Raw genomic sequence first — 56,251 nt, forward strand, 5'->3', positions numbered from 1 at the left:
TAAGGCGAAGCCGCCATCCGGCTTTTTACTGTGCCGGCGCCATCGCCGACACCACGCCGCCCGTTATCGTCTGCTCTACCTGCTGCTTATCCATATTCACCGCGCTCAGCTTCCCATTCACCGTTGGCTTCAGCGGCGCACTGGCCTGCACGCTGCCGCTGGCGGTGAGCTGAATATTGCCGTCACCTGCAATCGGCAGCGCAGGCCAGCCCCACTGCTGCAGCACGCTGAGCGGAACGCCGCGCCCGTTGAGGCTCACCGTGGTCTGCCGCTGCGGCAGCTGGGAAACGGTCGCCGTGGCTTCCAGAATACCTTTCTCGGTAAACGCGCTCAGGTCGGTAATATTCACCGTGGCGGCGTTGGCATTCAGCGCCAGCGACGGACGGCGCACATCCACGCGGTTAAAGGTCGCCGCCGCGCCGTTCAGGGTTGCGCTGCCGCCCCAGACGCCCCACTGGCGATCTTTCACCAGCTGCAGGTTTGCGCCATAGCCGTCCAGAGAGGTGATCTGCCACGGGAAGGCGGGATCGATGTCGATCACCAGGTTGCGGCTCAGGCCAAATTTTTGCAGCGTGACGCTGTTCAGCCATTCCGGCAGAGGCGCCATCCACAGCGCTTTCCAGTTTTGCGGCAGGGTATACTCCAGCCCGGCAATGGCGACATCGTCCAGCACAAGCGCTTTACCGTCGCGCAGCCAGTTACCGGACGTGCGCACCATGCCGCCTTCCCAGCGGGAGGTGAACTGGCGCAGCGCCATGCCCTGCGGGGAAAACTCCGCATTCAGGATCGGGTCAAACAGATGCAGCGAGCCGTAGATAAACTCGCTGGCGTTCATCGACAGGCGGCCTTCCTGGCTCTGCCAGCCACCTTTGCTCAGCGTCAGGTTGCGCAGGCTTAAATCGAGGTCGGTCACCGCCCAGTCCGGGCCCTGAAGCCGGGCGTCGGTCACGTCCAGACGACCAATCTGCAGAGAGGGGATAGTGGCCAGCGGTGCGAAGAACGCCGTCAGCGTTTTATCGCTCTGCAGGCGGATCTCGTTCAGGCGCATGGTGTCGATAATCCAGCTCCCGTCGGCGTTGCGCAGGGCCGAGCCGGTGAGCGAGCCCCGGGCCATATCGGCGCCGATCGTATTCAGCACCACTTCCTTGCCGTTAAGCTGGCCCTCAATCAGCACGTTGGTGGCCGGTACGCCGTTGAGGGTCAGCGAGCCTGCGCTCATCTGGATCTGCGCGTGATTACCCAGCACGTTGCCCGCTTCCGGCTGCCACGGGCTGACGCCGCCCGTCACCTTCTGCGCGCTCAGATCCCATTCGGTATTCGGGCTGTTAAAGGCCATATTGTTCAGCTGCAGGCGATCCGCCTGGAAGGGCAGCGGCGCGGTCTGGGGGGAGAGATTCAGCGTGCCGTCGAACAGGGTGATGGTGTCCACGTGCAGCGGATCGGTTATCTGGCGGCTGCTGAGGCCGATATCCACTTTTTTGGCCACCAGCGTGGCGGGTTTACCGTCCCGGCCGAAGGTGACGTTTTCCAGAATGATGTGGGATGGTGACGAAAAGCGGTGATTCATCTTGTCGAAGCTGAGCTCGTAGTCTGTATTCACCGTTACCCAGCTGCTGACCTGAGTCGCGCCCCAGCGGGTCTGGAGCAGAATATAGAGCGCCAGTATCACAATGAGCAGGGCTACCAGAAGATAGACGAGTAGCTTTCCAATAAATTTCATGGTCTTCCATCCCGCAAAACGCACATAAGGGAGTTATGCACGATTTATGCGCAATCCTCAAGGCGGGAATGGTGTAAATAGATGTCACGGCAGACATTGACTGCCTGCCGTGAAGGGGATCAGTTCTTTTCAGGCGGGAAAACGAGGTTCAGCACGATAGCGGTGATACCGCCCGCGGCAATGCCGGAAGAGAGCAGGTTTTTCACCCAGTCCGGGGCAAACTGCAGGATCAGCGGCTGCTGAGAAACGCCCAGACCGACGGCCAGCGACAGCGCAATAATCATGATTGCGCGGCGGTTCAGCGGCTCGCGGGAGACGATACGCACGCCGGAGGCCGCGATCGTCCCGAACATCACCAGCGTTGCACCGCCCAGCACCGGCTCAGGGATGTGCTGCACAAAGCCGCTCACCGCCGGGAACAGGCCGAGGACGATCAGCATCAGCGCCACCACGAAGCCGACATAGCGGCTGGCCACGCCGGTCAGCTGGATCACGCCGTTGTTCTGACCGAAGCAGGAGTTCGGGAAGGTATTGAAGACCGCAGAGACAAACGAATTCAGACCGTTCGCCAGCACGCCGCCTTTCAGGCGCTTCATGTACAGCGGGCCGGAAACGGGCTGCTCGGAGACGTCGGAGGTGGCGGTGATGTCGCCGATGGTCTCCAGAGAGGTGATCATAAAGACCAGCATCAGCGGCAGGAGCAGACCCCAGTCAATGCCCAGGCCGTAATACAGCGGCGTAGGGACAGTGATCAGCGCGCTGTTGGCTGGCGCGGTGTTCTCCGGCAGCATGCCCAGCGCCCACGCCAGCAGGTAGCCTGCCGCCATGGCGATCACCAGCGAGGCGACGCGCAGGTATGGGTTACGCTGGCGGTTAAGCAGAATAATGATGGCCAGCACGACGCCCGCCAGCAGCAGGTTTTTTGGCGCGCCGAAGGTGTGGTCGCTCATCGCGGCATAGCCGCCGCCGATGGAGGTGAGGCCCACCTGAATCAGCGACAGGCCGATAATCATCACGACGACGCCGGAAACCAGCGGGGTGATGACGCGGCGAGCCAGATGCAGAACGCGGGAGATCACCATCTCCGTGCAACTGGCCAGCATCAGCGTGCCGAACAGCGCCGCCATCATGGTCGGGACATCCGCACCGCCGGTTTTCAGGGCCGTACCGCCCATGATCAGCGGCGCCACAAAGTTAAAGCTGGTGCCCTGAATCGACAGTAAACCCGACCCCACCGGACCCCACGCTTTAATCTGGATAATCGAGGCCACGCCGGAGGCGAAGAGAGACATGCTGATGATGTGCTGCGTGTCCTGCGCCGGTAAACCGAGCGCCTGACAGATCAGCAGCGCCGGGGTGATCACCGCAACAAACATCGCCAGAAGATGCTGGCAGGCGGCGAAAAGCGTCTGCGGCAGCGGCGGGCGGTCTTCAAGGCGGTAAATCAGTTCGCTATTTTGCTTCTGCGCAATCGGTTGCGCATCAGGCGACTCTATGGTGTTAACGGACATCGGCGGCAATCCCACGGTGGAAAAGCGGGCATTTTATCTGACCACTTGGTAAAAGCAAACGATTGCCAGCAAAAAAAGACAAGAAAATCTGCCGCTGTGAGCAGGTTTTCTACATCCGATGAGGAAAAAAAATTACACTTTTTGCGCCGGAAGCTCATGAAGAGCGCAAACCGGCCCAGGATAACGCCGCGTGTGTATGGAACACGCGCAAAAAAGGAGCCTTCTATGATTCATCTCGATACGTTGTCGACCCTTGTTGCCGCAACGCTGGTGTTACTGCTTGGCCGTAAGCTGGTACATAGCGTTTCCCTTCTGAAAAAATACACCATTCCTGAACCTGTCGCTGGCGGCCTGCTGGTGGCGCTGGCCCTGCTGGTGCTCAAAAAAAGCATGGGCTGGGAAATCGATTTTGACATGTCCCTGAAAGACCCGCTGATGCTGGCCTTCTTTGCCACCATCGGCCTGAACGCCAACCTGGCAAGCCTGCGGGCGGGCGGTAAGGTGCTCGGCGTATTTTTGATTGTGGTGGTGGGGCTGCTGCTGATGCAAAACGCCATTGGCATCGGCATGGCGACCTTGCTGGGGCTGGATCCGCTGATGGGGCTGCTGGCGGGGTCGATTACGCTGTCAGGCGGTCATGGTACCGGGGCGGCGTGGAGTAAATTGTTCGTCGAGCGCTACGGTTTTGAAAATGCAACGGAAGTGGCGATGGCCTGTGCCACCTTTGGCCTGGTGCTGGGTGGCCTGATTGGCGGCCCGGTGGCGCGCTATCTGGTGAAGCACTCCACCACGCCGGACGGCAGGCCGGACGACGAGCTGGTACCGACCGCCTTTGAAAAGCCTGACGTTGGGCGCAGTATTACCTCGCTGGTGCTGATTGAAACCATCGCGATGATCGCCATCTGCCTCACCGTGGGCAAAGTGGTTGCGCAATGGCTGGCGGGCTCCGCGTTTGAGCTGCCGACGTTTGTCTGCGTGCTGTTTATCGGGGTGATTCTGAGCAACGGCCTGGCGCTGATGGGCTTTTACCGCGTGTTTGAACGGGCGGTGTCGGTGCTCGGCAACGTCTGCCTCTCGCTGTTCCTGGCGATGGCGCTGATGAGCCTCAAGCTGTGGGAGCTGGCCTCCCTGGCGCTGCCGATGGTGGCGATTCTGGCGGTGCAGGCCCTGTTTATGGCGCTGTACGCCATGTTTGTCACCTGGCGCATGATGGGCAAAAATTACGATGCGGCGGTGCTGGCGGCGGGTCACTGCGGGTTTGGTCTGGGGGCAACCCCAACGGCTATCGCCAACATGCAGGCGATCACCGAACGCTTCGGGCCATCGCACATGGCGTTTCTGGTGGTGCCGATGGTCGGGGCGTTCTTTATTGATATCGTCAACGCGCTGGTGATTAAGCTTTACCTGATGCTGCCGATGTTCGCCTGAAATCAGGCGTTGGAATAGCGTTCGGTTTCCGGCATCCAGCGCTCAATTAACGCTGCCGCCTGTTCGGGGTGGCGTTCATGAATGTGGCGGGCGAGGCGCTGAACCTCGGGGATCATGGCCTGATCGCGCAGCAAATCCGCGACTTTGAATTCTGCATTCCCCGTCTGACGCGTGCCCAGCAGTTCACCGGGTCCGCGGATCTCCAGGTCTTTTTGCGCAATCACAAAACCGTCGTTGCTGTCGCGCAGCACCTGCAAACGCATCTGGGCGGTTTTCGAGAGCGGCGCTTTGTAGAGCAGGACGCAGTGGGACGCTACCGCGCCACGGCCGACGCGCCCGCGAAGCTGGTGGAGCTGGGCAAGGCCCAGGCGCTCCGGGTTTTCGATAATCATCAGGCTGGAGTTCGGCACATCCACGCCCACTTCGATGACCGTGGTCGCGACCAGCAAATGCAGCTCGCCCTGTTTGAACGACTGCATCACCGCCTGCTTTTCAGCGGGCTTCATGCGTCCGTGAACCAGACCCACGTTTAGCTCCGGCAGGGCGAGCTTTAACTCTTCCCACGTGGCTTCGGCAGCCTGCGCTTCCAGCAGTTCCGACTCTTCAATCAGGGTACAAACCCAGTAGGCCTGACGCCCTTCGTGGGTGCAGGCGTTGCGCACGCGGTCGATGATATCGCTGCGACGCGTGTCAGGAATGGCAACCGTCGTGACCGGCGTACGGCCCGGGGGGAGTTCGTCGATGGTGGAGGTATCCAGATCGGCGTAAGCCGTCATCGCGAGCGTGCGCGGGATCGGCGTGGCGGTCATGATCAGCTGATGCGGGTGGAAGCCCTGCTGCAGTCCCTTTTCCCACAGCGCCAGACGCTGATGCACGCCGAAGCGGTGCTGTTCATCGATAATCACCAGCGCAAGGCCGTTGAACTGCACCTGCTCCTGGAAGATAGCGTGCGTGCCGACAATCATCTGCACCTGCCCGCTGGCGATGGCTTCCTGCTGCGCAAGGCGCGCTTTGCCCTTTTGTTTTCCTGCCAGCCAGCCCACTTCAATCCCCAGCGGCGCGAACCAGGCGCGGAAATTGTTGGCGTGTTGTTCCGCCAGCAGCTCGGTCGGCGCCATTAACGCGACCTGTTTACCGTGGGCAATGGCGCGCAGGGCTGCAAGGGCGGCAACCAGCGTTTTACCGGAGCCTACATCACCCTGTACCAGGCGCATCATCGGCACGTCGAGCGCCATATCGCGTTCAATCTCGGCGGTGACGCGCGCCTGCGCACCGGTAGGTTTAAACGGCAGGGAGGCCAGCAGCTTATCCTTGAGCTCATCACGCGGGCTTAGGGGCTGAGCGTGGAAACGCTGCGCGCCCGCGCGAAGCGCCAGCATGCTCAGGTTATGCGCCAGCAATTCCTCAAGGATAAGACGCCGTTGGGCTGGGTGTTTCCCGCTTTCTAAGTCGCTGAGCTGCAGCGTGGGCGGCGGACGGTGCAGGGTACGCAGCGCTTCGGGAAGGCTCATCATGCCCTGCGCCAGCTCGGGTGGCAGCAGCTCGGTAATGGCGCAGGTGTCCAGCAGCTCCAGCGCCTGATCGGTAAGCTTACGCAGCGTGGCCTGCTTGATGCCTTCGGTCGTCGGGTAAACCGGGGTAAGTGTCTCCTGCAGTTCCGGCGTGCTGAGATCGCCCTGCACGCGGTACTCGGGGTGGATCATCTCTGCGCCGTACTTCCCGCGTTTGGCTTCGCCATAGGCCAGCACCCTGCGGCCTGTCGCCAGGCTGTTTTTCATTGCCGCGCTGAAGTTGAAGAAACGCATGGTGAGAATGCCGGTGCCGTCGCTGATCTGGCAGGTCATCATCCGGCGTCCGCCGAAGGTGATGTTGCAGTTCAGGACTTCGCCTTCAACGGTGGCGTAAATGGCGGGAAGGAGATCGCCAATCTTATAAAGCTGGGTGCGGTCTTCATAACGCAGGGGGAGGTGAAGCAGGAGATCCTGCACGGTGTGCAGGCCAATTTTGGCCAACTTACTGCTTTGCGCCGCGCCCACGCCCGTCAGGCTGTTGAGCGGGATAGCATCCAGCAGGCGGCCCTTCATCGCTTACCCGGCGTACTGCATGGTGGCCCACCACTCGGCATCGGCTTCAATTTCGCCCTGCGCGTTGACGTGGGGGTAAGGCAATTTTTTCTGCTTCGCAACGCGAGCCAGCACCGGATAACCGCCTTCAAACAGCAGGCGCTGCTGTTCATCTTCCGGCAGCATACTGTTGCTACGCTCGTACATGCCGGCGTTCTGACGCTGGCGCTGCGCTTCATACAGAATGAGCGCGGACGCCACGGAGACATTGAGAGACTGGACCATGCCGATCATCGGAATGATGATGTCCCGATCCGCCAGATCCAGCGCTTCCTGTGAGATCCCGGTTTTCTCCTGACCCATCAAAATGCAGGTCGGGCGAGTGTAGTCGATCTCGCGAAAATCCACGGCTTTAGCGGACAGGTTAGTGGCAAGGATCTGCATCCCGCGCCCTTTCAGGTGCGAAACGGCATCGCCAATTGTCTGGTGAGATTTGACGGAAACCCAGCTGTTACTGCCTGCCGCCGCCGAAACCATGGTGCGCATCCGGTGACCCGGCCAGACGGCGTGCACTTCATGCACACCGACGGCATCGGCGGTACGGACGATAGCAGAGACGTTATGCGGTTTATGGACCTGCTCCATGCAGACCGTCAGGTCAGGCTGACGCCTGGCGAGCATTTCGCATATCCGCGCGTAACGTTGTGAATTCATACCACTAGTTTCGGTTACGGGTGACTTTAATCACGTCCGGCATGACGCGGATCTTGCGCATGATATTCGCCAGATGCACGCGGTCGCGGGCGGTCAGACGAATAAAGGCGCTGTACACGCGGCCATCTTTTTCTTCCGTATTCAGGCTTTGAATATTGGAAGAGGCAGTGTTGATCGCTGCCGTCAGGTTCGCCAGGGCACCCTGGTGGTTGAACATATCCACCTTAATCTCGGTGATAAATTCCTGCGCCGTCTCTTTATCCCACTCGACCGCCATAAACTTCTCGGCTTCTTTCTGGTAGCCGCGAATGTTACGACAGGATTCGTGGTGGATAACCAGCCCTTTACCTGGGCTGACGTGCGCAATAATCGGGTCGCCTGGAATTGGACGGCAACATTTTGCGAAGGTGATCAGCACCCCGTCCGCGCCTTTGATTGGCAGATGAGCATGGCCGGATGCGCCTGGCGCAGAAGGTATTGCTTCGCCCTGCTGCAGGTTTTTCGCCACCACGACGCTCATGGCGTTGCCCAGACCAATTTCCGCCAGCAGATCGTCAAGAGACGTGAGCTTCATACGGTCGAGCTCGCGCTGGATATGCTCCGGTGGGATCTCAGCCAGCTTACGGCTGCCGCCCAACGCGTGGTTGAGCAGACGACGCCCCAGGCTGACAGAATCATCACGCTTGAGATTTTTCAGCAGCTGACGGATTTTAGCGCGCGCTTTGGAGCTCACGACAAAGTTTAGCCAGGCCGCGTTCGGACGTGCGCCCGGTGCGGTAATAATTTCCACCGTCTGGCCGCTGGCGAGCGGCTGAGACAGCGGGTAAGGCTGTCTGTCGACGCGCGCGCCCACGCAGGCATGGCCGATATCGGTATGCACGGCGTAAGCGAAGTCGACCGGCGTTGCACCCGCAGGGAGTTCGACAATGCGACCTTCGGGGGTGAAAACGTAAATCTCATCCGGGAAGAGATCGGATTTCACGCTCTCGATAAATTCAAACGAGCTGCCCGCACTCTGCTGAAGTTCCAGCAGGCTCTGCATCCAGCGCTGGGCGCGGATTTGTGCGGTCGTACTGCTTTCGCCACCGTGCTCTTTATAGGCCCAGTGCGCGGCAACACCCATCTCTGCCATCTGGTCCATGTCTTCGGTGCGAATTTGCACCTCAACAGGCACGCCGTGCGGCCCGATCATCGAGGTGTGCAAAGATTGATAGCCGTTCGCTTTTGGAATGGCGATGTAATCTTTCATCCGCCCCGGACGCGGTTTGTAGAGGCTGTGCATCTGCCCCAGCACGCGATAGCAGGTGTCCGAGTCATGGACAATGACGCGGAAGGCGTAGATATCCATGATCGAGTGAAAACGCTGCTCCTTGAGCACCATTTTGCAGTAGATGGAGTACAGGTGTTTCTCGCGACCGCTGACGCGGCACGGAATTCCCGCTTCCTGCAAGCGCCCTTCGATTTCAGAGAGGATCTTTTGAATCATCTCCTTACGGTTGCCGCGTGCGGCTTTCACCACCTCTTTAATCACGCGATAGCGGTTCGGGTACAACGCTTCAAAACCCAGCTCTTCCAGCTCGGTTTTAATGTGGTGAATACCTAAACGGTGCGCCAGCGGACTGTAGATTTCGAGGGTTTCACGGGCAATGCGGCGACGTTTATCCGGGCGAAGTGAGCCCAGCGTGCGCATGTTGTGGGTGCGGTCAGCGAGTTTGATGAGAATGACGCGGATATCCTGCACCATCGCCATAATCATCTTGCGGAAGTTTTCGGCTTGCGCCTCTTTCTTGTCGCGGAAATTCAGCTTATCAAGCTTAGAAACCCCTTCCACCAGTTCGGCAACGCTTTTGCCAAACAACTGTTCCATGTCCTGGTAAGTGGCAGGGGTATCTTCAATCACGTCGTGCAGCAGCGCGGCCATCAGCGTTTCGTAGTCGAGTTTCATCTCGGCCAGAATACAGGCCACCGCTACCGGGTGCGTGATGTAGGGTTCACCGCTTGAACGTGTCTGGCCCTCGTGAGCGTCACGTGCAACGAGATACGCCTGCTGAAGACGCTTAATCTGGTCTTCAGGCAGGTAGATTTGAATCAGTTGATTCAGGCTTTCAAACAGATACAAGGGCGACCCGCAGGTTTAATTAACGACGACCTTCAGCAATAGCGGTTACGGCCTGCAGTTCTGCGGCTTCCTGCTCTTGCTGCTCCTGGCGCTCACGCACGTCGAGGATCTGGTTGTTGATCAGACCTTCTTCGATTTCGCGAAGTGCAATAACGGTGGTTTTATCGTTTTCTTCCGGTACCAGCGGATCTTTACCGCCTACCTGCATCTGACGAGCGCGACGCGCGGCGACCAGCACCAGGTCAAAACGGTTACCAATTTTCTCTACAGCGTCCTGAACAGTTACGCGTGCCATACTTAAAATGCTCCACAGGTGAAGAAATGACTGGGCATGATACTGAAAGTGGGTTCAGTCTGCCAACAGTTTGGTGATTAATGCGTCATGTCGCTGCTTCTGGCGGCTCATACGCAGACGTTCTGCACGAAGAATGGTTTTGAGATCGCTCAGTGCGGCATCAAAATCATCATTCACAATAAGGTAATCATATTCCGCGTAATGGCTCATTTCTGCAACAGCCTGTTCCATACGCTTTGCGATGACTTCTTCGCTGTCCTGACCGCGGCCACGCAGGCGGCGATCCAGCTCATCTTTCGATGGCGGTAAAATAAAGATACTGCGCGAGTCAGGCATTTTCTTGCGAATTTGCTGTGCACCCTGCCAGTCGATATCCAGGAACACATTCACGCCCGTGGCCAGAACCTGCTCAATGGTTTCACGCGAGGTACCGTAGTAATTACCGAATACTTCCGCATGTTCAAGAAACGCGTCTCTGCCGATCATCGCTCTGAACTCGTCGTGATCCACAAAGAAATAGTGTTCGCCGTGCACTTCACCCGGACGCGGTTGACGCGTGGTGTGAGAAACAGAAACCTGTGTGTCGTACAACGGTTGGGTTTTTAACAGTGCCTGAATAAGGCTGGATTTACCCGCGCCACTAGGGGCAGAAACAATATAAAGCGTGCCTTGAGCCATGAGAGTCTTTTGTATGTGTTAACGAAGAAGTCCTACATACGGGCTTATTATACACGTCACTGCCGTGTGACGTAGCCTTTGTCACACTTTTTCCCCTGGATTATTGAATTTTGCGTGCCGTTTTCAGGTTTTATCTGTGGTTTTCAGCAACCCAAAGAAATACCGGATAGCGTCTCGCATTGTGATTAGTTGCCGTTAGCGTTGTTTCTGGCATCGGGATATACCTCCTGCAACACAAAGGAGGGGTAGCAATGTGGCGATGGATAAGCGGGTTAATGCTCTTGTGGAGTGGCTATGGCGCGGCGGTGTGCCCGGTGTGGTCGCAGGCAAAAGCTGAGAAAGAGATGGCGTCGTTAAGCGCGCAAATCAAACGCTGGGATGACGCTTACTGGAAGCAGGGCGTGAGCGAGGTCAACGACGAAGTTTACGACCAGCTTAACGGGCGCTTAATGCAGTGGCAGCACTGTTTTGGCAGTGAGCCTTCAGAGGAGAAACTCCCTGCGCTGGTGGGAAGCGTAAAACATCCTGTTGCCCATACGGGCGTACATAAAGTGGCCAGCAAAGAGGAGTTGAGACAGTGGATGCGTGCGCGGCAGCATCTGTGGATGCAGCCCAAAGTTGACGGTGTGGCGGTAACGCTGGTCTATCGTGACGGAACGTTAACCCAGGCCATCAGTCGTGGTGATGGCCTGAAAGGGGAAGACTGGACCGGGAAGGTGCGTTTGATCCCGACTATTCCGCAAAAGCTCACCGGCAAGCTCGCGAACAGCGTCTTACAGGGCGAGCTTTTCTGGCTAAGCGACAATCACATTCAGCGGCAAATGGGCGGGATGAACGCTCGCGCAAAGGTGGCGGGGGCGATGATGCGGCAAAAGGATAACTCAGTTTTGAGCAAGATCGGCGTGTTCATCTGGGCCTGGCCGGATGGGCCGAAAGATATGCAGACATCTTTAGCTGAACTGTCTCAGGCCGGTTTTACGCTGTCGGCACGGTATACACTACCCGCCGATTCTGTTGATGCCGTCGAGAAACAGCGCGCCGCCTGGCACGTAACCGGATTACCCTTTGCCACGGATGGCATTGTGGTGCGTTCGGAGGATGCGCCCGCAGGGGAAGGCTGGTTACCGGGCGAAGGCAACTGGCTGGTTGCGTGGAAATATGCGCCTGCAGCCCAGGTGGCCGAGGTGAGTGATATTCATTTTTCCGTGGGGCGAACGGGCAAAATGTCCGTTGTAGCCGCACTGGAACCTGTGCAACTGGACGATAAACAGGTACGGCGGGTGAGTCTGGGCTCGGTTGAGCGCTGGCAGAGGCTGGATATTGCCTCAGGGGATCAGATCCAGGTCAGCCTGGCCGGGCAGGGTATTCCCCGGTTTGATAAGGTGGTCTGGCGCGGGACGGACAGACATAAACCCGAGCCTCCAGCCTCGCATTATCATGCGCTGAGCTGTTTCTATGCTTCTCCGGAATGTATGGAACAGTTCTTTGCCCGACTGACCTGGCTCAGCTCAAAGCAGGTGCTTGATATTGAAGGATTAGGCGAGTCAGGCTGGCGCACCCTCTGGCAGGCACATCATTTTGAACACCTCTTTTCGTGGCTGTTATTAACGCAGGCGCAAATGCAGGCTACGCCTGGGTTTTCCTCCGCGCGCGGGCTGGCGCTCTGGCATCGATTTAATCTGGTGCGTGAGAAGCCATTTATTCGCTGGCTCATGGCATTGGGTGTTCCGCTGACACAGGCTTCGCTGAAGGCGATGGGGAACGTAACGTGGCAAACGCTGAGTGGACATAACGTAAAGAACTGGCAAAGCCTGCCGGGAACGGGAGAGAGGAAGGCGCGACAAATTGTTGCATTCATCCATGACCCTGGCGTTGCCGGGCTGGCATCCTGGTTAGGCAAGCAGGGCCTGCCTGGATTTTAGAGCGAGCTTGCTTTAGCTTTGCGCCAGGGGGTATGTCTGTCTGGTGAACTGAAGGTTTCGCGTAGCTGATCGTAGTCATAGATGTGGCGGCCGCCATCAATTACCGGGATAAGTGTGGGAGCCTGATAGCACGCCGCAAGCACCGAGCTGCATTGATCAACACCCGTTGTGATTCCAAGCCACGTCAACATCAACTCATAATTGCTTGCTGTGGGCCACGCTTCATGCACCCACCCCACCGATCTTTTTTGAGCATTCAGGGCTTGCTGGCTATACCAGATAAACTGGGGGACCTGGTAAGCCTCTTTGCTTGGGTTGCGTGAGCCATGCATATAGATGGAGTTCAGCTGCGGGTTTTTTTCCAGCCCATGGTCTGAAAAATAGAGCAGAGAGGATGCGCTGCCCTGCAGACGTTTAGCTACTTCGCCAATGAAGTAGTCGGTAAACAGAATCGCATTATTGTAGCAATCTTCATACTTGTTGCCGGTATGCAGAATATTTGCGGATGGCGGATACCGATCGCAGGCCATCTCATGACTGCCGTTGATATGCAGGAAAATTAACTTCCTGCCGGGGGCTTTAAGCGCCTCATCCAGGGCAGGTAAAAGCTCGGTGTCATAACGGGTGTCAATCCACTGGGCTTTATGGCTAATAGAGGCAATCGCCACAATATAGTTATTGCTCTTGCCTGTATTACCCTGGGCGCTAATCCATTCGGTGTGATAGCCCGTTTTTTTAGCGACGCTAACGATATTGTCAGCAAGCTTATCGGTGGTGAAGTGGTCTGGATCAGCTTTACTTAATATCATCGGCACGGAAAGCACGGTGGCTGACGCAGGGGCAATAGCATTGCTAAAAATGAGGGAGTCCTTCGCCAGCAAGGATTCCACTGGCGTGGTATCCTGGTGAAAACCGTAGAGCTTCATATTGCTGCGACGTGCGGATTCACCCACGATAACAACATAGTTTTCGATGCCCGTTTCATGATACTGCAACGCAGGATAATTGACGCTGTGCTGGCTAATTTTCTCCGCCAGCGCGTTATCGCGATGGGCAATAATGAACTCTGCGCCGGTGTAAAATGGCGTATTGGTTAAAATCCGGGAGCTTAGCGGATAATAAACTTCAAGGTCGTGGCGTTTTTTTAGCCAATTTGCCGTCGAATACCAGCCAAAATAAACGGCAAGCAGAACGAAGCCGATAGTTTTGACGCGGGAAGAAACATGCTCGCTAGCTGCTTTGATTGCGAACCAGGTGACAATAAAGTAAGCAAACGCGGCTGGTAAACAGTGCAGGTATAGACCTGACATGCTTTTCGCTTCGGCTACGTGAGTGCCGAGAATACTCATCGCGAATACCGTGTTAAATTCGCTCTGGTAGACGCTCCAGGTACTGTAAGCAATCGCAAAATTTAACGTGAGCAGGGCGGTTAAAAAAAATGCGAGGATCTTGCCGGGAAGCGAGCGAAAGATTGCTGCGGCGCAAACCAGTAAAAGCGCATTACAAATCGCAATGCGCACTGCGAATCGTGCAGGTTGCGTTAAAAATACTGGCCATAACTGAATCAGCACGGAAACGAGCAGCAAAATTAAAAAATGGCTGCTGAGTTTTTTATTAATAATCAGGGCTGACGTTTTGGCAAAGGACATTGTTTTAACGCAAGTTTATGGGGACAAAGATGCGACAGTTTATCGCGTTTGGCCCGGTTATATGAGATAACAAAAAGTGCTTTTTACTACTTTGTTGTGGTTTTGTTGAGAATTCAATGGGTGTCCTGCGTGTAATGAAAAACAGGCAATCCCAGCTTTAAGCGCAGTGCCAGCAAGCGAGCCGTAAAGCCAAATAATAACGTGGCAATGACCACAACATCATGGCTCGAAACATAATGTTGTAAAGCAATATACAGAACGGCAGACGCAAAGGATATTCCGGCGTAAAGCTCTTTCTGGAAAACCAGTGGAATGCGCTTGCAGAACATATCGCGCAGCACACCGCCGAATACGCCCGTGACCACGGCGGCAATGGTAGCGATAACAGGTCCTTCCCCCATATCGAGCGCGATTTGTGCTCCGATAATCGAGAAAACCACCAGACCTAAAGCGTCAAGGACTAAAAACAGGCGGCGAAGATGGGGCATGACGGGCGCCACTATGGTGGTTAACACGGCAGCTGTCGCCACGATAATGACGTACTCGGGGTGTTTGACCCAGCCAAGCGGATAATGTCCCAGCAGAATATCGCGTACCGAGCCGCCGCCCAGCGCGGTCGCTGTAGCAATAATGATCACGCCGAAGGTGTCCATACGGCGACGTCCGGCAGCAAGTGCGCCGGTCATGGCTTCTGCGGTGATGCCAATGAGATAAAGGATGTGAAGCAGCATATTTCCTCCGGTGTAAACGCGGGGGAGGTTAGCGATTTGTGCGCAAGATCACGATTGAGTTTTTCTAAGGCGACTCCGTTTCCCCTATAAATTTTTATCAAATGATGTTGAATAAGCTTGATGAAAGGCGGTGACGCGCAAAATCAGGTGCCGGAATGGATTAGAAATAATAATGGGTGGTGCCGTCGACACCACCCGATAAGGCATTACTCAATTGGATCTGAATGTTGAGTGGTGCTATATATGCTTTGATTTTTAAGGTTTTTTTATAATCTTGTTTTCGAGTAACTACACCCTTAAGTACACTGTAAACAGACGCTATGCTGAGTACGCTGTTTTTTTGTTCAACGCAGAGGAATCTTCATATGGGGTGTATGCTTCTTGAACAGCTCTCTTTCATGTTCAACGAGTAAACTAAATCTTGACACCATAAATAGCTATAGCCTGCTATTAATTGACATAGGGCAAGTTGCTATGAGAGCAATCCATCCTGGACCTTATGCTACACCGCTTGACTGCAAAAATGGTGATAGTAAGTATTTTCCCAAAATCAATGGTCCCTATCAAAACCAGATGTATTCCGGGGGCAAAATAGCCACCATTTGAAGCCCTATGACGCTAACAACCTGACAAACCGATACAATTAGGCTTAAAGGAAAGCTTTAAGCAGGTGATTGAGCAGTGGGGGGTAAAAGAAGACTGACGGTGTATGGTTTCTGCAATAGAATGAGCACCATTCTGCATGGAAGAAAATCTCGACTCGGTGTGGATTGAAACGCGGCTAAGATGTAGATAAGGACGCGTTGCATAGGACTTGCAACTATAGAGCAGAGTCTTGAGGAATGGAGATAGAATGATGCAAAGGTATAAGGATCATATATTTAATTCAGATTGCAGCCCTTAAAGGGGTGTAAAAATGCTTGCCTAAGAGAATTATTAGTTGATACTTATAAGGTAGGATTATTTTGATGGCGGTAGTATGAGCAAATTTAACACCTTCGAGAAAGAAATAAAAAAAACTGTCTTAAATTATTTGCTTGATAAAAGTGAATTAAGTAAAGATGTTACTGTAATAAATGAGTTAACAATTGACTCTTTTTCAAGACGATTAGATCTAGCCGTTTTGACTAATAAAAAAATAGTGGCTTATGAGATAAAAAGCGATGCTGATAGCCTGTACAGGCTATCAGGTCAACTGGAAAAATACCGTCAATATTTTGACAAAACCATCGTTGTCACAACACCTAAACATCTGAATAATATATTAAATTTAGTAAGTAGTGACATTGAGGTTTGGGAGGTTGTAGAACAAAAAATAACCGTAAAAAAAAGAGGTAAAGCTTCGAGAATTGAGAGTAAAGCTAATTATCTTGATTTGCTAAGAGTACAAGACATGAGAAAGTTGGCTAGTGCCTTTAATATAAAATTAGGTACGGGTGGTAAAAAGGAAATAAAAAACATTTTAACAGATAATATTAATAAGATTTCGTATGAAAAGTTAAAATCCTTTGTGATAGATATACTCTCTCAGAGATTCAGGTTAACATCGACCAACTTTCTAGAGAATGTAAATGTAGGAAATAAAGTAACTATTAACGATTTGGAATTTTTAAGTCCTTATTCTAAAATAAAACACACAAATGCTCTAGTTCAAGGTAGTGTGTTAGAACAGTTAAAATAGACAGATGCCGAAGAAAGTTATTAATAATAATTAAATCTTCGGCTCGTAAGATTTTTAATCTTCCCAATCCTCATCGGTATCAATTTCTTCAAGTTCAAGATCATAATGTAACTGAGTATATAAATGAATATTAATTCTGACCGCAGTAGCTTTTTGTGGGGTATTTATTCCAAACTTTTCTTGCTTTGATGTTAATTCAATCATCTGCGTGCCCCATAAATGCAAACTTTTCGACCAATACTCCTGCTGCATAATTTCTTTAGCACAAAGATAGTAGAGGTATTCTTTCTCTCCTTCTTCTGGAGATTTAGGATCTTTGAATTCGCGTCGGATAAAACGCCAATCATTCTTTAAAGGATAATCTATCCTTGGAGGCGGGAGATTTCCACCACCAGATTGTTTTTCAATCCTTGCACTCCCTCGGTCAGAATAGATGATTGGGTAGAAAGCAACAGCACTTTTTATTTTATTGAAAAGTAATCTTTCATAAATAGAATTCTCTCCTCTATGATAACCTGCAAAGTTAAATGGGAATGATGTTCCTGATATAGTAATTCGTGCAAATGGAATTATCCCTTTTGTTCTATTTATTAGATTTATAAAAGGCTGATAATAATCATTATATTCACTTCCAATTGTACCTAAATCATACACAAAAAAGATATCATTTATTTTTAATTTAGTAATGGTATTAATGATTTCAATGTAAGATGTTAGAGCTAGTTTCTTTACTTCAAATACAAGTACTAGTCCCCTACCCAAACTAGCTAAATTTGTTAACTGATTTTCAAGTTGTGCTAAGTCATCAAGGAATACGGTTGGAATAGCTTCTGGGATTTCTTTCAAAAAAAGGTACCAGTTTTTATATCCTTCACTTGATTTTTTTAACTCCACCAGTTGATTAAAAACCTCTCTGGGATAAGTTCCGGTGAGCAGATAGTGTTTATTACCAGACAAATATTCTTTATCAAAATGTGCTATCCATTTCCTGTTTCCAATAGTTTTCTTTATCTTTTTTAAAGAATTATCTAGTACTTGAGAACTCATCCATCCTTTTAATGGAAATATAGGTAAGATCAGTTCCTTATCTTTTTCAGGAAGTTGCTCTAATGCTTCCATTTCAGAAGGGCTCAAAGAAAGAATGGGTGCATATTTAAAATTAAATGAATCCTCAAATGAAAACATTCCCACCCCCTCAAACTTTACCAAGACGAATTTTTATAGCTGTAGTAGATACCTCTGCCATATCAGCTAATTTTTCATATTTTTCCTCATCTCTGAGTTCTGTAAATTCTTTAAGTTTTGGTTGAATAAGATGACCCGGCATAAGTATGTCCGCAGCTAAACGATTTGCTTGAACCTCCATGAAATCCGATAGCTTCGAACGGTATAAAATATCATCCGTAATTCCATCACCGATGCGGTCTCGGTGAAGTAAAAAATGAGCTATTTCATGGGCGAGGGTAAAACGTTGCCGTTCTTTGACATCATGTCTGTTTACCCTGATTACCACATTTCCATCTTCTTCTTTTATTTCACCTGATATTCCAGCAGCTAAAGTGGATTTTTTTACAGTAATCCCTAATGCTTTTGCTATGGCTCCAACTGCAATTGGAAATTGAAGTTGATGTTGTCTTATTAATGAGGCTTGTTCTTCGGTGAGAGAAACCCATTCATTTGAGTTTGTTAATTTCACTCTACACCCTCCTGTTTATTATCCTCAAGCATATCTCCAGATGAAAACTCAATCCCACGATAGGTTACTTTTTGTACTGCGCTGAAAATTACAGCGTCAAAGTTTCCTTGATCTATCAACTTGAGCAATACACTTTCAGTCACTACTGGCGCTAATTTCTCAGTAACTTCTGACGCTTTTTCTGTAGAAATTTTTGTGGCTGCATCTTGAGCACTATTGATCATTTTCTTATAACCTAAAAATGAGAATAATGCCATTACGATCCCTAGGACAGTTAGAATTACTGCGACAGAAGCTAATAAAATTCCTGTCCATACGGCAAAATTGAGACCACTACTGTTTTCAAGTTTATCAATTTTATCCTGCATGGATTGAATCTGTTTTTTCTGATCATTAATCACAGAATTTAATACTAATAGTTTTTGATATTGCAACTCTTCATTTTGATTTACGTTTTCCTCATGTACCTTGTTCTCAGTGTATGTGCTCACTGCTCGGGTTGAGATGCCAAGCGGTAAACCTTCGTTCGCTACTGTCTGGGCATTTACAGCGTGCGGTACGGAGCATGTTATAAGCAAAAGAAGATAAAAATAGGATACTTTATTCATTTAAATGATGAGGTTGAGCTGTCCATTTTCCTACTGTACTACCTCTTTAAGTTAATCGCCACAGCCACTTTGATGGCCTCATCCATGAGGCCATTGAACAGGGCTCGTTGAGAGGGCGGTACATGACTACTCCTTACAAGAGTAGTCAACCTCTCAGTTTCAGGTTTTTTCTAATCCTTCTTTGTGTTGTGCGAAAAGAAAACTGACGATATGTTAAATATGCTGCTTAATCGTTCAACACAGAGCGACCACTGCTCCCAAATTGTATTCTTATTGAGTAGCTCAATTTCATGCTTAACGATTATGCCAATGACCTCACGGGGCAAACGTGAGTTCTGCATGTTTCGCACTATAGAGCGTTTCAATGCCGCTATGCTGGGTTCTGCTGGAATCGCGCGAATGTATCCCTTAGTTAGTAGCTCATATGCTAAATCGTCCGAGTAGACTTGAAGTCGTTCGAAAGGGTTTCCCATACTCAGAAGGTGAGCCAGCATCAGGGCATTACCTCTCTTGCTCGTAGGCGTGGCATTGGGTTGGTATCGGGACTCGATACGCAAGAATTGCCGATGCTCATTCAGATTGATATTAATGAATCTGGATTTCTCCCGAAAAGTGAGTTGTTTGCTTCCATGAGCATCTATCTTCTCATAGCAAAGAATATATAAAATAGAACGTGAACTGCCGATCCTGACACTCGGTAAACTCTTTTTATTATTGCGATACGATGTTTTTCCTGCTCGTTCCAATCCCCATATATAGTTATCTAACTGACAACCATAAATATCGACAGCAACATCTATTCGTGTAATCCATGATCGTGCCAATAGGTGATAAAATACTTCCCCTAATCGTTGATTCATCCACGATAGTAGATGATCGATCTTACTTGCAGTCAGATGTTGGGGGTGGAAATCTAAGCGTATACCTCCTGAGTTATGATTTATTGGTGAATAGTCAATTCGTAATAAAACTGGAGAGTTTTCTTTGATTCCCATGATTAATAGCGCGTTACGATAGGGTTTACCTTTTTTGTTTTTTATGTATCTCACTCTATATTTTTTATAGTTAAATTTTCTCATTTTTCTAAGTTTAGAATATACTCTCTTCTTCTCAGCTTTGTTGAGGAAGCAACTTACAATTGCAAGTCCATCAATTCGCATTTTTAATGAATGTCCAAAATTGTCCTTACCAATTCTCATAGAAGAACAAAAGTCGATATTGTGCTTATTTAATAGCATTGTTATTCCTTACGGCTAATAGCCATATATAGAATAGAGAACAATGACAGTTGATACTTACTCTAATAGGGTGTAAATGCTCCTAATGGCTATTGAAGCATGTTTAACTGATATATTCTCTATTCAGACATACTATGTGTGTGTATATAACGTGCTATTAGAGCAACGGTATATTAGTTATGGGAGGGTTAATTCGTATGTTCCTGCGCTAAAGGTACTTTCTGGCGACTCATAATCCATTGAAGTATTTCTTCCTCTCGCCATGCAATCGCACGAGAAGAATTACTTTGGTCATTTGTCCCACCTGTTAAGCGAACTGGTTCAGGGAAGTGGCCTGCTTTGATCTGGCGATACAGCGTTGCACGGGATATAGCGCACAATTCAAGAACCATTTTCATCTTGATCAAACGTGAAAAATTCATCTCAAAACCTGTTCGATTTGCGTATCGGATTGATACGAAGATTCTTTACAGTTTTCGATTTATACGTTTTTATACTGGTTTTTGTAAATCTGACGATCAGATTTTTTGTTGTTTAATGCATTGATATTAAATGTTATTTTTTTCTGAATTGGGATTAAATTGTCTGATCGTCAGATTTATAAAAAATGATTTTAATCTGATCATCAGATCCAATCTTGACAATCGTGTATCGAACATTAATCTGATCGTCAGATCTGATATTTTTAACGCGTGGTTGGAATAAGAATGACGAAAAAAACAAAAGCAGAAAAAGCTAATGAATTGGTTGTTAGAAGAAAAAGGGATGTTGAATATCAAAATAAGCGTAAAGAGAAACTTGAAAAACTTGGCGAACATAGTATTACAATAAGATTGGATAATACCGATTATGAGTCGTTATCGGATATTTGCGAAATTTTAGGATATCAACGTCCAGAGGCAAAAAAACGTAACCTGATAGAAATTTACTCAGCTAGTTTGATTCACTTGCTTCGTATTGAAAGGGAATCATCGATTTACAAACCTAAATCACGAACAGCTAAAAAATTTTATCGGTTATATAAAATTGTGAATCATTTAAAACATGATAAAAATTACTCTGATAATGAAATCATAACAAAGATGACATCTGATAAAATGCTCACCCCCTTATCGGTGATTAAAGGCGGGAAAAATTCTTCGTGGAGTGAAAAAGCACTAAAAAGAGTGTTGGATAAAGAAAAGGTAATTGAGACGTTAAAGCAATTAGATCACGATTTTAAAAAACCTTTACCCATTAAGTCATCAGGAATAGCATAATATTCCTGTCTGAAATAACTCTTGATATTTATTACTGTTTGGTATATTCATCAAGAAGCATAATCAATATACGCCTCTGCTTATGTGTCAGCCGAGGCCAAATTTTTTCAAATCGGCTTTTCAGATCCGCATCCTTTACTGGTACATATTCGAGTTGTTTCTGTTTATGGCTATCTGGTTCCGTGAAACAATCAATGAAAAACCAGCTAATTGGTGTATCAAGTGTAATGGCGATATTTACCAGATGCGCCACGTTGATCTTGTTTGTTCCGCGCTCGTATCGCGATAGTTGTTGGTGAGATATATCAACGAGTTCTGCTAAATGCTGAGCTGTTATTCCCAGTTCTTTACGACGCATTTGAATGCGTTGGCCTACCTGTTTGTCTGCACTGTCCGAAGATAACTGAGCCATACGTACCACTCTTCACCTATAAAATGTCTATAGATGGAAGTTTGTGGTCATTTTGCTCTTGTATGAACATCATCTATGGATTATAAATGTATTTTGCGCATCTATAGCCATAGTGATGAAGGGAAGGGAGCAAGAGATTGGATACCTCGTAATCAGCCGCTTTTACGAGAGCAAAAGTTCATTTTGTTCCCGTAATAAGAGATCTTTTTGATAAGTCTATAACAAACTCTTAAACGAATAGCTTGTTTGGCATGGCTGATGAGAAAACAAGAAATATTGATTATCGAATCACGCAGTGATCAGGATATTTATGATGGCAGATGCGAAGGAGATACATTAAAACGTGTACTTCAACTACAGGGTGTTAATGCAAAAAGCATAGAGGTGATTAATGAGAAAATGTTTATTAAAGCTTTAAACATAGCCAAGCGAGAAAATATAAAATACATTCATATCAGTGCGCACGGTTTTGATGAAGGTTTTTCTCTTACTGACGGTGATATTGTTACGTGGCGTGATTTCGACCGTCTTGCATGGCCAATTTTACGAGGGAAGTGTATTTGTTTCTCAAGTTGCTCTGTTGGCAATGGAGTAGCAGAATTATTTACTCTGCATAAATCTTTCTGCAATGCAATTGTTGCTCCAACTAGAAATATTAGTTGGGGGGAAGGGTTGGTTGCATATTCTGCATTTTACCATCGAACACAATCACACGAAAAGTCATCTTCCCAGAATGTAAAAGTAATGAATCATATCGTTGGTGCAGGAACTTTTAAACTTATCGAGTCACCTTATATTTCACGAACCTATACGATTGGAGCCTTCATGAACAATATTTTATGAATAAATCGCGTGTTTTATTAAAGTTAACTTGTCGTTAAGATAAACGACAAATTAACTAGGTTTAGAGATTAACTATTTTTGAATGGGTGGATTATGAGCGAGAATCTTTCTGCTTCACAGAAAAAAATCAAGAATGAAATAGTTCTTAGAGCTATCGGGTATGACGCTGGCATCGCATTATTAATTGCGGGTGCTGTTTATTTTATTTTTGCTATTGAACCTATGTTTGCGAGAATAGGTTTGTCCTTAATAGTATTTACGGCATCTTTTTTTATTGCAACTAAGGTTACTATTTATTTTCTCTCTGGTGATTATCAATGTGAGGCTTGCAATGCAACATATAGTATTGAGCTTCTTGATACAGAAGAGATATTTTTATCCGCTATACCTCGTAGTGCAATCAAAAATGGAGGTCGGGTAACATCAGGTGATCGTGAAGGTAAGCATATTGTAATACATGAAAATTGGACGGAAGAAAAATATGATGTCACCAGAAAATATCGTTGTGTTGTTTGTGGTGACACATATCAGGAGCAAGGGGTGGAAACAAGGAAAACTAGTTTTTCAAGTACCAAAACATATCGGTAACCATCTGTTATATAAAAGATAAATATTTTATAATGGAATTATGATGAAAAAGATAACGATAGCATTTATTTTAATCACGAGTGTATCTCTGGCACATGCTGGCGAATATGTTAAACGTAATGGTATTTTATCCCTTTCTCCGAGAGGTGAGATTGCTGAATTCAACATTAATGCTTCACATGGTGATACATCAATATGTGAAGTATATGGTGAAGCTATATCAATTGGGGCAGAGAAAGGGCTACGTAATCAATGGGTGTATAGCGATAAAGAAAGTATGTGCGCAGTAGTTATCAGTGAACAACAAAATGGCACTATACAGGTTATTACTGACAAATGTGACAACTACTGCGGCGTATCAGCTATAGGTGCTATGGATGGGAAATACAAGAAGAAGTAATTAGTTTGGGAATGCCAATTTCCAACCTGAAATAGTTCAGGTTGGAAATAAGGGGTTTAAAATAGAGGAAAACTTACGCAATATCCTTTCTTAATGGCATTACGTTATAATTTTCACCTTTTTCTAAAGACAAGAGTAAATTAATCCATAGCTCTAATGCTGCTTTACGTTCATCAAAATATTGGTAACGATTATAAATACCTTCAACGCCCTTGATACGGTGATTTAAGCAACGTTCAGCAACTATGGGATCTATTCCCAGCGCGGCCAGATGTGAGCGTGCTGTACGCCGGAAATCATGAATAGTGAAGTTAGGGACGTTAGGCATGTTAGCTTTAATTTTTCCTAACGCTACAGATAATGTACTTTCCTGAATATGGGGGATCATTCGATGCTGCATTTTTCTGGCCGGAAGAACCCACTTACTATTAAATGACATACAATGAAGTTCTTGTAGCCATTCAAGCGCAGGAGCAGGAATAGGGATATCGATCGCATCGCCGTTTTTTACCCGTTCAGCAGGCAGATGCCAGATGGCATTTTTAAAGTCGAATTCTTCCCACGCAGCGCCGCAAAACTCCATTTTTCGGCAGCAGAAAACCAGAATAAGTTTCATGGTTAACTCATTTTGACGTGAGAAACCCTTTGTCTTTGGCATGGTCTGGAAGAACTGCACGAGTTCTTCACGACTGAGCCAGCGCTCCCGGCTTTGTTCCTGTCCACCAGCATCAGCGATTTCAAAAGCGCCAGTAGGATTCGTTTCCAACATATGCCGTTTTATGCCGTAATCGAATATGCGGCGAGTCCATCTCAACACATCGTTAGCGATTGTCGGTGCACCACGCTGAACGATTTTTTGCAGCATGTCATCAATATGGAAGGGACGAACATCTTCTATTCTGAGGTGCCCGATATTAGGGTTGATGTCCTTGTCTATGCGACGGCGCAGAATGTCCGGATGCTTCCAGCGGGTCAGGATCTGGCGTTCAAAGTATTCGGCGGCTAACTCTGAAACACGTAATGCGTGTTTTTCTTCCTCCATTTTCTTCAACGCTTCTGCTTTGCGTTCTTGCTTCTCTCCCGCTACGTCATGGCCCAGAGCGACACGAGCGGAAAGCTCTTTAGCGATTTCCCGCGCTTTGGCAAGTGAAATGCTGGAGTAGTAGCCAATGAGCATCACTCTGGCTTTACCCGCCATTTTGTAACGAAAGCGCCAGAATGGGGCGCTATATGTCTCTGGAAAACAGATATATAGCCCATTTCCATCGGAGCGTCCCGCGAAATTTTCTTTGTTTTTTATCCATGTACGAATCTGTATGTCTGTCAATTTGCTCATATGTCACTCGTTACCAGATGGGGTGTACTTAAAGTGGTGTGCATAAAACCGAGTAAGTACACCTTTAAGTACACCTAAAACATGCGCTGTAGTGATACGATATGAGACTATATAAAACAAAAAAAGCCATTTTTTACAATGGCTTTTTTAGGCGGTGAGATGCGATGAGACTCTATGAGATCGAGTGAAACACTACTCGATATTCTGGATCTGCTCGCGCATTTGCTCAATCAGTACTTTCAACTCAATCGCTGAATTCGTTACTTCCGCATTGATCGACTTAGACGCAAGAGTGTTCGACTCACGGTTGAACTCCTGCATCATAAAGTCCAGACGGCGGCCTACCGCTTCCTTTTTCTTCAGAATGTTGTAGGTCTCTTTAACGTGCGCTTCCAGACGGTCCAGCTCTTCAGCGACATCAATACGTTGCGCCATCAGCACCAGCTCTTGTTCCAGACGGGTGTTTTCCAGCTGAACTTCTGCCTCTTCCAGTTTGGCGACCAGGCGCTCGCGCTGCCACTGCAGCACTTCCGGCATATGGGTGCGAACCTTTGCCACTTCCGCACTCACGCCTTCAAGGCGCTGCTCAATCATCGCTTTCAGCGCCTGACCTTCGGTTTCGCGGGCAACGATAAAGTCATCCAGCGTGCCGTCGAGGGCGGCCAGAATTTCAGCGGCAATCGCGTCCAGATCCTGCTCACCGGCGGCCATGACGCCAGGCCAGCGCAGAATATCAACCGGGTTGATTTCGCCTTCATCGCTCTGCATTTTGACCCAGTTCGCCGCATTCACGAGCTGTTTCGCCAGTTTTTCGTTGAGGATCAGCTCGCCCTGTGCGCTGGCATCAGGCTCAAAGCGCAGGTTACATTCCACTTTACCGCGCGTCAGACGCGTACGGATACGCTCGCGAACAACAGGCTCAAGGCTGCGGAACTGCTCCGGCATACGGAAATACGTTTCCAGGTAACGCTGGTTTACCGAGCGCATTTCCCATGTAGCGCTACCCCAGCTACCCTTGATTTCACGCCGGGCGTAGGCGGTCATACTGCGGATCATAGACATTCCCGTTTTTAAAGGAGAGATGGGGGGATTATAGCTTTCGGGGGCTTCTCAGGATAGGAATAAGCGTCCTTTATCCGTATAATGCGCAGCCACATTCGTTTCAAGCCGGAGAATCCATCATGCGTCCATCAGGTCGTAGCGCCAATCAGGTGCGTCCCGTCACCCTGACCCGTAACTATACAAAACACGCTGAAGGCTCCGTGCTGGTTGAGTTTGGTGACACCAAAGTGCTGTGTACCGCATCCATCGAAGAAGGCGTTCCGCGCTTCCTGAAAGGTCAGGGCCAGGGCTGGATCACCGCCGAGTACGGCATGCTGCCGCGCGCGACCCATACCCGTAACGCCCGTGAAGCGGCGAAGGGTAAGCAGGGCGGTCGTACCATGGAAATTCAGCGTCTGATCGCGCGTGCGCTGCGCGCCGCCGTTGATCTGAAAACCCTCGGCGAATTCACGATTACCCTGGACTGCGACGTGATTCAGGCCGATGGTGGCACGCGTACGGCCTCTATTACCGGCGCCTGTGTAGCGCTGGCAGATGCTCTGAACAAGCTGGTTGCAGTCGGTAAGCTGAAAACCAATCCAATGAAAGGCATGGTTGCGGCGGTCTCCGTAGGCATCGTTAACGGTGAAGCGCTTTGCGATCTGGAATACGTTGAAGATTCCGCTGCAGAGACAGACATGAACGTGGTGATGACCGAAGACGGTCGCATCATTGAGGTGCAGGGCACGGCAGAAGGCGAGCCGTTCACCCACGAAGAGCTTCTCTCCCTGCTGGCGTTGGCCCGAGGGGGAATCGAATCCATTGTCACGACGCAGAAAGCGGCGTTAGAAAATTGATTTTAAAGGCGACCAATGAGTCGCCTTTTTTTTGCCTGTAAGACAGAAAAACCAAAGGAGCTAATCCATGAAATCGTATCAGCGCCAGTTTATTGAGTTTGCGCTTAACAAGCAGGTACTTAAGTTTGGCGAATTTACGCTGAAATCCGGGCGTAAAAGTCCTTATTTCTTCAACGCCGGGCTGTTTAATACCGGGCGCGATCTGGCACTGTTAGGCCGTTTCTATGCCGAAGCGCTGGTGGATTCCGGGATTGATTTTGACCTGCTGTTTGGCCCGGCCTATAAGGGCATTCCGATTGCGACCACTACCGCGGTGGCGCTGGCGGAACATCATGATCGCGACGTGCCGTACTGCTTTAACCGCAAAGAAGCCAAAACCCACGGTGAAGGCGGGAATCTGGTCGGCAGCGCGCTGCAGGGCCGCGTCATGCTGGTGGACGATGTGATCACCGCGGGCACGGCGATCCGCGAATCAATGGAGATTATCCAGGCCAACGGTGCAACGCTGGCTGGCGTGTTGATTTCGCTGGATCGTCAGGAGCGTGGTCGCGGAGAAATTTCCGCCATTCAGGAAGTGGAGCGGGATTACAACTGCACTGTGACGTCAATAATCACCCTGAAAGATCTGATTGCGTATCTGGAAGAGAAGCCTGAGATGGCGGACCATCTGGCAGCGGTAAAAGCGTATCGCGAAGCGTTCGGGGTTTAAGTGCATTGCCCGGTGGCGTTGTGCTTACCGGGCCTACCCGTTCGTAGGCCGGATAAGGCGAAGCCGCCATCCGGCGATGGCGTTACTGTAATTGTGCTGCGACTAACGGCCAGCGGGCGTCAAAATCGTCCGTTGGACGGTATTTGAACTCGCTGCGCACGAAGCGGGAAAGCATCCCTTCACAAAACGCCAGAATCTGGCTCGCCAGCAGCGTTTCATCAATGCTGTATCCTTCACCCTCACGCATTTTCTTCTCGCGCAGCACCTGGCGCAGCTGCGCTTCAATGCGTTCGAAAAGCTGGTTAATGCGGCCCTGGAGTCTGTCCTGCTCAAACATCAGCGCGTGGCCGGTCAGGATACGGGTTAAGCCCGGATTGCGTTCACCGAAGCCCAGGATTAACAGCACTATCAGACGCAGACGCGCGGTAGTGTCTTTTTCGTCTTTCAGAATCAGGTTGATGCGCGTGATCAGGCTGTCTTCAATAAACTCGATCAGACTGTCGAACATCCGGGTCTTGCTCGGAAAATGACGGTACAGCGCCGCCTCAGACACGCCTACGGAGGCGGCCAGTTTAGCGGTGGTGATGCGTTGACTGCCATCGCTGGATTCAAGCATCAGAGCCAGAGATTGAAGTATTTCTTCGCGACGATTCCTTTTCGCGGTTTGTTTTTCTGCCATGTTACAAAATACCCCTGAAAATAAGCACTTGCCAGGCTGGCATCCACACAGCGACCGCAAACGGACGTTTGCGGTTTGTTATTGCATTATGACGCTGTGAGATACGTGTTTGTCGGGCCGTTATTTGCGCCCGGAATGGCCGAAGCCGCCTTCGCCACGGTCGGTGGCGTCAAAGTCTGCCACCAGGTTAAATTCTGCCTGTACCACCGGTACAAAGACCATCTGTGCGATACGCTCGCCCGGTTCAATGGTGAAGCTGTCCTGACCACGGTTCCAGACGGAGACCATCAGTTGACCCTGATAGTCGGAGTCGATCAGGCCCACCAGGTTACCCAGCACAACGCCGTGCTTATGGCCCAGGCCAGAACGCGGCAGGATAACCGCTGCCAGCGACGGGTCAGCAATGTGAATCGCCAGGCCAGTCGGAACCAGGGTCGTGGCACCCGGAGCCAGTTCTACGGCGTCATCGAGACAGGCGCGCAGGTCAAGACCGGCAGAGCCGGAGGTGGCATAGGTTGGCAGCGGGAATTGCTCGCCAACACGCGGGTCCAGAATCTTAACGTCGATTTTTTTCATCATAACGGGTAACGATCTCGTCGAGTAAATGTTGGCCCAGGAGTTCCTTGCGCTCAAGCGGTAAGACTTTATCTCCATCCTGCCAGAAAAGGTGCAGTGCGTTGCTGTCGCTGTTAAATCCTTGTGTGGCCAGCGATACGTCGTTCGCGCAAATCAAATCGAGGTTTTTGCGGGTACGTTTTTGCCGGGCATATTCTTCCACATTATTCGTTTCTGCGGCAAACCCAACAACGTATGGCCGGTGGCTTTTTAGTGCGGCGACACCGGCAACAATGTCCGGGTTTTTCACCATTTTTAGTGTTAATTCATCGCCTTGCTTTTTAATTTTAGCCTCGGCGATCGTCTCAGCACGATAGTCTGCAACGGCCGCACAGCCGATAAAAATCTGCTGGCTTTGCGCATGTGCCTGCACGGCGGCTTCCATCTCCAGCGCGGTGGTAACGTCAATTCGCTTCACACACGCAGGCGTAGGTAGAGAGACCGGGCCGCTCACCAGCGTGACGTTCGCACCGCGCTTCGCGGCGGCGGCGGCAATCGCAAAGCCCATTTTGCCGGAACTGTGGTTGGTGATGTAGCGCACCGGATCCAGCGGCTCGCGCGTGGGGCCCGCGGTTATCATGATGTTGAGATGTTGCAGATCGTTGACAGGCGAAAAGTGGGCCGCGGCCATATCAACAATCGTCAGCGGATCAAGCATGCGGCCCGGGCCAACATCGCCGCAGGCCTGGCTACCGCTGTCCGGACCCCAGATAAGCAGGCCGCGTGAGGCTAGGGTCTCAAGATTGTGCTGCGTAGCCGCGTTACGGTACATCTGCTGGTTCATGGCAGGCACGACGGCAACAGGCGCAGGTGTGGCCAGACAAATGGTGGAGACCAGGTCGTTTGCCATACCGGCCGCTACCCGGGCGATTAAATCAGCCGTGGCGGGCGCGAGGATAACCAGGTCTGCCCATTTCCCAAGCTCAATATGGCCCATCGCGGCTTCGGCGGCCGGATCGAGCAGGCTGTCAGATACCGGGTATCCTGAAACGGCCTGCAGGCTCAGAGGAGTGATAAAGGCTTTACCGCCTTCGGTTATCGCGACCCGTACATCTGCCCCGCGCTCGCGCAGACGACGCACCAGCTCCGGCGCTTTGTAGGCAGCAATACCGCCGCTCACGCCAAGAACGATTTTTTTACCGGCCAGGCTCATCATGATTCTTTCCTGTTGGGGTTCACCAGAGAGCGGGCATTTTATCACAATCCCCAAAACGGGGTGATTTTGTCCTTCGACCACTTTGCGAGGCGCTACGCAAGAACGCAACGTGGTCGTCGAGTGCCTGACTGGCCTGTGGCAGCATGCGGTTAAAAAAGGGAGAAAGAGCATGGAAGAAGAGGATGAGCCGCTGCTGCCGCGCGAAAAACTGCTGCGCTATGACGTCACCCTGTTAAAAGATGATGAACTGCTGGCGCTCTTTTTACGTACCGGAACGCCCGGTAAAACGGTATTTACGCTGGCAAAAGAGCTGATCGTACATTTCGGTTCTCTGCACGGTTTGCTGACCGCCGAACTGGCGCAGTTTAAGCACGTAGAAGGGATCGGTGTGGCGAAATATGCCCAGTTGCGGGCCATTGCTGAACTTGCCCGCCGTTTTTACAATGTCCGCATGGAGAAGGACGATCCGATCCTGACGCCAGCGATGACGCGTGAATATCTGCAAAGCCAGTTAACCGATATCGAGCGCGAGATCTTTATGGTGATCTTTGTCGATAACAGAAACCGGGTACTGAAACATAGCTGCCTCTTTGCCGGCACGTTAAGCCACGTTGAGGTGCATCCGCGAGAAATTGTGCGGGAAGCGATAAAAGTGAATGCAGCGGGCGTGATCCTCGCGCATAATCACCCCTCAGGCTGTGCAGAACCGAGCAGAGCGGACAAAGAAATCACCGAGCGCATTATCAAATGCTGTCAATTCATGGACATTCGTGTGCTGGACCATCTGATAATTGGCCGCGGAGAGTACATTTCTTTTGCAGAACATGGCTGGATTTAGGCTATTTCTCGCGATCCATCGGGATCTTTGTCTGTTCGGGACTTGAGCACACCGCCGAGTCAGCGTATACTACGCCACCTTTGAGAATCTCGGGTTTGGCATTTGGGCCTGGCAATCGAGAGTTCACTTAGAACTATGCGATGACCGGGCTGTAAAGCCTGACGAGGCGCCGATACCCCATACGAAGCTCGAGCTAATTTGATTTTTGGAGAATAGACATGTCCCGAGTCTGCCAAGTTACTGGCAAGCGTCCGGTGACCGGTAACAACCGTTCCCACGCACTGAACGCGACTAAACGCCGTTTCCTGCCGAACCTGCACTCTCACCGTTTCTGGGTTGAGAGCGAGAAGCGTTTTGTCACCCTGCGCGTATCTGCTAAAGGTATGCGTGTAATCGATAAGAAAGGCATCGATACAGTTCTGTCTGAACTGCGTGCCCGTGGCGAAAAGTACTAAGTACTTAAAGAGGAAATAAATCATGGCTAAAGGTATTCGCGAGAAAATCAAGCTGGTTTCTTCTGCTGGTACAGGTCACTTCTACACCACCACGAAGAACAAACGTACTAAGCCGGAAAAACTGGAACTGAAAAAATTCGATCCAGTTGTACGCCAGCACGTACTGTACAAAGAAGCTAAAATCAAATAATTTTAGTCTCCTTGTATCGAAAAACCCCGCAACTGCGGGGTTTTTTGCATTCTGTATCTCAACGGAGGAACCATGCCTGAATTACCTGAGGTAGAAACCAGCCGTCGCGGCATTGAGCCCCATCTGGTCGGCGCGACGATTCTTCACGCGGTTGTCCGTAACGGGCGTCTGCGCTGGCCGGTGTCCGATGAGATCCATGCCCTGAGCGATAAACCCGTCCTTAGCGTGCAGCGCCGCGCGAAATACCTGCTGCTGGAGCTGCCCGACGGCTGGATCATTATCCACCTGGGGATGTCCGGGAGCCTGCGCGTTCTTACCGAAGAACTGCCTGCGGAAAAGCACGACCACGTGGATCTGGTGATGAGCAACGGCAAAGTGCTGCGTTACACCGATCCACGGCGCTTTGGCGCGTGGCTGTGGACGAAGGAGCTGGAAGGGCATAACGTGCTGGCGCATCTGGGCCCGGAGCCGCTCTCAGACGCGTTTAACGCGGAATACCTCAAGGCGAAGTGCGCGAAGAAGAAAAGCCCGATTAAGCCCTGGCTGATGGATAACAAGCTGGTGGTCGGCGTGGGGAATATCTACGCCAGCGAATCGCTGTTTGCGGCCGGGATCCACCCCGATCGGCTGGCCTCGTCGCTGTCGGCGCAGGAGTGCGAGCTGCTGGTCCGGGTGATTAAAGCCGTATTGCTGCGCTCGATTGAGCAGGGGGGGACAACGCTGAAGGACTTCCTGCAAAGTGACGGCAAGCCGGGCTATTTTGCCCAGGAACTGCAGGTGTATGGCCGTAAGGGCGAACCGTGCAGAGTCTGCGGCACACCCATTATTGCCACGAAGCACGCCCAGCGCGCCACGTTCTACTGCCGTCAGTGCCAGAAATAGGGCTACTTTAGCTTTTCCATCAACGCCTGGTGGACGTTAACCGGCAGGAAATGGGTAACGTCCCCGTGATGGCGCGCCACCTCTTTCACCAGCGTGGACGAGATAAACGACCACTCTTTGGAGGGCATCAGGAACACGCTCTCCAGCTCCGGCATCAGGTGGCGGTTCATGTGCGCCAGCTGCATCTCATATTCGAAGTCTGCCACCGCGCGTAAACCGCGGATCAGAATGTTCGCCTGCTGGGCCCGGGCGAAGTTAGCCATCAGGTCACTAAACCCGACCACCTCAACATTCGGCAGGTGCGAAATGGCATCGGTGGCAAGCTGCACGCGCTCGTGGAGGTCAAACATCGGCTTTTTGCTGGGGCTCGCGGCAATGGCCAGGATGACCTTGTCAAACATGCACGCCGCACGGGTGATGATATCAAGATGACCGTTGGTGATCGGATCGAAGGTACCCGGATAAATCGCTTTTGTGCTCATGGCTCACGTTTTCTCTGAGTAGCCGCGGCAGAGCGCCCACAGCTCGGTGTATTTGTTGAAAGTATACTGGGCATTCACTACCGCGAGTAACCAGCCCTGCTTACCGTCCAGAACGCCACCACGCAGCAGGAGCGTTTTCAGGAACGCGCCCAGCGTGTGGGTAAAGATACCGGTCAGTGAGGCCTTCTTGCCGCGCTGGTGACGCTCCTGCGCCCAAGCCGTGGCATAGTTGAGCTGTTTACGCTGGAAGCTCGCGAAATCGCGGCAGGTCAGGTGCAGCAAATCGCCCGTCAGGGGGATGACCTGGGCGTTGTCGCAGCTCAGGGATTCATGCACCAGATTGTCGTTGTACTGATAGCGCTCGCGCTCGTAAAGGCGCGTCACGCGGTCAGGATACCAGCCGCTGTGGCGCATAAAACGGCCAAGGAAGTAGTTGCGGCGGGCAATGCTGTATACAGCACCAGGTTGAGGTGAGGAAAGCACCGCCTGAATGGCCTGCTGAAGCTCCGGCGTGATGCGCTCGTCAGTATCGAGCATCAGGACATAATCTCCGGTGGCAAACCCCTGCGCGCGCTGGCGCTGGATGCCATAGCCTTGCCAGTCAGTATCGATAAAGACTTTTGCGCCCGCTGCCCGGGCAACGTCCACCGTGTTGTCCGTACTTCCGGAATCAAGAATGACTATCTCATCAGCCCAGGCTACCGACGCCAGGCAGTCCGGAAGCAGGTCGGCGGCGTTTTTGGCGATCATCACGACCGACAGACGCGTTGACATCAGTGGCTCCGCTGGGGCAGGTAAGGTTGCAGAAGCTGCAGCAGACGGGTCAGGGCACCCTGGTTCTGGTGCAGCACTTCGACCGCATGTCGCCCGTACCACAGGCGATAATCTTCGTCAGTCAGAAGGGTTGAGACCTCTTTAACTACGGAGTCCGCATCGGTCACGGTAATTAAACCATCGGCCTGCTGTAATTTTGCGCAGATATCTTTGAAGTTAAATGTGTGCGGCCCCATCAGCACTGGAATCGCGTGGGCTGCCGGCTCGAGCGGGTTATGGCCGCCGCGCTCCACCAGGCTGCCGCCGACAAACGCGAGGTCAGCAATGCCGTAGAGCAGCATCAGTTCGCCCATCGTATCGCCAATCACCACCTGGGTGCTGCCAGACGGGATCTCCCCGCTGCTGCGCAGCGTGAAGCTGAAACCGCCTTTTTGCACCATTTCACGGGCATCTTTAAAACGTTCCGGATGGCGGGGCACGAGGATTAGCAGTAAATCAGGGAAGCTTTCCAGCAGCTTGCAGTGCGCCTGCAGGATGATCTCTTCTTCACCGTCATGGGTACTGGTCGCAATCCAGACCTGACGACGCGGGGCCCACTGGCGGCGAAGCGTGATCGCGCGGGCGGCGAGTTCAGGGGTAACCGAAATATCAAATTTCAGGCTACCCGTCACTGCAAGCTGGTTGCGCTTCAAGCCCAGAGAGATAAAGCGTGCCGCATCTTCTTCATTCTGCGCGGCAATCAGGGTGATTTTGCTCAGCAGGCGGCGCATAAATTTACCCAGCTTGCCGTAACCTTTCGCCGAGCGCTCTGACAGGCGCGCGTTGGCAATCACCAGCGGAATTTTACGGGCATGCAGGGCGGAAATCATGTTTGGCCACAGCTCGGTTTCCATCACGATCACCAGCTTCGGGCGAACGGTATTCAGGAAACGATTCATGGCGCAGGGGAGATCGTAAGGGAGATAGACGTGATGAACATCTTTGCCGAAAGCGGATAACGCGCGCTCCGAGCCGGTTGGCGTCATCGTCGTGACGGTAATCGGCAGCGACGGGTAGCGGTGACGCAGGGCGCGAACCAGCGGAATCGCCGCCAGCGTTTCACCGACAGAAACGGAATGCAGCAAAATACCGTCCGGTGCGACTTTATTGCGGCAGAAGCCATAGCGTTCAGCCCAGCGTTTACGATACGCAGGCGCTTTCCGGCTACGAAGCAACAGTCTCAGCCACACCAGTGGCTGAATAATGTAGAGCAGGGCGGTATACAACAATTCCAAGCGATTATCCGTTTTTTTAGTTTCGGCGGGCAAATTCTAAGCATTTGAGCCGTCTAAAGCTATCTCTTTGGTGTTTTAAGATACCCATTTGCCTGCGTTACGCTCATTCGCCTGAAAAAAAACGGGCAATTTCTTGCCCGTTTCATGTCTAACCGTTTAGCGCTCCGCTTCGGGGAGGGCATTCAGATGGTAGGTTACGCGCTCCGAAAGCCCGCGAATATCACCGCCAGTGATAAAGAAGCTGTCATCTTTTTGATTCGGATTGCTGACGTCGTAGCCCAGCATCTTGTTGATGAGCGTTGCCACCTGGTAATGGTTGAGAGGTACCTGCGGGCTGATCTCCTTCATGGCGTAAGCCGGATCGTTGCTGAAGTAGAGGAACGGTACCTGAGCAATTGGCATTTCAACAACCGAGTGGCCAAACAGACCGTTATCGCCCACGCGTTCACCGTGATCGGAGGTGATAAACACCAGCACCGGCAGTTTGGATTTTGCCAGCGCAGTGCGAATCGCGGACGCGAGTTCTTTGTCATACAGGCGGACCGCATCGTCATACTCATTTTTCTTCTGCGCCACATCATCACTCAGACGCGGCGTAGAGAATTTCGCGAAGCCCTGCGGAATATTACGCTCGTACGGGATATGTGGCGCGCGGCTGTTGAGCACCATCAGGAACGGTTTGTTCCAGTCCAGGGTTGCTTTCTCAACGGATGGCGTCAGAACAACGTCTGCGCCGACATCTGGTGCCGGGCGGATCTGGGTATCTTCCCACAGATCGATATCATGGATGCCAATCCAGTTGCTCAGCCCTTCCAGCCCCTGGGCGGAGATAAAGGCGGTCTGATAACCCTGTTTCTTCGCGTTGGCGAAGATATTGGTGGATTTCGATTTATAGGCCCCGTAGTTATCCGGCTCGCGCAGATTATTCACCAGCATCGGGATGGCCACGCGGGTGGACACGGCGTTGGAGACAATCAGGCGGCCCGTACCTTGATACTGCTGGAGCAGTGCTTTCAGCTCGGGCGTGGTATCGCGTTCGTAGCCCAGAGCGCTGACGTGGTGCGGATTAAGGCTTTCACCTATCGCCAGAATAATCGAATATTTACCCGCGCGCGTATCCTTAACAGGTTTGACCTGGTAGGGATCGTAGTGGGTCAGATTCTGGTTTTCGCCTGACATCGCTTCCGGGATCAGGCGTATGGCGCTGAAGCTCATCGCAGACAGGCCGTTACGCAGCAGGGAGTGGCGCAGGTCCGGGTTGAACTTGTACATCTGCCCGTCGATCGCTTTGTAGAACTGACCGACAAACATCACGACAATCGCAAGCAGGCAAGGAAGCGCAATCCATTTGTGCCAAAGCGGCGCCAGACGACGCGCAAAGACCAGCGCAAACACGACCGCCACAATCATGATGGCGAAGTAGATGCCCAGTGAACCCAGGCTGTCGGTGATCCCGCTGGCAATGTCTTTCGTTTCCACGAACGCCAGCCAGACTTCGCTCGGGCCATAGAACTGACCGTAGAACTGGTAGTACACCGCTTCCGAAATCTGAACGATAAACGTGACGGCCAGCAGCAGGCGAGTCAGGAAGAAACGCGCGCTGGCTGCGGCAAGCAGGGAAATGATCAGATACAGCGAGATATCACCGGATTTCGGCTGGTAGACGTGATCTTTCAGCAGAATGATGATTTCTGAAAGCGAGAACAGCAGCAGGAATGCCAGCGTCAACCCCAGGGTGCGCAACAGATTGCTGCGCGGGGTGAACGAAGAGTGTGTCGTTGTTTTGAACATGGAAGGACTCTATTCCGATCAGAACTTTTTAGTCAGCGGGCGAATGGCTTTACCAAAGCCAAAGCGCAGTGCGCGAACTACCGTAGGACGATTGTGCAATCCTTTTCGCCAAATATCCTCAAACAGGGCATACCAGCGTGCAGCGACCGCTTCGCGGGAATAGACCTGTAGGCGTTTTTCACCCTGTTCGCGCATCTGACGATACAGTTCAGGGGAGTTTTTAAGACGCATGATGGCATTGAAGGCTTCATCAGGGTTTTTGGCGATCAGGTAGTCCAGCTCGCTTTCGCGGATCGCGCGATAAGACGGCTCGTCATCGCAGACCATCACCGTTTTCCCCAGCCAGTTGTTAATGAGCTTACTGGCAGGCTTACGCGCCAGTTTATGATCGTGTGATTTGCGGAAGCTGATGCACACGTCCACGTCCTGGTAGTTTGTCCAGTTATCGAACGAGATGCGGAGCTCAATACCTTGTTCGGCAAGACGTTGCTTAAAATTCCCTTCGCGGTATTCGTCCGGGAAACTGTCTACACGGCCGAAGAATGCGACGGTTTTGATTGTCTCGTCGGTGCGTTCGCGTGGTTTTACGCCCGGCTGTGGCCAGTTAGGAATAAAGATACGCCCTGGGATGTTAGCAACTTCAGGGTTTTGTTCGACGACGTAATCCGCGCCGATAACCGGCGGACGATCGGCACGAGCAACAACGGTCACGCCGACCCAGGGTTTTACGCGGGAACCATAGTGATCGTTGTGCATCAGATTAATTGCGTCCGGGCGGCACTCAGTGCCCCATGAGCATTCAATCTGACCGTTATAGTAATAGTTAAGGCTGAGCATCGTCTGAAATGTCCAGACGCCTCTTCCCCCACAGTAAAAACGATGCGGAATATCATCCGGATTGATTTTCTGATCAATCAGTTCCTGAAAATCGGCAAAATTCGTCGCGATAAACTCAGGGCGGGAAACAACATGCAGTTTAAGCTTGCTCATAATTCCACTCATTTGACGAGTTTTTTAAGACGGAAGTAGCGACGTCCCAGACGCCACCGTTGGCGGAAGCCGCGCGCATTTTGCCAAATCAGATTCCAGATACCGCGATCGAAAAGCTCACGGGTGATCTCGCGTTTTTTGGCTATATCTTCAATGTTATTAATGCTATGCAGGATCCCCAGACCCTCTTTGGCGATTTGCCAGCGGCAGGCGGGCACGCGTTTCACCTGTTCCGGATAGCGTTTGTTGATGGCGTCCAGCATCTCCAGAATCTTCATATAATGGCGCGAAGAGCGCATGCGCGTGTCGTCCGTGCCTGGCGTATGGGAAACGGAAGCGGAGTGGATCAGGTAGTCGTAATAGGTCTCATCAATATACTGCACGCGTCTGGCGGTGAGCAGCACTTCCGTAGTCCAGGGGATGTCCTGATGGCGCAGACCCTGTTCAAAGCTGAAGCCCTGCTCTTTGATAAAGGCGTGGCGATAGATGTTCAGCCACGTCACGTGCAGGAACTTGCGCGATTCGAGCGCCATCTGCAGCCAGGTCGGGCCGTCCAGCACGTCGGTTGACGCAAGTTTATCTGAAGGGAAGATCTTCTTCGACGGGCGTCCGTCGTCATAAATGTAGGTACCGTTGCAGGTCGCGACGTCCAACTGCCCGGCGAGTGCAATCTCAAGCAGGCGCGGATACATACCCGGATAGATAACGTCATCAATATCCGGAAACGCGATGTAATCGCCCGTTGCTGCGGCCAGACCGGTATTACGGGCCGCAGAGACACCCCCATTAGGCTGGTCGATGACATTAAAATGACTGAATTCACTGGCGTAGCGGGCGATGATATCTGCGGAGCCGTCAGTTGAGCCGTCATTAACGATAACAAGTTCCAGGCTGTGCAGATTCTGTTTCTTTATGCTGTCAAAAAAAGCGCTCAGGAAATTCTCGCCATTATAGACGGCGACAACGAGGCTTAATTGAGGCGTTCCAGACATGCTTACTCCGTAATTTAACGCGGTGAGATGCGGCTAACGAGCGATACAGCAACGTGCAATGGCTTTTCGACAGCCGGCAGGCAAAAGAGTTCTGATAGGTAACGTTGCGCCGATGCGTATTGTCAACGGCGCTATGTATACGCAATCAGGAGGTTGTTTCTGTTCGTTTAGCGGGCCGTAACGCGCACATTCCCACAAGCAACCCGGTTAACAGCATATATTGTTCCAGGTAGTGATCTTTCAGATTGTGGTCAACCATGGTGCGGGAGAAGAAACCAACCGTAAACAGCAGCAGGAACATGCCCGCCATCATATTGCCATGGCGGAACTCGCGCCAGCCGATGTACCAGCAGCCTGCCAGCAGAATCAGCCAGCCTGCAATGCCCGCGATGCCGTTCTGGATACCAAACTCAATCAGGCCGTAGTGGCTGTGCGGAATGTTAATGCGATTGTCCTGCGTGTCGCGACGCAGCACATAGCGGAAGGCCTCTTTGCGAGGCCCCATTCCCGCAGGGTGTTCACCCACCAGTTTCCAGCCCTGATGGAAGAAGCTGGCACGACAGCCGTTGGAGTGATCCATTGGACGACCGAGATCGTTAGTCGGTACAGTTCCGTCTGTTCTGTTATAGCAAAAACTGGTGAAAGGCGCGTTCCAGCCTGTTACCGCATCATCTTCCAGATTTTGCCAGCGCGGATCGGTTTTCCAGGAGGCATAGCCCAGAAGCGCAGAAGCGATAATAATGCCCAGAAGGATGCCACCGGTGAGCAGCACCCGGCTGCGACGCATACTGTGCAGGCTGAGCAGTAGGAAGGTGGAGAACAGGCTGCCGACCAGGCCGATCGTTCCCCAGCGGGTATCGACTAACGCCGTGCAGACAAGGTTACACAGCAGCATAAAGGCGAGGAACGGTGTCTTCAGGCGTAAGAAACGCTGATGAAGCAGGCCGCGCGTAAGCAGTTCGGCGAGCAGGAAACCGGTGATCATATTGACCTGGAAGCTCATGCGCGTGCGGTTATAAACAATCCGCGTTTCGCCCCAGTGGATCACGCCGTCTCGCCAGTAAAGCCAGACGGTATCAAGGAGGTGGATACAGACGACGCCCCAGAAAAAAAGGACGACGAGAGTAAAGAGCCGGGCTGCCGATAAAGAGGGGAAGCGCTCCTGAATCACCGGTAATAACACCAGGCCCGCACAGAAAAGCAATACCGGACGTAACCACTGTCCATCCCAGGTCGACACCATTTCTTTAATATCTGGCGCGACAAAAAAGCCGTTAATCAGGATAAAGAAGGTTAATGCCCACAGCACAATAAGCACGAACTTAATTTTGTTTAAGTCCAGCGCTTTTCTCGCCACTGAAGAGCTAAAGAAAAGACCGAGCGCCACCACAATATTAGGATAAATCAGTCCATTACGATGAAAAGGTAGCTGATCGTTTGGGATTGGCCAGATAAAACATAAAGCCAGTACAGACAGTACTAAAAGACCTGTCAGGATGTTACGAGTATTTGTCATAATTTTGGTACTGGTAAAGGATCTCGGCGTTAATACCGGTTAGTTAACAATGCCATATGCAGATTCCACTGATTTTGAGTGGAATAAAAGCCTGAGAAAATTACCACAGAAGCCATTACTACAGAAGGACAATGTTTGTAAGCAAGATTAATCCGCCTGTGCATTATCGTAATACCCACGTATATAATCGGCGGCCTGGACAGCGGTTTCAGCTAAACGACAGGAAATATATGCATATTGTTCACACTGAAGCAGACGGCGGCAAAGGCGGGCAGCCTCTGCGCATTATCAACGAATCGCTTGGGATGATTCAGCGTGGCCATCAGGTGACTCTCCTTTGTCCGGAAACTGCGCCGCTCCACGTGCTGGCACGCAATGCCGGTTTGACGGTGGTCACGATGCCGTTGAAGCGTAAGAACCTTAAAAACCTGCAGGTGCTGCGTCGCTGGATGAAGGATAACCGTCACTCGATTGACGTCATCAACAGCCATAACTCTGCCGATACCTGGCTGGTGGCGCTGGCGAATCTGACGCTGTCCAACCCTGTACCACTGGTGAGAACCCGTCATGCGTCCGGCGTACCGCGCAACAACTGGACGACCCGCTGGCTCTTCCGCACGGCCTGCGCGCATATCGTGACCACCGGCGAGGCGCTGCGCCATCAGGTGGCAAATATTGGCGTGCCGATGTCTCAGAGTACGTCGGTGCCAAGCGGTGTCGATACGCAGCGTTTCCATCCGGGAGATAAGCACCAGGCCCGGGTTCATTGTGGTTTGTCGCAGGACGATTTCTGGCTGGGCGTGGTATCGCATTTGCGCCCGAACAAAGGCCATAGCGTACTGCTGCGCGCCCTGGCGAAAATCGCCAATCCACACATCAAGCTGGCGATTGTCGGCGAAGGTCCGCACAAAGCGACGCTGGAACAGGAAATCACCGCCCTGGGGTTACAGCAGCGCGTGGTCATGGCGGGACATCAATCCGATCCGGAACGCTGGTTCCCGGCCTTTGATATTGCGCTCAGCCCTTCGCACGATATGGAAGGTGTGCCGCAGGGCGTGCTGCAATCGTTAGCCACCCGTATTGCCACCATTGCGACGGATGCAGGTGGAACGGGAGATGCGGTGATTAACGGGCAGACGGGAGTGCTGGTCGTGCAGCGCGACGAAAACGCGCTGCACGATGCCATAATGAAACTCTATGACGACTCAGCCCTTCGCGAGACGCTCGCGCAACAGGGATATGACTACCTGAGCACGCACTTTACCCGCGAATGTATGCTGGACGCGATGGAGAAAGTCTTCTCCGATGCCGCTCAGCGCAGCAAATCGCGATAAAGCGCCTGTAGCTCTTTCGCCATTCTGTCCAGGGTGAAGGGCTCGGCGGTTGCACGCGCAGCGGCGGAGTAATCGACACCCTGTTCACGGCCTTTCAGCCACAGCGAGATGGCCTGCTGGTAGCCTTCGCTGTCCAGCGCATCGCGCACCCAGCCGTTTTGACCCTCGGTTATCCACTCCGCCGCGCCGCAGCCGTGGCTGGTAAGCAGCGGCAAACCACAGGCCAGCGCTTCCACGCAGACGTTCGGGAAGGGATCGTAGAGCGTCGGCAGGATAAGGGCATCCGCCGTGCCATAGACTTCACGCACGTTGGCAACGGGGCCCAGGAACTTCACTCGTGAGGAAATCCCCAGCGCCTGCGCCAGCTTTTCGAACTTCCGCGCATGTTTATCGCGGCCGGCAATCAGCAGCCAGACGTCAGGATGCGCCACAATGGCGCGCAGCGCGGTGGCGACGCCTTTGCGGCTGAAGCCTGACCCAACATACGCCAGCACCGGTGCGTCAGGAGGAATACCCAGGGCATCACGCTGCGAAAGGGCGCGGACCTCAGGGCTAAACTGAACGGTGTCCACGCCGTTGTAGATCACCGTCAGCTTGTCGTCCGGCAGCCCGTAGCGCCGCGCGATATCATCGCGCACCATCTTCGAATTACAGATCACCTTGCGCAGCTGCGGATGGGTAAACATCTGCGCCTCGGCCTGCAAAATGTAGCGGTGATAGCGGCTCAGAGATTGCGCCCAGCGCGCCAGCGGCGACAGAATGCGACCATATTGCTCAAGCCAGGTGGCGTGAACACCGTCGCCCGCCCGGAAGATAGTGGCTCCCGGTATGCGTTCGTGGCTTTGCACAATATCAAACTGCGCAAAATGCGCGGCGGCTTCGACGGCAAAACCGGATTCACGCGCAATGCGATTGCGAAACGGCGGATTGACCGTAAGCGTTTTCCAGCCTGCGGCATCCTCCCACTGGCGGGCAATCAGCGTGACATCAAGCGAGGTATCCTGCGCCAGCACGTTTAGCGCACGTGAGACAAAACGCTCTGCGCCACCGTTGGGGTTGTAGGTCTGTCGGACAATCGCCAGCTTCATGCAGGTGTTTCCGTTTCCAGAAGCATCGTATCAATGGCGCTCAGCACCTGCTGCGGGGTGATGGCCGTGATGCAGTCAGAGACACCGCTGTCTCCGCAGCCCGCTTTGCCGCACGGCTGGCAGGTAAACCCGGCCACAATCACACGATAATTTACCCCCCACGGCGCCCATTTGATGGCGCCGGTAGGGCCAAAGATGGCAACGGTTGGCGTACCGACGGCGCTCGCAAGATGCATTGGCATGGAATCCACGCCGAAGTACACCCGGGCGTGCTTCATGAGCGCACCCAGCTCTTTCAGGTTCAGCTGACCGCTTAAATCAAAGACCGGCTGGGTGAGGGCTGCGCGCAGCGCATCCATATAGGCCTTCTCTTCTTTTGACGGTGCGGCGGAGAGGACGATCGGCAGGCCGCGCGCCGCCAGGTTATCAATGGTCGCTGCCAGCTTTTTGATATCCCAGGCCTTAAACATCCAGCGCGAGGTCGGGTGAACCAGAATGTAGGATTTACTCGTGAGCCCAAACCCGGCCAGCTTTTCGGCCACAGAGGCTTCTGCCGCGTCACCGGGCACAAAAAGCGTATGTTTGTCTTCGTCGGACTGCGGATGAATGCCGATCCGGCGCAGGGCATCCAGATTAACCTCCACCATATGACGGCTGTTGTCCTGAATCGCCGGATAGAGCGTGGTGAACGATTTCACCCAGCGGCGACGCGCCAGACCCCCGCGCTTATCCGGCTTAAAGCCGACGGAGACGCGCGGTTTCAGGCGACGCGCCAGGCGCGCGCCGTGCCAGTGTTCGGTCAGGTTAATCAGCACGTCATACTGACGGCCTTTCAGGGTGTTCAGCAGGGCGCGGTAGAGGCGGAATTGTTCAAACCAGCCCTTCTTGCGCCAGTTGCGCCCAATAGTGTGCACCTGGTCGATATGCGGGTGGCTGGTCAGCATCGCCTGGGTATCGTCATAAACCAGCGCATCGACTTCCACGTTCGGCCAGTTCTTTTTCAGCACGGTATAAACCGGCGAGGTAAGCAAAACGTCACCGTGGTGACGAAGCTTAATAATCAGCACGCGCTTTGGCGGGCGCTCCGCTGAGAAAAAATCAGACATAGGCTCTCTCTGCTGCCAGCAAAGGCTCTAATTGCGCAAATACCGCAGCGGCGCTGAGATCGCTCAGCTGCGATGAGTGTTCCGGGCGGCAGATATATTGATTTTTTCCATAGCCGCCGATCAGGCCCGGGTCCGTTGGGCCGTAAAGCGTAATATTAGGACGGTCCAGCGCCGCCGTCAGGTGGCTGAGTCCCGTATCCACGGAGACCACAGCCGTAGCGCCTGCCAGCGCCTGGGCGACGCCATCCAGCTTCATGCGCGGCAGAACGTCCACATAATCAAACCCTGCCGCCAGGCGTTTGGCGCGCGCTTCTTCATGGGGAGCGCCCCACGGGAGTTTGATACGTAACCCCGCACTCCCCAGCAGGCCGATCAGTTCGCGCCAGTGCGCTTCCGGCCAGTGCTTGTCGTCGCGGGTCGTTGCATGAAGGAAAATCAGGTAGGGTGCGTCTGTTTGTTGCGAACCGTGCAAAAAATGCTGCGAAATGGCGTAATCGCCCTGCGTTTCCGGCTTTGCATAGCCAAGACTCTTTGCAAATAGCTCGCGGATACGTTCCACCGCGTGCTGTTGCTTTGCGATGTGATGGCGGCGGTTATAAAACAGGCTCGCCAGCGGTTCGCGGGCGGTTTGCCAGTCCATGCCGTGCTTTACGCCGCGCGCCAGTCGCGTCACCAGCGCGGCGCTTTTGACCAGCCCCTGCGCGTCGATGATGGCATCATAACGCTGCGCCTGTACCGCCTCGCGGAAGGTTTTGCGTTCGGCTTTAATCGGGGCAGAGAACCACGCTTTCCGCCAGCGGCGAATCGCCACCGGGATCACGCGGTCGACCGCTTCATGCCAGGTGGGGATCTGCGCGAAGCCCTCTTCCACCACCCAGTCAAAACGAATGCCCGGTACGGCCTGCATGGCGTCCGTCAGTGACGGCAGCGTGTGCAGAACATCGCCCATTGAGGAGGTTTTAACGATCAGTACCCGCATTCGTTATCCTTCTTCGCTCAACAGCAGTTCGTTAAGCTCTTCAAGAACGCGCTGCGGGGTAATGTCGATCAGGCTCTGATGATAACCTTCAGCGGCATCGCCTTTGCGCACCTTGTGGTAGCCGGTGATCAGGCGAATAACGCGCGCTTTATGGGACAGCGGAGGCGTAAAGTCCGGGCTGCTTGGCCCATACAGCGCCACCAGCGGACGGTTGAGCGCAGCGGCGACGTGCATCAGGCCTGAATCGTTGGTAACCACAGCGTGGCAGGCAGCAATCAGGATAACCGCCTGCTCAAGCTGCGTTTCTCCCGCCAGGTTGCGGCACCAGGCCTGCTGTTCATTACTGAGCGTCGCGAGAATTTCGTTGCCCGCCTCGTGGTCTTTTGCCGAACCGAACAGGACAATCTGGTAGCCTTCGTCGATCAGCTGTTTCGCCAGCTCTGCATAGTGGTAGTGCGGCCAGCGTTTTGCCGGGCCGAACTCGGCGCCGGGGCAGAAGCCAATCATCGGACGTTCAGCCGAAAGGCCAAACGCGCTGCAGGTCTGGGATTTTTCACCGTCGTTAACCTGAAGCTGGGGCCAGAGCAGCGGCTGCGGCAGGTCTTTCGCGCTGCGCATCACGCCTTTGTCATAGGCCAGCGCCACGTAGCGCTCCACCATTAATGGCCAGGCCGCTTTATCCAGCACGCGTGCATCGTTCAGCAGGCCGTAGCGCATTTCGCCGCGCCAGCCGGTGCGATGCGGAATGCCCGCAAAGAAGGGCACCAGGGCAGATTTAAAGGAGTTGGGCAGAACATACGCGCGATCATAACGCTTCTCGCGCAGGCTATGGCCGAGCTTGCGGCGTTCGCCAATTTCCAGCGCCCCGTGGCCGAGCGGCATCGGGATCGCTTCATTCACTTCCGGCATACGCGATAACAGCGGACGGCACCACGCGGGTGCCATCACGTCGATTATCGCCTGGGGATAGCGCGCCTTGAGCGTGCGATAGAGACTTTGCGACATCATCATGTCGCCCACCCATGACGGGCCGATCACCAGAATCTTCATACTTACGCGTCGCGGTTCAGCCAGGCCATATACTCCGTTACGCCTTCGGCAACGGTTTTGAACGGCTTGTCATAACCCGCTGCGCGCAGGTTAGTCAGGTCAGCCTGGGTGAACGCCTGATAGCGGCCTTTCAGCTTGTCCGGGAACGGAATGTACTCGATGCTGCCTTTTTTGTGGTACGCCAGCGTGGCGTCAGCCACCGCCTGGAAGGACTCTGCGCGGCCGGTACCCAGGTTGAAGATGCCGGACACGCCGTTTTCCCAGAACCACAGGTTTACGGCCGCCACGTCGCCCACGTAAACGAAGTCGCGCTTAAAGCCGTCGCTGCCTTCGAACAGTTTTGGACTTTCACCGTTATTCAGCTGGGTGTTCAGGTGGAACGCCACGCTCGCCATGCTGCCTTTGTGGCCTTCGCGCGGTCCGTAGACGTTGAAGTAACGGAAGCCGACGATCTGCGAGTTCGCTTCTGGCAGAACCTGACGCACATATTCGTCGAACAGGAATTTGGAGTAGCCGTAGACGTTCAGCGGCTGCTCATATTCGCGGGACTCGATGAAGTCCGAGGTGCGCCCGCCGTAGGTGGCGGCAGAAGAGGCATACAGGAACGGAATTTCACGCTCCAGGCAGTAGTGCAGGATCTCTTTGGAATACTGATAGTTGTTGTCCATCATGTACTTGCCGTCCCACTCGGTAGTGGAGGAGCACGCACCTTCGTGGAAGATGGCTTCGATCTCGCCGAACTCTTCGCCTGCCATAATCTGGATAAGGAAGTCTTCTTTATCCATGTAGTCAGCGATGTTCAGATCCACCAGGTTAACGAACTTGGTGCCGTCTTTCAGGTTGTCAACCACCAGGATGTCGGTGATGCCTTTGTCATTGAGAGCCTTAACAATATTGCTGCCGATAAAGCCTGCGCCGCCGGTAACGATGATCATAACTGTAACCTTTGAAGTGTGGAGCCCGGGGACAATCCCGGACGCTAATGTTTCTATCATATCATTAGTATGGCTGCCCTTCAGCCATTCACCGACATAGCGCAAGGGTACACGTGATTTATGCTGCAAAAACGACAAGAGATGACGTGTCATCTCGTCATGAACTATAGGTTTGGGTAATATGTCCCGAAATTTGCCGAGTCTGGAGAATTGCAATGCGTGGTGATTTTTACAAACAGTTAAACAGCGACCTCGAGACCGCACGTGCGGAAGGGTTGTTCAAGGAAGAGCGTATTATCACGTCTGCACAGCAGGCGGACATCACCGTTGCCGACGGCAGCCATGTGATCAATTTTTGTGCGAACAACTACTTAGGTCTTGCGAATCACCCTGAGCTGATTGCCGCGGCAAAAAACGGCATGGATACCCACGGTTTTGGTATGGCCTCAGTACGCTTTATCTGCGGTACCCAGGACAGCCACAAGCAGCTTGAGCAAAAGCTGGCGAACTTCCTCGGAATGGAAGACGCGATTCTCTACTCCTCCTGCTTCGACGCCAACGGCGGCCTGTTCGAGACTCTGCTCGGCGCAGAAGATGCGATTATCTCCGACGCCCTGAACCACGCCTCCATCATCGACGGCGTACGCTTGTGTAAAGCGAAGCGTTTTCGCTACGCCAACAACGACATGGTTGAGCTGGAAGCGCGCCTGAAAGAGGCCCGTGAAGCGGGCGCTCGCCATGTGCTGATCGCCACCGACGGCGTATTCTCCATGGACGGCGTGATCGCCAACCTGAAGGGCGTGTGTGACCTGGCGGATAAATACGACGCGCTGGTGATGGTCGATGACTCTCACGCGGTCGGTTTTGTCGGCGAAAACGGCCGCGGCTCCCACGAATACTGCGACGTAATGGGCCGCGTGGACATCATCACCGGCACGCTGGGCAAAGCGCTCGGCGGCGCATCCGGCGGCTATACCGCTGCGCGTAAAGAGGTGGTGGAGTGGCTGCGCCAGCGCTCGCGTCCGTATCTGTTCTCCAACTCCCTGGCACCGGCGATTGTTGCCGCCTCCATCAAAGTGCTGGAGATGGTGGAGTCCGGCGCTGAACTGCGCGACCATCTGTGGTCCAACGCGCGTCTGTTCCGTGAAAAAATGAGCGCAGCAGGGTTCACCCTGGCCGGTGCTGACCACGCGATCATTCCGGTGATGCTGGGTGATGCGGTCGTGGCGCAGAACTTTGCCCGCGAACTGCAGAAAGAAGGGATTTACGTCACCGGGTTCTTCTTCCCGGTGGTGCCAAAAGGTCAGGCGCGTATCCGCACCCAGATGTCTGCGGCGCATACGCCTGAACAAATTGAACGTGCGGTGGAAGCCTTTACCCGCATCGGTAAACAGCTGGGCGTCATTGCCTGAGGACGTGTGATGAAAGCGTTATCCAAACTGAAAGCGGAAGAAGGGATTTGGATGACCGACGTGCCGGAACCGGAAGTCGGTCATAACGATCTGCTGATCAAAATTCGTAAAACGGCTATCTGCGGTACTGACGTTCACATCTACAACTGGGACCAGTGGTCGCAGAAAACCATTCCTGTACCGATGGTTGTCGGTCACGAATATGCCGGTGAAGTGGTGGGTATCGGCCAGGAAGTGAAAGGCTTCAAAATCGGCGACCGCGTCTCCGGTGAAGGTCACATTACCTGCGGCCACTGCCGTAACTGCCGCGGCGGGCGTACGCACCTGTGCCGCAATACCATCGGCGTGGGCGTGAACCGTCCGGGCTGCTTCGCGGAATATCTGGTGATCCCGGCCTTTAACGCCTTCAAAATCCCGGACAATATTTCTGACGATCTGGCCTCCATTTTCGATCCGTTCGGTAACGCCGTGCACACGGCGCTCTCCTTCGATCTGGTCGGTGAAGACGTGCTGGTCTCCGGCGCGGGCCCCATCGGCATTATGGCGGCAGCCGTGGCGAAGCATGTAGGTGCGCGCAACGTCGTGATCACCGACGTAAACGAATACCGCCTGTCGCTGGCGCGCAAAATGGGCGTCACCCGCGCAGTGGATGTCTCGAAAGAGAGCCTGACCGACGTGATGGAAGAGCTGGGCATGACCGAGGGCTTTGACGTGGGTCTGGAGATGTCCGGTGCGCCACCGGCGTTCCGCACCATGCTCGACACCATGAACCACGGTGGCCGTATCGCGATGCTGGGTATCCCGCCGTCAGATATGTCCATCGACTGGAACAAAGTGATCTTCAAGGGGCTGTTCATCAAGGGCATCTATGGTCGTGAGATGTTTGAGACCTGGTACAAGATGGCGGCGCTGATCCAGTCCGGTCTGGATCTGTCCCCGATTATTACTCACCGTTTCTCCATCGATGAGTTCCAGCAGGGCTTCGACGCGATGCGTTCCGGCCAGTCAGGGAAAGTGATTCTGAGCTGGGATTAACTGCGAAAGCGCCTTCGGGCGCTTTTTTTACGGCCTCTTCACGTTTCTTACATCCGCAATCAGATTATTTCGATTTTTCCTTCGCTTTTTTACCCGCACACTTATAAAGTTTGTTGACGATCCGTTTACTTTACAGAGCCTATGTTCAAGCTTACCGTTTGTTTATTGACCTGTAATTCTGCGCGTTTGCTGCGCGAGGTGATTCCTCCGCTGCTGACGGTGGCAGATGAAATTGTCGTTCTGGATTCCGGCAGTACGGATGCCACCCTTTCTATTTGCCGCGAGTACGGCCTCTCCCTTCATCATCACCCCTATGCTATGCATGGCGTGCAGATGAACCATGCGATCGATCTGGCGAGCAATGACTGGGTGCTATGTATGGATAGCGACGAGATCCTGGACGCGGAAACGGTCGACTTTATTCTGACCCTGAAAGCCGGGGATGAACCTTCCGCCGATCGCGCCTGGCGTATCGCCCGCTACTGGCACGTGCTGGGCGAGGAGGTGCGTACAATCTATCCTGTTTCCTCGCCTGATTTCCCGGTGCGGCTCTTCAATCGTACCCAGGCTCGCTTCAACCAACGACCCGTAGATGACAAAGTTGAAGGTAAGATTGTCGCCGTGAAAATGCCGGGGCGGGTGCGTCACGACACGTTTTATAACCTGCATGAAGTGTTCAATAAGCTTAACAGCTACACCACCCGGCTGGTGAAGTACCAGCCGGCTCGGCCTTCGATCGGACGCGGCATCATCAGCGCCATCGGGGCGTTCTTCAAATGGTATCTGTTCAGCGGAGCCTGGCGTCAGGGCAAGGTTGGGGTCGTGACGGGTCTGTATGCCACAGCCTACAGCTTTTTGAAATATTTCAAATCCTGGTATCAGCATCAGGAGAAAAAAGAGCCCGTTGCGAATGAGCAGACGGACTCTCAGATTGCGAAATAAGCGTCAGGCTTTCTTACCCCATCCCTGCCACTGCTGCTGGACGTATTTCACCAACGTACTGTTACTGATGCTGTCTCCGATGACGGAGAAGAAGCGGGTTGCGTAGACCGGTTCTAGCGGTTGCTTCGCTACGCAGCGCTTCACGCCGCGGAACGGATTACGCGGCGCCGTCGGGGTGGGCTGCGCAGAATTCGGCGTAGAGGTATCCACCTGCGGCTCATTCAGCAGATCGCTCGGGCGCACCAGCGTGATATCGGAAGGTAAGGTCGGCAGCATTTGCTGCAGGACGCGGACGGTAGATGGGTGGGGGTGACCGATGGCAATGGCCGAACCATTGCGGCGGGCCAGCTGTACCGCGCGATTAAACTGCACGCGAATATCGGCTTCGTTCTGGGTATCATCCAGGAACACCTTGCGCTTAATCACCTTTACGCCCGTTCCCTGAGCGGCGCGCATCGCCTGGCTGTTGCCGATGGTCATACTGTCGAGGAAGTAGAGATTGTAACGCTCCAGCGCCTGCATCACTTTGAGCATCCCGTACAGGCTCGACGTCATCGCGCTGCCCATATGGTTGTTCAGCCCTACGGCATACGGCACCTTGTTGTAGGCGTCGCGGATGATGCGCTCGATCTCCTCGCTGCTCATATCCGGGCGCAGGGTATCTTTTTCCAGCGGCTGCTTGCTGAGCGGGGCCATAGGCAGGTGGATGAGAACCTGATGCCCGCTGCTGTGGGCTTTGGTCGCCATCTCACGCGCGTGGGGGGCATTCGGCAGGACGGCAACGGAGATGGCCGACGGCATCGCCAGCACCTGGTTTTCATAATGTGGGCGATAACCGAAGTCATCAATCACGATAGCGAGCTTACCGGCGTATACCGGTGCAGCCAGCGCCAGCGCGCTGACGACGGAGAAAACGATTCGACGAAATTGAAGCAAAACTTATCTTCCCAACCACGGCTGTGGATTGACCGCCTGACCCTGACGACGAATTTCGAAATAGAGTGACGGGCGGCCCTGACCGCCACTGCTGCCCACAAGGGCGATGGGTTGGCCAGCGCGCACCTGCGTGCCGACGCTGACCAGCGCGCTCTGGTTGTAGCCGTAAAGACTCATGTCGCCTTTACCGTGCTCGACCACTACCACAAGCCCGTAACCCTGCAGCCAGTCGGCCAGAATCACGCGGCCATCGGCGATGGCTTTCACTTCGCTACCTTCAGACGCACCGATAACGATCCCTTTCCAACGTAGCTCACCCTGCAGCTGTTCGCCATAGCGATGCAGAATTGAACCGCGAACGGGCCAGAAAGCCTGACCGCGAGGAGAGCCGAGGCCGCCGGTACGCGACATCAGGGAACGTTCGCTTTCGCTTGGCTTGTAGGTGGTCCCTTTGCGGGACGCTTCCTGCTGCTTGTCACGAACGGCCTGCGCCTCGCGAGCCTCTTTTTCGGCGCGCGCTTTCGCTGCGGCTTCCGCACGGGCGATGCTGTTGCGCAGTTTGGATTCGTTGGCGCGCATTTCGCTCAGCTGGCTCTGACCTTCCTGAATCGAGGACTCGAGACCGGCCAGGGTTTTCTTACGCTCGTTGCGTGCCTGCTCAAGCTTTGCCTGCTGGGCCTGCTGATCGTAGAGCAGCGTCTGCTGCTGGCTCTGCTTCTCTTCCAGCTCGGCTTTTTGCGTGGAAACCTCTTCGCGCGTCTGCTTCAGCTGCGCGATCGTCTCCTGACGCGCCTGGTTCAGATAGCCAAAGTAGGCCTGCAGGCGCTGGCCGCGCTGGCTCTCTTCGCCGCTGAGGATCAGCTGGAGCCCGGTATGTTCACCCTGGCGGAATGCGGCATCAAGCTGTGCGGCAAGGTTGCGCTCCTGCGCATCGCGCTGGCGCTCCAGTTTGGCAATCGACGCGTTCATCTCGTCGATCTGCTTATTCAACTGGGCAAGGGTGTTTTGCGTTTCACGGAGTTTACGTGTGGCAGCGGAGATGGCCTCTTCCTGCTGCTTAAGCTGGGCGAGCAGGGCGGCGCGCTGTTGCTGCTGTTGGCGTACCGCACGCTCTTTGGCGGCGATATCGGCCTGAATGGATTTCAGCTGGTCGCGGTCATCCGCGTGGGCGGATGCGGCGCACAGCAATACGCCAGCGCTGAGTGCGCTGGCGTAAAACAGAGGTCTGACTGATAACCTAAGCGGCTTCACGACCCATGTGATTGAAAAAATCGCCTTTCCCCTCATGGGGAGCGATTATTCCACGATGAACAGCGGCTTACCAGTCATCTCTTCAGGGATCGGCATCCCCATCAGCGACAACATGGTTGGCGCGATGTCAGAAAGCTTGCCGCCTTCTACGGCTTTCACTGATTTATCACCCACATAAATCAGCGGAACCGGCAGGTTGGTGTGGGCGGTGTGCGCCTGTCCGGTCGCCGGGTCGCGCATCTGTTCAGCGTTACCGTGATCCGCGGTGATCAGCAGCTGGCCGCCAACGGATTCAACCGCTTTCGCCACCTGCTCAACGCAGTGGTCCAGCGCTTCAACCGCTTTCACTGCCGCTTCCATCACCCCGGTATGACCGACCATGTCGCCGTTCGGGTAGTTACAGATGATGGTGTCGTATTTGCCGCTCTCGATGGCCGCAACCAATTTTTCAGTCAATTCTGCAGAGCTCATTTCTGGCTGCAGATCGTAGGTGGCGACTTTCGGGGAGTTGATCAGAATACGTTCTTCGCCTTTGAACGGCTCTTCAACGCCACCGTTAAAGAAGAAGGTCACGTGCGCGTATTTTTCCGTTTCGGAAATACGCAGCTGCGTTTTGTCATTCTTCGCCATCCACTCACCGAAGGTGTTTGCCAGCGAGGCCGGTGGGTATGCGCACGGCGCTTTGATGTCTGCCGCGTATTCGGTCAGCTGGATGAAGTCGATGTTTACTACTTTCTTACGGGCAAAACCGTCGAAATCGCTGTTGACGAACGCACGGGTGATTTCGCGCGCGCGGTCAGCGCGGAAGTTCATGAAGATCAGCGCGTCGCCATCTTCCATGGCGGCATCGGCCTGGCCTTCGGCGCGAATCACGGACGCTTTCACGAATTCGTCGTTTTCATCGCGTGCATAAGCCGCTTCCAGCGCTTCAACGGCGGTCGCAAACTGGAATTCCCCTTTTGCCAGGGTCAGCAGGTCATAGGCCTGTTCAACGCGATCCCAGCGGTTGTCGCGGTCCATGGCGTAGTAACGACCAATGATGGAGGTCACGCGGCCTTTACCCAGCGCGGCGAATTTGTCTTCGAAGGCTTTCAGGGAGCCTTCCGCACTGCGTGGTGGCGTGTCGCGACCGTCCAGGAAGGCGTGCAGATAGATTTTTTCCGCACCGCGCTCAGCGGCCAGTTCAACCATTGCCATGATGTGATCTTCGTGGCTGTGAACGCCGCCAGCAGAGAGCAGACCCATGATGTGAACGGCCTTGCCAGCAGCAACGGCTTTATCAACCGCGCCACACAACGTTGGGTTGGAGAAGAAGGTGCGTTCTTTGATTTCAACGTCCAGACGCGTCAGGTCCTGATACACGATACGCCCGGCGCCCAGGTTAACATGACCGACTTCGGAGTTGCCCATCTGGCGGTCCGGCAGGCCCACTTCCAGGCCAGACGCGTCAATCAGCGTATGCGGACGTTTTGCCCACAGGGCATCCATGACCGGGGTTTTGGCGTTGAAAATAGCGTTATCCTGGCTGTCTTCACGGTAGCCATAGCCATCCAGAATCACCAGTACCATAGGTTTTTTAGAAACCGACATTGCGACAACCTCATGCTCAAGAGTCAAAATTTGCGTAATTTTACTACAGCTGAATCGATCAAATAGCCGCAGAAGATCAAAGAAAGCGCAGGGGCAAGGTACTCGCCAGACCATTTTGAGGCATTTTTTTAGGTGGCATGCCGCAGAAAATGGATTAGGTTAGGGTCGCTGGCTGTATTTGCCAGAACGCACAGGTATACTCCTGTCCTGGTTTTTTTAATCACTAAGTCGGGAGTAGTTACCCTCCATGCAAGAAATTATGCAATTCGTTAGCCGCCATCCGGTTCTGAGCATCGCGTGGATTGGCCTGCTGGCTGCTGTGCTGTTCACCACATTTAAGAGCCTGACGTCTAAGATTAAGGTTATCACCCGTGGTGAAGCGACGCGTCTGATTAACAAAGAAGATGCTGTCGTGGTCGATCTGCGTCAGCGTGACGATTTCCGCAAAGGGCATATTGCAGGTGCGATTAACCTGCTGCCTGCTGAAATCAAAGCGAACAACGTGGGCGAGCTTGAGAAGCATAAAGCCCAGCCGATTATCGTTGTTGACGGTACCGGCATGCAGGCGCAGGAATCCGCCAGCCTGCTACATAAAGCAGGCTTCGAAAACGTATCTGTGCTGAAAGAAGGCATTTCCGGCTGGAGCGGGGAAAATCTTCCTTTGGTACGCGGTAAATAAGGAGTTCAGTCATGGCCCATATTGAGATCTACACCAAAGCGACGTGCCCGTTCTGCCACCGTGCGAAAGCGCTGCTGAACAGCAAAGGCGTCACGTTCCAGGAACTGCCGATTGACGGTGACGCGATTAAACGCGAAGAGATGATCCAACGTAGTGGTCGTACGACGGTTCCACAGATTTTTATTGATGCGCAGCACATTGGCGGCTGTGATGACTTGTATGCGCTCGATGCCCGTGGTGGACTCGATCCGCTGCTGAGCTAAGAGACTTTAGGACAATTAAAAAGGGTATTTCCATGTCAGAACAAAGCAATAATGAAATGATTTTCCAGATCCAGCGCATCTACACCAAAGATGTCTCTTTTGAAGCGCCAAATGCGCCGCACGTTTTCCAGAAAGACTGGCAGCCAGAGGTTAAACTTGATCTGGATACCGCATCAACCCAACTGGCTGATGACGTGTATGAAGTCGTACTGCGTGTGACCGTGACCGCTTCTCTGGGCGAAGAGACTGCTTTCCTGTGTGAAGTACAGCAGGGCGGTATCTTCTCCATCGGCGGTATCGAAGGCAACCAGATGGCGCATTGCCTGGGTGCGTACTGCCCGAACATTCTGTTCCCGTATGCACGTGAATGCATCACCAGCCTGGTTTCTCGCGGTACATTCCCGCAACTGAACCTTGCGCCAGTTAACTTTGATGCGCTGTTCATGAACTATCTGCAGCAGCAGGCTGGCGAAGGTGCTGAACAACATCAGGATGCCTGATGAGCACTGTTAATGCGTCAATGACTGTGATCGGTGCCGGCTCATACGGCACCGCTCTTGCCATCACGCTGGCAAGAAATGGTCACGATGTGGTCCTGTGGGGCCACGACCCAAAACATATCGCGACGCTACAGCGCGACCGCTGTAACGTGGCGTTTCTCCCGGACGTTCCGTTCCCTGACACCCTGCACCTTGAAAGCGACCTTGCGACCGCGCTGGCGGCCAGCCGCAACATTCTGATTGTGGTTCCGAGCCATGTCTTTGGCGACGTGCTGCGTCAGATTAAGCCGCTGATGCGCCCGGATGCGCGCGTTGTCTGGGCGACGAAAGGACTGGAAGCCGAAACCGGACGCCTGCTGCAGGACGTTGCCCGCGAAGCGCTGGGTGATGCGATCCCGCTGGCGGTCATCTCCGGCCCGACCTTTGCCAAAGAGCTGGCCGCTGGCCTGCCGACGGCGATTTCACTGGCCTCCACCGATCGGGCCTTCTCCGACGATCTCCAGCAGTTGCTGCACTGCGGCAAGAGCTTCCGCGTTTACAGCAACCCCGATTTTATCGGCGTGCAGCTGGGCGGCGCGGTGAAGAACGTGATTGCGATTGGCGCCGGGATGTCCGACGGCATTGGTTTTGGTGCCAACGCCCGTACGGCGCTGATCACCCGCGGTCTGACCGAGATGTCCCGCCTGGGCGAAGCGCTGGGTGCCGATCCGGCCACCTTTATGGGGATGGCTGGCCTGGGCGATCTGGTGCTGACCTGTACCGACAACCAGTCTCGTAACCGCCGCTTTGGCATGATGCTCGGACAGGGCAGCGATGTGAAAGACGCGCAGGAGAAGATTGGCCAGGTGGTGGAAGGCTACCGCAATACCAAAGAAGTCCGCGAGTTGGCGCACCGTTTCGGTGTCGAAATGCCAATAACCGAGGAAATTTATCAGGTATTGTATTGCGGAAAAAATGCGCGCGAGGCAGCATTGACCTTATTAGGTCGTGCGCGCAAGGACGAGCGCAGCAGTAACTAG

General features: G+C 53.0%; 56 protein-coding genes. 21 read left to right on the forward strand and 35 right to left on the reverse strand.

Annotated elements, in window-relative coordinates; translation table 11 throughout:
- Nucleotides 1-25 precede the first annotated feature (25 nt).
- Entirely contained in the window at nt 26-1,720 is a 1,695-nt protein-coding gene (locus B498_RS04605) for an AsmA family protein (protein ID WP_008502667.1), read from the reverse strand.
- 119 nt (nt 1,721-1,839) lie between these two features.
- Complete coding sequence (gene xanP / locus B498_RS04600) at nt 1,840-3,231, reverse strand: xanthine/proton symporter XanP (RefSeq protein WP_008502668.1); 1,392 nt, start codon at nt 3,229-3,231, stop codon at nt 1,840-1,842.
- Nucleotides 3,232-3,456: 225 nt separating this feature from the next.
- Here xanP and gltS point away from each other — a divergent pair, with 225 nt between their 5' ends.
- A complete protein-coding gene (gene gltS / locus B498_RS04595) occupies nt 3,457-4,659 on the forward strand; it encodes a sodium/glutamate symporter (RefSeq protein WP_008502669.1) in 1,203 nt (400 codons plus the stop codon).
- 2 nt (nt 4,660-4,661) lie between these two features.
- On the opposite strand, the gene recG is transcribed toward gltS, so the two are convergent.
- The 5 genes from recG to gmk are packed head-to-tail and all read right to left on the reverse strand — an operon-like array spanning nt 4,662 to nt 10,528.
- Complete coding sequence (recG, locus tag B498_RS04590) at nt 4,662-6,743, reverse strand: ATP-dependent DNA helicase RecG (RefSeq protein ID WP_008502671.1); 2,082 nt, start codon at nt 6,741-6,743, stop codon at nt 4,662-4,664.
- 3 nt (nt 6,744-6,746) lie between these two features.
- The gene (gene trmH / locus B498_RS22965) at nt 6,747-7,436 is read right to left on the reverse strand and encodes a tRNA (guanosine(18)-2'-O)-methyltransferase TrmH (RefSeq protein WP_021242410.1); all 690 of its coding nucleotides are present in this window, start codon (nt 7,434-7,436) and stop codon (nt 6,747-6,749) included.
- A gap of 4 nt (nt 7,437-7,440) precedes the next feature.
- A complete protein-coding gene (spoT, locus tag B498_RS04580; RefSeq protein WP_008502673.1) occupies nt 7,441-9,555 on the reverse strand; it encodes a bifunctional GTP diphosphokinase/guanosine-3',5'-bis pyrophosphate 3'-pyrophosphohydrolase in 2,115 nt (704 codons plus the stop codon).
- 19 nt (nt 9,556-9,574) lie between these two features.
- Entirely contained in the window at nt 9,575-9,850 is a 276-nt protein-coding gene (rpoZ, locus tag B498_RS04575) for a DNA-directed RNA polymerase subunit omega (RefSeq protein ID WP_000135058.1), read from the reverse strand.
- Between the two features lie 54 nt (nt 9,851-9,904).
- Nucleotides 9,905-10,528 (reverse strand): guanylate kinase, encoded by a 624-nt coding sequence (gmk, locus tag B498_RS04570; RefSeq protein WP_008502674.1) that lies wholly within the window; start codon nt 10,526-10,528, stop codon nt 9,905-9,907.
- 251 nt (nt 10,529-10,779) lie between these two features.
- On the opposite strand from gmk, the gene ligB reads away from it, so the two are divergent.
- Nucleotides 10,780-12,450: an NAD-dependent DNA ligase LigB gene (gene ligB / locus B498_RS04565; protein WP_008502675.1), complete on the forward strand. Its 1,671-nt coding sequence runs from the start codon at nt 10,780-10,782 to the stop codon at nt 12,448-12,450.
- Here ligB and B498_RS04560 read toward each other — a convergent pair.
- Nucleotides 12,447-14,099: a phosphoethanolamine transferase gene (locus B498_RS04560; RefSeq protein WP_008502676.1), complete on the reverse strand. Its 1,653-nt coding sequence runs from the start codon at nt 14,097-14,099 to the stop codon at nt 12,447-12,449. The two genes, ligB and B498_RS04560, sit on opposite strands and share 4 nt — an antisense overlap.
- A gap of 113 nt (nt 14,100-14,212) precedes the next feature.
- The gene (locus tag B498_RS04555) at nt 14,213-14,830 is read right to left on the reverse strand and encodes a trimeric intracellular cation channel family protein (RefSeq protein WP_008502677.1); all 618 of its coding nucleotides are present in this window, start codon (nt 14,828-14,830) and stop codon (nt 14,213-14,215) included.
- A gap of 979 nt (nt 14,831-15,809) precedes the next feature.
- On the opposite strand from B498_RS04555, the gene B498_RS04550 reads away from it, so the two are divergent.
- Entirely contained in the window at nt 15,810-16,511 is a 702-nt protein-coding gene (locus B498_RS04550; protein WP_008502678.1) for a sce7726 family protein, read from the forward strand.
- Between the two features lie 54 nt (nt 16,512-16,565).
- Here the strand turns inward: B498_RS04550 and B498_RS04545 are convergent, their stop codons facing one another.
- From B498_RS04545 to B498_RS22540, 5 genes are all read right to left on the reverse strand, one after another.
- Nucleotides 16,566-17,696 (reverse strand): beta family protein, encoded by a 1,131-nt coding sequence (locus B498_RS04545; RefSeq protein WP_008502679.1) that lies wholly within the window; start codon nt 17,694-17,696, stop codon nt 16,566-16,568.
- Between the two features lie 10 nt (nt 17,697-17,706).
- On the reverse strand, nt 17,707-18,207 hold the full coding sequence (locus B498_RS04540; protein WP_008502680.1) for an ImmA/IrrE family metallo-endopeptidase: 501 nt from the start codon (nt 18,205-18,207) through the stop codon (nt 17,707-17,709).
- On the reverse strand, nt 18,204-18,815 hold the full coding sequence (locus B498_RS04535) for a hypothetical protein (RefSeq protein ID WP_008502681.1): 612 nt from the start codon (nt 18,813-18,815) through the stop codon (nt 18,204-18,206). The genes B498_RS04540 and B498_RS04535 overlap by 4 nt, the downstream gene beginning before the upstream one ends.
- A gap of 170 nt (nt 18,816-18,985) precedes the next feature.
- Complete coding sequence (locus tag B498_RS04530) at nt 18,986-20,053, reverse strand: hypothetical protein (RefSeq protein WP_008502682.1); 1,068 nt, start codon at nt 20,051-20,053, stop codon at nt 18,986-18,988.
- Nucleotides 20,054-20,241: 188 nt separating this feature from the next.
- On the reverse strand, nt 20,242-20,475 hold the full coding sequence (locus B498_RS22540) for a helix-turn-helix transcriptional regulator (protein WP_032623043.1): 234 nt from the start codon (nt 20,473-20,475) through the stop codon (nt 20,242-20,244).
- Between the two features lie 285 nt (nt 20,476-20,760).
- On the opposite strand from B498_RS22540, the gene B498_RS04525 reads away from it, so the two are divergent.
- Nucleotides 20,761-21,312 (forward strand): hypothetical protein, encoded by a 552-nt coding sequence (locus tag B498_RS04525; RefSeq protein WP_008502683.1) that lies wholly within the window; start codon nt 20,761-20,763, stop codon nt 21,310-21,312.
- A gap of 31 nt (nt 21,313-21,343) precedes the next feature.
- Here B498_RS04525 and B498_RS0121655 read toward each other — a convergent pair whose 3' ends face one another.
- On the reverse strand, nt 21,344-21,724 hold the full coding sequence (locus B498_RS0121655; RefSeq protein WP_032623044.1) for a helix-turn-helix domain-containing protein: 381 nt from the start codon (nt 21,722-21,724) through the stop codon (nt 21,344-21,346).
- A 246-nt stretch (nt 21,725-21,970) separates the two neighbouring features.
- On the opposite strand from B498_RS0121655, the gene B498_RS22545 reads away from it, so the two are divergent.
- From B498_RS22545 to B498_RS0121660, 3 genes are all read left to right on the forward strand, one after another.
- A complete protein-coding gene (locus B498_RS22545; protein ID WP_237716809.1) occupies nt 21,971-22,567 on the forward strand; it encodes a hypothetical protein in 597 nt (198 codons plus the stop codon).
- 93 nt (nt 22,568-22,660) lie between these two features.
- On the forward strand, nt 22,661-23,155 hold the full coding sequence (locus B498_RS23200) for a hypothetical protein (protein WP_008502685.1): 495 nt from the start codon (nt 22,661-22,663) through the stop codon (nt 23,153-23,155).
- 40 nt (nt 23,156-23,195) lie between these two features.
- Nucleotides 23,196-23,555 carry an acyl-CoA dehydrogenase gene (locus B498_RS0121660; protein ID WP_237716810.1) on the forward strand — a complete coding sequence of 120 codons (360 nt, stop codon included), beginning with the start codon at nt 23,196-23,198 and terminating at the stop codon, nt 23,553-23,555.
- 73 nt (nt 23,556-23,628) lie between these two features.
- Here B498_RS0121660 and B498_RS04520 read toward each other — a convergent pair whose 3' ends face one another.
- Together B498_RS04520 and B498_RS04515 are read right to left on the reverse strand one after the other, a co-directional pair.
- Nucleotides 23,629-24,891, reverse strand: a complete 1,263-nt coding sequence (locus B498_RS04520; protein ID WP_008502686.1) for a tyrosine-type recombinase/integrase — start codon at nt 24,889-24,891, stop codon at nt 23,629-23,631.
- A 192-nt stretch (nt 24,892-25,083) separates the two neighbouring features.
- Entirely contained in the window at nt 25,084-25,947 is an 864-nt protein-coding gene (locus B498_RS04515; protein WP_008502687.1) for a YicC/YloC family endoribonuclease, read from the reverse strand.
- Nucleotides 25,948-26,072: 125 nt separating this feature from the next.
- Between B498_RS04515 and rph the strand changes: the two genes are divergently transcribed.
- Both rph and pyrE read left to right on the forward strand, forming a co-directional pair.
- The gene (gene rph, locus B498_RS04510; protein ID WP_008502688.1) at nt 26,073-26,789 is read left to right on the forward strand and encodes a ribonuclease PH; all 717 of its coding nucleotides are present in this window, start codon (nt 26,073-26,075) and stop codon (nt 26,787-26,789) included.
- A gap of 67 nt (nt 26,790-26,856) precedes the next feature.
- Entirely contained in the window at nt 26,857-27,498 is a 642-nt protein-coding gene (gene pyrE / locus B498_RS04505; RefSeq protein ID WP_008502689.1) for an orotate phosphoribosyltransferase, read from the forward strand.
- A gap of 82 nt (nt 27,499-27,580) precedes the next feature.
- Here the strand turns inward: pyrE and slmA are convergent, their stop codons facing one another.
- The 3 genes from slmA to coaBC all read right to left on the reverse strand — a co-directional run bounded on the left by slmA (nt 27,581) and on the right by coaBC (nt 29,945).
- Nucleotides 27,581-28,177 carry a nucleoid occlusion factor SlmA gene (slmA, locus tag B498_RS04500; RefSeq protein ID WP_008502690.1) on the reverse strand — a complete coding sequence of 199 codons (597 nt, stop codon included), beginning with the start codon at nt 28,175-28,177 and terminating at the stop codon, nt 27,581-27,583.
- A 120-nt stretch (nt 28,178-28,297) separates the two neighbouring features.
- Nucleotides 28,298-28,756, reverse strand: a complete 459-nt coding sequence (gene dut, locus B498_RS04495; protein ID WP_008502691.1) for a dUTP diphosphatase — start codon at nt 28,754-28,756, stop codon at nt 28,298-28,300.
- Nucleotides 28,734-29,945: a bifunctional phosphopantothenoylcysteine decarboxylase/phosphopantothenate--cysteine ligase CoaBC gene (gene coaBC, locus B498_RS04490; RefSeq protein WP_025910617.1), complete on the reverse strand. Its 1,212-nt coding sequence runs from the start codon at nt 29,943-29,945 to the stop codon at nt 28,734-28,736. The genes dut and coaBC overlap by 23 nt, the downstream gene beginning before the upstream one ends.
- A 172-nt stretch (nt 29,946-30,117) precedes the next feature.
- On the opposite strand from coaBC, the gene radC reads away from it, so the two are divergent.
- From radC to mutM, 4 genes are all read left to right on the forward strand, one after another.
- Nucleotides 30,118-30,786, forward strand: a complete 669-nt coding sequence (gene radC / locus B498_RS04485; protein WP_008502693.1) for a RadC family protein — start codon at nt 30,118-30,120, stop codon at nt 30,784-30,786.
- A gap of 218 nt (nt 30,787-31,004) precedes the next feature.
- Nucleotides 31,005-31,241 carry a 50S ribosomal protein L28 gene (gene rpmB, locus B498_RS04480; protein WP_002436699.1) on the forward strand — a complete coding sequence of 79 codons (237 nt, stop codon included), beginning with the start codon at nt 31,005-31,007 and terminating at the stop codon, nt 31,239-31,241.
- 22 nt (nt 31,242-31,263) lie between these two features.
- A complete protein-coding gene (rpmG, locus tag B498_RS04475; protein WP_003024094.1) occupies nt 31,264-31,431 on the forward strand; it encodes a 50S ribosomal protein L33 in 168 nt (55 codons plus the stop codon).
- Between the two features lie 72 nt (nt 31,432-31,503).
- The gene (mutM, locus tag B498_RS04470; protein ID WP_008502694.1) at nt 31,504-32,313 is read left to right on the forward strand and encodes a bifunctional DNA-formamidopyrimidine glycosylase/DNA-(apurinic or apyrimidinic site) lyase; all 810 of its coding nucleotides are present in this window, start codon (nt 31,504-31,506) and stop codon (nt 32,311-32,313) included.
- A gap of 2 nt (nt 32,314-32,315) precedes the next feature.
- On the opposite strand, the gene coaD is transcribed toward mutM, so the two are convergent.
- The 7 genes from coaD to B498_RS04435 all read right to left on the reverse strand — a co-directional run bounded on the left by coaD (nt 32,316) and on the right by B498_RS04435 (nt 40,132).
- Nucleotides 32,316-32,795 (reverse strand): pantetheine-phosphate adenylyltransferase, encoded by a 480-nt coding sequence (gene coaD / locus B498_RS04465; RefSeq protein ID WP_008502695.1) that lies wholly within the window; start codon nt 32,793-32,795, stop codon nt 32,316-32,318.
- 3 nt (nt 32,796-32,798) lie between these two features.
- Nucleotides 32,799-33,569, reverse strand: a complete 771-nt coding sequence (locus B498_RS04460; protein WP_008502696.1) for a glycosyltransferase family 2 protein — start codon at nt 33,567-33,569, stop codon at nt 32,799-32,801.
- A complete protein-coding gene (gene waaA / locus B498_RS04455; RefSeq protein WP_008502697.1) occupies nt 33,569-34,843 on the reverse strand; it encodes a lipid IV(A) 3-deoxy-D-manno-octulosonic acid transferase in 1,275 nt (424 codons plus the stop codon). The genes B498_RS04460 and waaA overlap by 1 nt, the downstream gene beginning before the upstream one ends.
- A gap of 156 nt (nt 34,844-34,999) precedes the next feature.
- Nucleotides 35,000-36,634, reverse strand: coding sequence for a sulfatase-like hydrolase/transferase (locus tag B498_RS04450; protein WP_008502698.1), 1,635 nt, complete (start codon nt 36,632-36,634; stop codon nt 35,000-35,002).
- Between the two features lie 18 nt (nt 36,635-36,652).
- Nucleotides 36,653-37,624, reverse strand: a complete 972-nt coding sequence (locus tag B498_RS04445; protein WP_008502699.1) for a hypothetical protein — start codon at nt 37,622-37,624, stop codon at nt 36,653-36,655.
- A gap of 8 nt (nt 37,625-37,632) precedes the next feature.
- Entirely contained in the window at nt 37,633-38,616 is a 984-nt protein-coding gene (locus B498_RS04440) for a glycosyltransferase (RefSeq protein WP_008502700.1), read from the reverse strand.
- Nucleotides 38,617-38,761: 145 nt separating this feature from the next.
- Nucleotides 38,762-40,132, reverse strand: coding sequence for an O-antigen ligase family protein (locus B498_RS04435; RefSeq protein ID WP_008502701.1), 1,371 nt, complete (start codon nt 40,130-40,132; stop codon nt 38,762-38,764).
- Nucleotides 40,133-40,362: 230 nt separating this feature from the next.
- Here B498_RS04435 and B498_RS04430 point away from each other — a divergent pair, with 230 nt between their 5' ends.
- Entirely contained in the window at nt 40,363-41,466 is a 1,104-nt protein-coding gene (locus B498_RS04430) for a glycosyltransferase family 4 protein (protein WP_008502702.1), read from the forward strand.
- Here B498_RS04430 and B498_RS04425 read toward each other — a convergent pair.
- The 5 genes from B498_RS04425 to rfaD are packed head-to-tail and all read right to left on the reverse strand — an operon-like array spanning nt 41,445 to nt 46,624.
- The gene (locus B498_RS04425; protein WP_008502703.1) at nt 41,445-42,554 is read right to left on the reverse strand and encodes a glycosyltransferase family 4 protein; all 1,110 of its coding nucleotides are present in this window, start codon (nt 42,552-42,554) and stop codon (nt 41,445-41,447) included. The two genes, B498_RS04430 and B498_RS04425, sit on opposite strands and share 22 nt — an antisense overlap.
- Nucleotides 42,551-43,660: a putative lipopolysaccharide heptosyltransferase III gene (gene rfaQ, locus B498_RS04420; RefSeq protein WP_008502704.1), complete on the reverse strand. Its 1,110-nt coding sequence runs from the start codon at nt 43,658-43,660 to the stop codon at nt 42,551-42,553. Before rfaQ ends, B498_RS04425 begins: the two co-directional genes overlap by 4 nt.
- Complete coding sequence (rfaC, locus tag B498_RS04415) at nt 43,653-44,639, reverse strand: lipopolysaccharide heptosyltransferase RfaC (protein WP_008502705.1); 987 nt, start codon at nt 44,637-44,639, stop codon at nt 43,653-43,655. Before rfaC ends, rfaQ begins: the two co-directional genes overlap by 8 nt.
- 3 nt (nt 44,640-44,642) lie before the next feature.
- Complete coding sequence (rfaF, locus tag B498_RS04410) at nt 44,643-45,689, reverse strand: ADP-heptose--LPS heptosyltransferase RfaF (protein ID WP_008502706.1); 1,047 nt, start codon at nt 45,687-45,689, stop codon at nt 44,643-44,645.
- 2 nt (nt 45,690-45,691) lie between these two features.
- The gene (rfaD, locus tag B498_RS04405) at nt 45,692-46,624 is read right to left on the reverse strand and encodes an ADP-glyceromanno-heptose 6-epimerase (protein WP_008502707.1); all 933 of its coding nucleotides are present in this window, start codon (nt 46,622-46,624) and stop codon (nt 45,692-45,694) included.
- Between the two features lie 215 nt (nt 46,625-46,839).
- On the opposite strand from rfaD, the gene kbl reads away from it, so the two are divergent.
- The 3 genes from kbl (at nt 46,840) to B498_RS04390 (ending at nt 50,013) form a co-directional block, all read left to right on the forward strand.
- Nucleotides 46,840-48,036, forward strand: coding sequence for a glycine C-acetyltransferase (gene kbl, locus B498_RS04400; RefSeq protein WP_008502708.1), 1,197 nt, complete (start codon nt 46,840-46,842; stop codon nt 48,034-48,036).
- Between the two features lie 9 nt (nt 48,037-48,045).
- The gene (gene tdh / locus B498_RS04395; RefSeq protein ID WP_008502709.1) at nt 48,046-49,071 is read left to right on the forward strand and encodes an L-threonine 3-dehydrogenase; all 1,026 of its coding nucleotides are present in this window, start codon (nt 48,046-48,048) and stop codon (nt 49,069-49,071) included.
- 141 nt (nt 49,072-49,212) lie between these two features.
- Nucleotides 49,213-50,013, forward strand: coding sequence for a glycosyltransferase family 2 protein (locus B498_RS04390; protein ID WP_008502710.1), 801 nt, complete (start codon nt 49,213-49,215; stop codon nt 50,011-50,013).
- A 3-nt stretch (nt 50,014-50,016) separates the two neighbouring features.
- On the opposite strand, the gene B498_RS04385 is transcribed toward B498_RS04390, so the two are convergent.
- From B498_RS04385 to gpmM, 3 genes are read right to left on the reverse strand one after another with little or no spacing between them, the layout of a single operon-like run.
- Nucleotides 50,017-50,949, reverse strand: a complete 933-nt coding sequence (locus B498_RS04385) for a divergent polysaccharide deacetylase family protein (protein WP_008502711.1) — start codon at nt 50,947-50,949, stop codon at nt 50,017-50,019.
- Nucleotides 50,950-50,952: 3 nt separating this feature from the next.
- Nucleotides 50,953-52,212, reverse strand: a complete 1,260-nt coding sequence (envC, locus tag B498_RS04380) for a murein hydrolase activator EnvC (RefSeq protein ID WP_025910576.1) — start codon at nt 52,210-52,212, stop codon at nt 50,953-50,955.
- Nucleotides 52,213-52,245: 33 nt separating this feature from the next.
- Nucleotides 52,246-53,790 carry a 2,3-bisphosphoglycerate-independent phosphoglycerate mutase gene (gene gpmM / locus B498_RS04375; RefSeq protein WP_008502713.1) on the reverse strand — a complete coding sequence of 515 codons (1,545 nt, stop codon included), beginning with the start codon at nt 53,788-53,790 and terminating at the stop codon, nt 52,246-52,248.
- Nucleotides 53,791-54,037: 247 nt separating this feature from the next.
- Between gpmM and B498_RS04370 the strand changes: the two genes are divergently transcribed.
- Genes B498_RS04370 through gpsA form a run of 4 tightly spaced genes read left to right on the forward strand, consistent with a single transcriptional unit; the run spans nt 54,038 to nt 56,251 of the window.
- A complete protein-coding gene (locus tag B498_RS04370) occupies nt 54,038-54,469 on the forward strand; it encodes a rhodanese-like domain-containing protein (protein WP_008502714.1) in 432 nt (143 codons plus the stop codon).
- Nucleotides 54,470-54,480: 11 nt separating this feature from the next.
- Nucleotides 54,481-54,732 (forward strand): glutaredoxin 3, encoded by a 252-nt coding sequence (grxC, locus tag B498_RS04365; RefSeq protein WP_008502715.1) that lies wholly within the window; start codon nt 54,481-54,483, stop codon nt 54,730-54,732.
- A gap of 32 nt (nt 54,733-54,764) precedes the next feature.
- Nucleotides 54,765-55,232 (forward strand): protein-export chaperone SecB, encoded by a 468-nt coding sequence (gene secB, locus B498_RS04360; RefSeq protein WP_008502716.1) that lies wholly within the window; start codon nt 54,765-54,767, stop codon nt 55,230-55,232.
- Complete coding sequence (gpsA, locus tag B498_RS04355) at nt 55,232-56,251, forward strand: NAD(P)H-dependent glycerol-3-phosphate dehydrogenase (protein ID WP_008502717.1); 1,020 nt, start codon at nt 55,232-55,234, stop codon at nt 56,249-56,251. Before secB ends, gpsA begins: the two co-directional genes overlap by 1 nt.

Source organism: Enterobacter sp. SST3 (genome assembly GCF_000286655.1).
GTDB classification, from domain to species: Bacteria; Pseudomonadota; Gammaproteobacteria; order Enterobacterales; family Enterobacteriaceae; genus Enterobacter; species Enterobacter roggenkampii.

What these genes read in the sequence shown, in the direction of transcription:
- B498_RS04430 (WP_008502702.1), top strand. Translation starts at nt 40,363, where the DNA reads ATGCATATTGTTCACACTGAAGCAGACGGCGGCAAAGGCGGGCAGCCT.
- rfaC (WP_008502705.1), bottom strand. Translation starts at nt 44,639, where the DNA reads ATGCGGGTACTGATCGTTAAAACCTCCTCAATGGGCGATGTTCTGCAC.
- B498_RS04530 (WP_008502682.1), bottom strand. Translation starts at nt 20,053, where the DNA reads ATGCTATTAAATAAGCACAATATCGACTTTTGTTCTTCTATGAGAATT.
- rpmB (WP_002436699.1), top strand. Translation starts at nt 31,005, where the DNA reads ATGTCCCGAGTCTGCCAAGTTACTGGCAAGCGTCCGGTGACCGGTAAC.
- secB (WP_008502716.1), top strand. Translation starts at nt 54,765, where the DNA reads ATGTCAGAACAAAGCAATAATGAAATGATTTTCCAGATCCAGCGCATC.
- rfaD (WP_008502707.1), bottom strand. Translation starts at nt 46,624, where the DNA reads ATGATCATCGTTACCGGCGGCGCAGGCTTTATCGGCAGCAATATTGTT.
- B498_RS04450 (WP_008502698.1), bottom strand. Translation starts at nt 36,634, where the DNA reads ATGTTCAAAACAACGACACACTCTTCGTTCACCCCGCGCAGCAATCTG.
- gmk (WP_008502674.1), bottom strand. Translation starts at nt 10,528, where the DNA reads ATGGCTCAAGGCACGCTTTATATTGTTTCTGCCCCTAGTGGCGCGGGT.
- B498_RS04555 (WP_008502677.1), bottom strand. Translation starts at nt 14,830, where the DNA reads ATGCTGCTTCACATCCTTTATCTCATTGGCATCACCGCAGAAGCCATG.
- B498_RS22540 (WP_032623043.1), bottom strand. Translation starts at nt 20,475, where the DNA reads ATGAATTTTTCACGTTTGATCAAGATGAAAATGGTTCTTGAATTGTGC.
- rpmG (WP_003024094.1), top strand. Translation starts at nt 31,264, where the DNA reads ATGGCTAAAGGTATTCGCGAGAAAATCAAGCTGGTTTCTTCTGCTGGT.
- B498_RS04525 (WP_008502683.1), top strand. Translation starts at nt 20,761, where the DNA reads ATGACGAAAAAAACAAAAGCAGAAAAAGCTAATGAATTGGTTGTTAGA.
- pyrE (WP_008502689.1), top strand. Translation starts at nt 26,857, where the DNA reads ATGAAATCGTATCAGCGCCAGTTTATTGAGTTTGCGCTTAACAAGCAG.
- B498_RS04515 (WP_008502687.1), bottom strand. Translation starts at nt 25,947, where the DNA reads ATGATCCGCAGTATGACCGCCTACGCCCGGCGTGAAATCAAGGGTAGC.
- mutM (WP_008502694.1), top strand. Translation starts at nt 31,504, where the DNA reads ATGCCTGAATTACCTGAGGTAGAAACCAGCCGTCGCGGCATTGAGCCC.
- recG (WP_008502671.1), bottom strand. Translation starts at nt 6,743, where the DNA reads ATGAAGGGCCGCCTGCTGGATGCTATCCCGCTCAACAGCCTGACGGGC.
- tdh (WP_008502709.1), top strand. Translation starts at nt 48,046, where the DNA reads ATGAAAGCGTTATCCAAACTGAAAGCGGAAGAAGGGATTTGGATGACC.
- B498_RS04545 (WP_008502679.1), bottom strand. Translation starts at nt 17,696, where the DNA reads ATGTTTTCATTTGAGGATTCATTTAATTTTAAATATGCACCCATTCTT.
- B498_RS04550 (WP_008502678.1), top strand. Translation starts at nt 15,810, where the DNA reads ATGAGCAAATTTAACACCTTCGAGAAAGAAATAAAAAAAACTGTCTTA.
- rfaF (WP_008502706.1), bottom strand. Translation starts at nt 45,689, where the DNA reads ATGAAGATTCTGGTGATCGGCCCGTCATGGGTGGGCGACATGATGATG.
- B498_RS04460 (WP_008502696.1), bottom strand. Translation starts at nt 33,569, where the DNA reads ATGTCAACGCGTCTGTCGGTCGTGATGATCGCCAAAAACGCCGCCGAC.
- B498_RS04435 (WP_008502701.1), bottom strand. Translation starts at nt 40,132, where the DNA reads ATGACAAATACTCGTAACATCCTGACAGGTCTTTTAGTACTGTCTGTA.
- B498_RS23200 (WP_008502685.1), top strand. Translation starts at nt 22,661, where the DNA reads ATGAGCGAGAATCTTTCTGCTTCACAGAAAAAAATCAAGAATGAAATA.
- B498_RS04445 (WP_008502699.1), bottom strand. Translation starts at nt 37,624, where the DNA reads ATGAGCAAGCTTAAACTGCATGTTGTTTCCCGCCCTGAGTTTATCGCG.
- xanP (WP_008502668.1), bottom strand. Translation starts at nt 3,231, where the DNA reads ATGTCCGTTAACACCATAGAGTCGCCTGATGCGCAACCGATTGCGCAG.
- B498_RS04520 (WP_008502686.1), bottom strand. Translation starts at nt 24,891, where the DNA reads ATGAGCAAATTGACAGACATACAGATTCGTACATGGATAAAAAACAAA.
- B498_RS0121655 (WP_032623044.1), bottom strand. Translation starts at nt 21,724, where the DNA reads ATGGCTCAGTTATCTTCGGACAGTGCAGACAAACAGGTAGGCCAACGC.
- grxC (WP_008502715.1), top strand. Translation starts at nt 54,481, where the DNA reads ATGGCCCATATTGAGATCTACACCAAAGCGACGTGCCCGTTCTGCCAC.
- radC (WP_008502693.1), top strand. Translation starts at nt 30,118, where the DNA reads ATGGAAGAAGAGGATGAGCCGCTGCTGCCGCGCGAAAAACTGCTGCGC.
- B498_RS04440 (WP_008502700.1), bottom strand. Translation starts at nt 38,616, where the DNA reads ATGTCTGGAACGCCTCAATTAAGCCTCGTTGTCGCCGTCTATAATGGC.
- gltS (WP_008502669.1), top strand. Translation starts at nt 3,457, where the DNA reads ATGATTCATCTCGATACGTTGTCGACCCTTGTTGCCGCAACGCTGGTG.
- gpsA (WP_008502717.1), top strand. Translation starts at nt 55,232, where the DNA reads ATGAGCACTGTTAATGCGTCAATGACTGTGATCGGTGCCGGCTCATAC.
- rpoZ (WP_000135058.1), bottom strand. Translation starts at nt 9,850, where the DNA reads ATGGCACGCGTAACTGTTCAGGACGCTGTAGAGAAAATTGGTAACCGT.
- B498_RS04605 (WP_008502667.1), bottom strand. Translation starts at nt 1,720, where the DNA reads ATGAAATTTATTGGAAAGCTACTCGTCTATCTTCTGGTAGCCCTGCTC.
- B498_RS04370 (WP_008502714.1), top strand. Translation starts at nt 54,038, where the DNA reads ATGCAAGAAATTATGCAATTCGTTAGCCGCCATCCGGTTCTGAGCATC.
- B498_RS04425 (WP_008502703.1), bottom strand. Translation starts at nt 42,554, where the DNA reads ATGAAGCTGGCGATTGTCCGACAGACCTACAACCCCAACGGTGGCGCA.
- gpmM (WP_008502713.1), bottom strand. Translation starts at nt 53,790, where the DNA reads ATGTCGGTTTCTAAAAAACCTATGGTACTGGTGATTCTGGATGGCTAT.
- coaD (WP_008502695.1), bottom strand. Translation starts at nt 32,795, where the DNA reads ATGAGCACAAAAGCGATTTATCCGGGTACCTTCGATCCGATCACCAAC.
- trmH (WP_021242410.1), bottom strand. Translation starts at nt 7,436, where the DNA reads ATGAATTCACAACGTTACGCGCGGATATGCGAAATGCTCGCCAGGCGT.
- coaBC (WP_025910617.1), bottom strand. Translation starts at nt 29,945, where the DNA reads ATGAGCCTGGCCGGTAAAAAAATCGTTCTTGGCGTGAGCGGCGGTATT.
- kbl (WP_008502708.1), top strand. Translation starts at nt 46,840, where the DNA reads ATGCGTGGTGATTTTTACAAACAGTTAAACAGCGACCTCGAGACCGCA.
- rfaQ (WP_008502704.1), bottom strand. Translation starts at nt 43,660, where the DNA reads ATGTCTGATTTTTTCTCAGCGGAGCGCCCGCCAAAGCGCGTGCTGATT.
- dut (WP_008502691.1), bottom strand. Translation starts at nt 28,756, where the DNA reads ATGATGAAAAAAATCGACGTTAAGATTCTGGACCCGCGTGTTGGCGAG.
- B498_RS04390 (WP_008502710.1), top strand. Translation starts at nt 49,213, where the DNA reads ATGTTCAAGCTTACCGTTTGTTTATTGACCTGTAATTCTGCGCGTTTG.
- B498_RS04560 (WP_008502676.1), bottom strand. Translation starts at nt 14,099, where the DNA reads ATGTCCTTTGCCAAAACGTCAGCCCTGATTATTAATAAAAAACTCAGC.
- rph (WP_008502688.1), top strand. Translation starts at nt 26,073, where the DNA reads ATGCGTCCATCAGGTCGTAGCGCCAATCAGGTGCGTCCCGTCACCCTG.
- ligB (WP_008502675.1), top strand. Translation starts at nt 10,780, where the DNA reads ATGTGGCGATGGATAAGCGGGTTAATGCTCTTGTGGAGTGGCTATGGC.
- B498_RS0121660 (WP_237716810.1), top strand. Translation starts at nt 23,196, where the DNA reads ATGATGAAAAAGATAACGATAGCATTTATTTTAATCACGAGTGTATCT.
- B498_RS04535 (WP_008502681.1), bottom strand. Translation starts at nt 18,815, where the DNA reads ATGAATAAAGTATCCTATTTTTATCTTCTTTTGCTTATAACATGCTCC.
- slmA (WP_008502690.1), bottom strand. Translation starts at nt 28,177, where the DNA reads ATGGCAGAAAAACAAACCGCGAAAAGGAATCGTCGCGAAGAAATACTT.